Source organism: Ketobacter sp. (genome assembly GCF_003671495.1).
GTDB lineage: Bacteria > Pseudomonadota > Gammaproteobacteria > Pseudomonadales > Ketobacteraceae > Ketobacter.
Genome location: NZ_RCHN01000012.1, coordinates 1 through 50253 on the forward strand (window position 1 = coordinate 1; position 50253 = coordinate 50253).

42 protein-coding genes are annotated in these 50253 nt (G+C 56.8%); 34 read left to right on the plus strand and 8 right to left on the minus strand.

What is annotated here, in order from left to right; translation table 11 throughout:
* Positions 1-56: 56 nt before the first annotated feature.
* Complete coding sequence (locus D9N14_RS04715) at positions 57-1025, minus strand: polyprenyl synthetase family protein (RefSeq protein WP_290577463.1); 969 nt, start codon at positions 1023-1025, stop codon at positions 57-59.
* 300 nt (positions 1026-1325) lie between these two features.
* Here D9N14_RS04715 and rplU point away from each other — a divergent pair, with 300 nt between their 5' ends.
* From rplU to proB, 4 genes are all read left to right on the plus strand, one after another.
* Positions 1326-1637 (plus strand): 50S ribosomal protein L21, encoded by a 312-nt coding sequence (rplU, locus tag D9N14_RS04720; RefSeq protein ID WP_290577465.1) that lies wholly within the window; start codon positions 1326-1328, stop codon positions 1635-1637.
* Positions 1638-1657: 20 nt separating this feature from the next.
* A complete protein-coding gene (gene rpmA / locus D9N14_RS04725; RefSeq protein ID WP_290577468.1) occupies positions 1658-1918 on the plus strand; it encodes a 50S ribosomal protein L27 in 261 nt (86 codons plus the stop codon).
* Positions 1919-2083: 165 nt separating this feature from the next.
* A complete protein-coding gene (gene cgtA / locus D9N14_RS04730; RefSeq protein ID WP_290577470.1) occupies positions 2084-3277 on the plus strand; it encodes an Obg family GTPase CgtA in 1194 nt (397 codons plus the stop codon).
* Between the two features lie 45 nt (positions 3278-3322).
* Complete coding sequence (gene proB, locus D9N14_RS04735) at positions 3323-4441, plus strand: glutamate 5-kinase (protein WP_317622574.1); 1119 nt, start codon at positions 3323-3325, stop codon at positions 4439-4441.
* Positions 4442-4550: 109 nt separating this feature from the next.
* Here the strand turns inward: proB and rpsT are convergent, their stop codons facing one another.
* Positions 4551-4817: a 30S ribosomal protein S20 gene (rpsT, locus tag D9N14_RS04740; protein ID WP_290577474.1), complete on the minus strand. Its 267-nt coding sequence runs from the start codon at positions 4815-4817 to the stop codon at positions 4551-4553.
* Between the two features lie 263 nt (positions 4818-5080).
* On the opposite strand from rpsT, the gene murJ reads away from it, so the two are divergent.
* The 18 genes from murJ to D9N14_RS04830 all read left to right on the plus strand — a co-directional run bounded on the left by murJ (position 5081) and on the right by D9N14_RS04830 (position 27697).
* On the plus strand, positions 5081-6649 hold the full coding sequence (gene murJ, locus D9N14_RS04745; protein WP_290577476.1) for a murein biosynthesis integral membrane protein MurJ: 1569 nt from the start codon (positions 5081-5083) through the stop codon (positions 6647-6649).
* 72 nt (positions 6650-6721) lie between these two features.
* The gene (gene ribF, locus D9N14_RS04750) at positions 6722-7663 is read left to right on the plus strand and encodes a bifunctional riboflavin kinase/FAD synthetase (RefSeq protein ID WP_290577478.1); all 942 of its coding nucleotides are present in this window, start codon (positions 6722-6724) and stop codon (positions 7661-7663) included.
* Between the two features lie 5 nt (positions 7664-7668).
* The gene (gene ileS, locus D9N14_RS04755; RefSeq protein ID WP_290577480.1) at positions 7669-10482 is read left to right on the plus strand and encodes an isoleucine--tRNA ligase; all 2814 of its coding nucleotides are present in this window, start codon (positions 7669-7671) and stop codon (positions 10480-10482) included.
* 37 nt (positions 10483-10519) lie between these two features.
* Positions 10520-11029, plus strand: coding sequence for a signal peptidase II (lspA, locus tag D9N14_RS04760; RefSeq protein WP_290577482.1), 510 nt, complete (start codon positions 10520-10522; stop codon positions 11027-11029).
* A gap of 10 nt (positions 11030-11039) precedes the next feature.
* On the plus strand, positions 11040-11504 hold the full coding sequence (locus D9N14_RS04765) for a peptidylprolyl isomerase (protein ID WP_290577484.1): 465 nt from the start codon (positions 11040-11042) through the stop codon (positions 11502-11504).
* Between the two features lie 48 nt (positions 11505-11552).
* A complete protein-coding gene (gene ispH, locus D9N14_RS04770; protein ID WP_290577486.1) occupies positions 11553-12485 on the plus strand; it encodes a 4-hydroxy-3-methylbut-2-enyl diphosphate reductase in 933 nt (310 codons plus the stop codon).
* 220 nt (positions 12486-12705) lie between these two features.
* Positions 12706-13251, plus strand: coding sequence for a GspH/FimT family pseudopilin (locus D9N14_RS04775; RefSeq protein WP_290577488.1), 546 nt, complete (start codon positions 12706-12708; stop codon positions 13249-13251).
* The gene (pilV, locus tag D9N14_RS04780) at positions 13245-13742 is read left to right on the plus strand and encodes a type IV pilus modification protein PilV (RefSeq protein ID WP_290577490.1); all 498 of its coding nucleotides are present in this window, start codon (positions 13245-13247) and stop codon (positions 13740-13742) included. Before D9N14_RS04775 ends, pilV (D9N14_RS04780) begins: the two co-directional genes overlap by 7 nt.
* The gene (locus D9N14_RS04785; RefSeq protein WP_290577492.1) at positions 13739-14821 is read left to right on the plus strand and encodes a PilW family protein; all 1083 of its coding nucleotides are present in this window, start codon (positions 13739-13741) and stop codon (positions 14819-14821) included. The genes pilV (D9N14_RS04780) and D9N14_RS04785 overlap by 4 nt, the downstream gene beginning before the upstream one ends.
* Positions 14822-14823: 2 nt before the next feature.
* Positions 14824-15408 carry a PilX N-terminal domain-containing pilus assembly protein gene (locus D9N14_RS04790; RefSeq protein WP_290577494.1) on the plus strand — a complete coding sequence of 195 codons (585 nt, stop codon included), beginning with the start codon at positions 14824-14826 and terminating at the stop codon, positions 15406-15408.
* An 11-nt stretch (positions 15409-15419) separates the two neighbouring features.
* Positions 15420-15758: a hypothetical protein gene (locus D9N14_RS04795; protein WP_290577496.1), complete on the plus strand. Its 339-nt coding sequence runs from the start codon at positions 15420-15422 to the stop codon at positions 15756-15758.
* Between the two features lie 112 nt (positions 15759-15870).
* On the plus strand, positions 15871-21198 hold the full coding sequence (locus D9N14_RS04800; RefSeq protein WP_290577498.1) for a hypothetical protein: 5328 nt from the start codon (positions 15871-15873) through the stop codon (positions 21196-21198).
* 19 nt (positions 21199-21217) lie between these two features.
* Entirely contained in the window at positions 21218-21646 is a 429-nt protein-coding gene (locus tag D9N14_RS04805) for a type IV pilin protein (protein ID WP_290577500.1), read from the plus strand.
* A gap of 98 nt (positions 21647-21744) precedes the next feature.
* Entirely contained in the window at positions 21745-22167 is a 423-nt protein-coding gene (locus tag D9N14_RS04810) for a type IV pilin protein (protein WP_290577502.1), read from the plus strand.
* A 137-nt stretch (positions 22168-22304) separates the two neighbouring features.
* Positions 22305-22817 carry a type IV pilus modification protein PilV gene (gene pilV, locus D9N14_RS04815; protein WP_290577504.1) on the plus strand — a complete coding sequence of 171 codons (513 nt, stop codon included), beginning with the start codon at positions 22305-22307 and terminating at the stop codon, positions 22815-22817.
* A gap of 8 nt (positions 22818-22825) precedes the next feature.
* Positions 22826-23659, plus strand: a complete 834-nt coding sequence (locus D9N14_RS04820) for a PilW family protein (protein ID WP_290577506.1) — start codon at positions 22826-22828, stop codon at positions 23657-23659.
* Positions 23659-24204 (plus strand): PilX N-terminal domain-containing pilus assembly protein, encoded by a 546-nt coding sequence (locus tag D9N14_RS04825; protein WP_290577508.1) that lies wholly within the window; start codon positions 23659-23661, stop codon positions 24202-24204. The genes D9N14_RS04820 and D9N14_RS04825 overlap by 1 nt, the downstream gene beginning before the upstream one ends.
* A gap of 55 nt (positions 24205-24259) precedes the next feature.
* Positions 24260-27697 carry a pilus assembly protein gene (locus tag D9N14_RS04830; protein ID WP_290577509.1) on the plus strand — a complete coding sequence of 1146 codons (3438 nt, stop codon included), beginning with the start codon at positions 24260-24262 and terminating at the stop codon, positions 27695-27697.
* A gap of 96 nt (positions 27698-27793) precedes the next feature.
* On the opposite strand, the gene D9N14_RS04835 is transcribed toward D9N14_RS04830, so the two are convergent.
* Complete coding sequence (locus D9N14_RS04835) at positions 27794-28312, minus strand: GspH/FimT family pseudopilin (protein ID WP_290577514.1); 519 nt, start codon at positions 28310-28312, stop codon at positions 27794-27796.
* 108 nt (positions 28313-28420) lie between these two features.
* Between D9N14_RS04835 and thiO the strand changes: the two genes are divergently transcribed.
* Positions 28421-29530, plus strand: coding sequence for a glycine oxidase ThiO (gene thiO, locus D9N14_RS04840; RefSeq protein WP_290577516.1), 1110 nt, complete (start codon positions 28421-28423; stop codon positions 29528-29530).
* A 7-nt stretch (positions 29531-29537) separates the two neighbouring features.
* Here thiO and D9N14_RS04845 read toward each other — a convergent pair whose 3' ends face one another.
* Genes D9N14_RS04845 through D9N14_RS04855 form a run of 3 tightly spaced genes read right to left on the minus strand, consistent with a single transcriptional unit; the run spans position 29538 to position 32780 of the window.
* Entirely contained in the window at positions 29538-30917 is a 1380-nt protein-coding gene (locus tag D9N14_RS04845) for a sigma-54-dependent transcriptional regulator (RefSeq protein ID WP_290577518.1), read from the minus strand.
* 2 nt (positions 30918-30919) lie between these two features.
* The gene (locus D9N14_RS04850) at positions 30920-32548 is read right to left on the minus strand and encodes a two-component system sensor histidine kinase NtrB (protein ID WP_290577520.1); all 1629 of its coding nucleotides are present in this window, start codon (positions 32546-32548) and stop codon (positions 30920-30922) included.
* Entirely contained in the window at positions 32541-32780 is a 240-nt protein-coding gene (locus D9N14_RS04855) for a PP0621 family protein (RefSeq protein ID WP_290577522.1), read from the minus strand. The genes D9N14_RS04850 and D9N14_RS04855 overlap by 8 nt, the downstream gene beginning before the upstream one ends.
* A 109-nt stretch (positions 32781-32889) precedes the next feature.
* Here D9N14_RS04855 and D9N14_RS04860 point away from each other — a divergent pair, with 109 nt between their 5' ends.
* Positions 32890-34542 carry an NAD+ synthase gene (locus D9N14_RS04860; protein ID WP_290577524.1) on the plus strand — a complete coding sequence of 551 codons (1653 nt, stop codon included), beginning with the start codon at positions 32890-32892 and terminating at the stop codon, positions 34540-34542.
* Positions 34543-34619: 77 nt separating this feature from the next.
* Here the strand turns inward: D9N14_RS04860 and D9N14_RS04865 are convergent, their stop codons facing one another.
* The gene (locus D9N14_RS04865) at positions 34620-35438 is read right to left on the minus strand and encodes an outer membrane protein assembly factor BamD (protein ID WP_290577526.1); all 819 of its coding nucleotides are present in this window, start codon (positions 35436-35438) and stop codon (positions 34620-34622) included.
* Positions 35439-35602: 164 nt separating this feature from the next.
* On the opposite strand from D9N14_RS04865, the gene rluD reads away from it, so the two are divergent.
* The 4 genes from rluD (at position 35603) to D9N14_RS04885 (ending at position 42941) form a co-directional block, all read left to right on the plus strand.
* Positions 35603-36562, plus strand: coding sequence for a 23S rRNA pseudouridine(1911/1915/1917) synthase RluD (gene rluD, locus D9N14_RS04870; RefSeq protein WP_290577528.1), 960 nt, complete (start codon positions 35603-35605; stop codon positions 36560-36562).
* On the plus strand, positions 36540-37304 hold the full coding sequence (pgeF, locus tag D9N14_RS04875) for a peptidoglycan editing factor PgeF (protein WP_290577530.1): 765 nt from the start codon (positions 36540-36542) through the stop codon (positions 37302-37304). Before rluD ends, pgeF begins: the two co-directional genes overlap by 23 nt.
* A gap of 127 nt (positions 37305-37431) precedes the next feature.
* The gene (clpB, locus tag D9N14_RS04880) at positions 37432-40005 is read left to right on the plus strand and encodes an ATP-dependent chaperone ClpB (RefSeq protein WP_290577532.1); all 2574 of its coding nucleotides are present in this window, start codon (positions 37432-37434) and stop codon (positions 40003-40005) included.
* 203 nt (positions 40006-40208) lie between these two features.
* Complete coding sequence (locus D9N14_RS04885) at positions 40209-42941, plus strand: hybrid sensor histidine kinase/response regulator (RefSeq protein WP_290577534.1); 2733 nt, start codon at positions 40209-40211, stop codon at positions 42939-42941.
* Positions 42942-42971: 30 nt separating this feature from the next.
* On the opposite strand, the gene D9N14_RS04890 is transcribed toward D9N14_RS04885, so the two are convergent.
* The gene (locus D9N14_RS04890; protein WP_290577536.1) at positions 42972-43430 is read right to left on the minus strand and encodes a DUF4124 domain-containing protein; all 459 of its coding nucleotides are present in this window, start codon (positions 43428-43430) and stop codon (positions 42972-42974) included.
* 543 nt (positions 43431-43973) lie between these two features.
* Between D9N14_RS04890 and D9N14_RS04895 the strand changes: the two genes are divergently transcribed.
* The 6 genes from D9N14_RS04895 (at position 43974) to D9N14_RS04920 (ending at position 49979) form a co-directional block, all read left to right on the plus strand.
* Positions 43974-45695 (plus strand): acetolactate synthase 3 large subunit, encoded by a 1722-nt coding sequence (locus D9N14_RS04895; protein ID WP_290577538.1) that lies wholly within the window; start codon positions 43974-43976, stop codon positions 45693-45695.
* Positions 45696-45697: 2 nt separating this feature from the next.
* The gene (gene ilvN / locus D9N14_RS04900; protein WP_290577542.1) at positions 45698-46189 is read left to right on the plus strand and encodes an acetolactate synthase small subunit; all 492 of its coding nucleotides are present in this window, start codon (positions 45698-45700) and stop codon (positions 46187-46189) included.
* A 66-nt stretch (positions 46190-46255) separates the two neighbouring features.
* Positions 46256-47272, plus strand: a complete 1017-nt coding sequence (gene ilvC / locus D9N14_RS04905; RefSeq protein WP_290577544.1) for a ketol-acid reductoisomerase — start codon at positions 46256-46258, stop codon at positions 47270-47272.
* Between the two features lie 201 nt (positions 47273-47473).
* Entirely contained in the window at positions 47474-48349 is an 876-nt protein-coding gene (gene pssA / locus D9N14_RS04910) for a CDP-diacylglycerol--serine O-phosphatidyltransferase (RefSeq protein ID WP_290577546.1), read from the plus strand.
* Between the two features lie 55 nt (positions 48350-48404).
* Positions 48405-49400 (plus strand): protein-methionine-sulfoxide reductase catalytic subunit MsrP, encoded by a 996-nt coding sequence (gene msrP / locus D9N14_RS04915; RefSeq protein WP_290577548.1) that lies wholly within the window; start codon positions 48405-48407, stop codon positions 49398-49400.
* Between the two features lie 18 nt (positions 49401-49418).
* The gene (locus tag D9N14_RS04920) at positions 49419-49979 is read left to right on the plus strand and encodes a sulfite oxidase heme-binding subunit YedZ (RefSeq protein WP_290577550.1); all 561 of its coding nucleotides are present in this window, start codon (positions 49419-49421) and stop codon (positions 49977-49979) included.
* Positions 49980-50253 lie beyond the last annotated feature (274 nt).

Genomic DNA, 50253 nt, shown 5'->3' on the forward strand with positions numbered 1-50253 from the left:
GCCTCCCGAAGGCAGTGCTCTACCAAGCTGAGCTACACTCCGACTGAACTGACAGTTTAATGATTACGGGCAACCGCCAAATCGCATAGCGCTAACAGGGCTTCTTTATATACGGAATTTTCGATTTCGCCAAGTGCTTCTTTAGCAAATCGGGCCTGATCGTTGGCTTTTTCAATGGTGTAGTCGATGGCGCCGCAGTTGCGCACCGCAGTGGTGATGGCGTCGATCTTGTCCAGGCCACCGGTTTGAATGGCGGTGCGGATCATCGCCTGCTCGGCCTCACTGGCATGCTGCAGGGCATAGATCAGGGGCAGGGTGGGCTTGCCTTCCGCCAGGTCGTCCCCCACATTCTTCCCCATTTCTTCGGCGCTGCCGGTGTAGTCCAGCACGTCGTCAATCAGCTGGAAGGCGGAGCCCAGGTGGTCAGCATAGCGGGCAAAGGCCATCTCCACCGCTTCGGAAGGGCCAGCCAGTACTGCACCGGATTGCGCCGAGGCCTCAAACATCTTGGCCGTCTTGTAGCGGATGACTTCCATATACTGCGCTTCGGTGGTGTCCGGGTTCTTGCAGTTGATCAGTTGCAGCACCTCGCCTTCGGCGATCAGATTGGTGGCATTGGACAGGATCTGCAGGATGCGCATGTTGCCCACATTCACCACCATCTGGAAGGCCCGTGAAATCAGGAAATCGCCCACCAGCACGCTGGGGGCATTGCCCCACACCTCATTGGCGCTGGGTTTGCCACGCCGCAGGGAGGATTCATCCACCACATCGTCGTGCAGCAGGGTGGCGGTATGCAGAAACTCCACCACGGCGGCGATTTCCACATGGCGGTGGCCTTCATAGCCCAGGGCTCGGGCACTGAGCAGGCATACCAGCGGGCGCAGGCGCTTGCCGCCGCTGTCGATTATATAGTTGCCGATTTCTTTTATCAGCGGCACATGAGTATGTAACTGCTTGAAAATGAAGTCGTTAACCTGTTGGAAGTCGGTTCCGACAGCGCCGGAAATCGCTTTAAAATCCATACGATGAGCAACCTGGACAGGGCACGACAAGTGGCCGCACCAAAAGAACATGAACATGAAATTGTCACGAATGCTATGGCGGGGTCCGGGGGGTGTCAAGCTAAAGACTTGATTTTGCTTGCTGTGCCGCCGACCGGCGGGGATTGAAAATTGTGGCGTGGTTTAGGCTTGCGCACGTAATCCGATTCCCTTACAATTGCGCCCCCTGTGACCTGACGCCAATCGTTTGCATGCGTCGGCAGTCAGTCGGAACAAGACACACTATTCTGATGCTTTATAAAGCGGTTGGAGTCAGCAGCTATGTACGCGGTATTTGTAAGTGGTGGCAAACAGCACCGAGTCGCTGAAGGCGACGTGGTTCAGCTGGAATTATTGGAAGCCGAACCCGGCTCTGCCATCGAGTTTGATCAGGTTTTATTGGTAGCCAACGGTGACGACGTCAAAATCGGCGCACCTGTTGTAGAAGGCGGTAAAGTGACCGGTGAGGTGGTAACCCACGGTCGTGGTGAGAAAATCAAAATCATCAAATTCCGTCGTCGTAAGCACCATCGTAAGCAAATGGGCCATCGTCAGTACTTCACTGAAGTGAAGATCACTGGTATCAGCGCCTAAGTTAGTTAAGGAGAAGCACAATGGCTCACAAGAAGGCTGGTGGTAGTACCCGTAACGGTCGCGACTCAGAAAGTAAACGCCTTGGTGTTAAGCGCTTTGGCGGTGAAGTAGTAAAGGCTGGAAACATCATTGTTCGTCAGCGTGGCACTCAGTTCCACTCTGGTCCGAATACTGGCCTGGGTAAAGATCACACCATCTATGCAAAAGCCGATGGCGTGGTTAAGTTTGAAGTGAAAGGCCCTAACAGCCGTAAGTACGTTTCAATCGAGCCCGTAGCCTAAACGACACTGCTGTCGTCCAGGATCGCTGAGCCCTGCCCCAAAGGCGGGGCTTTTTGCGTTGTGCAGACCCCTGATATCGGCACAGACAATCCCGATACCGGCACAGACAATAAAAGTGCAGTACAATCTCAAATCGACATTTAACGGCAATTCACGGGAGCAACCATGAAGTTTGTTGATGAAGCGGCCATTCGAGTGGAAGCCGGCGATGGTGGCAATGGTTGCCTGAGTTTTCGGCGTGAAAAATACATTGAATACGGTGGTCCGGACGGCGGCAACGGCGGTGCCGGAGGCAGTGTCATACTGCAGGCGGACAGCGCTTTGAACACCCTGGTGGACTATCGTTACGAGCGCATGTTCAAGGCCCAGCGCGGCGAAGGCGGTTCTGGCCGCAATTGCACCGGTGCCAGTGGCGACGATCTGGTGCTGAAAGTCCCGGTGGGCACCACGGTGGTGGACGAAGATACAGAAGAAGTATTGGGCGACCTGCTGCGCGAAGGTGAGCAGTTCATGGTGGCCAAGGGTGGTCGCGGCGGCCTGGGCAACACCTGCTTCAAATCCAGCACCAATCGTGCCCCTCGCAAGACCACCCCGGGCACTGAAGGCGAAAAACGCAACTTGCGGCTGGAGTTAAAGGTGCTGGCGGACATTGGTCTGTTGGGGATGCCCAATGCAGGCAAGTCCACTCTGATCCGCGCGGTGTCTGCTGCCAAGCCCAAGGTGGCGGATTACCCCTTCACCACGCTGGTGCCGAACCTGGGGGTGGTGAAAGTGGACCGCCTGCGCAGCTTTGTGATGGCCGACATCCCAGGCTTGATCGAGGGGGCGGCGGAAGGCGCCGGTCTGGGCATCCGTTTCCTCAAGCATCTGGCCCGTTGCCGGATTCTGTTGCATGTGGTGGATATCGCCCCCTGGGATCAGGCTGATCCGGTGGCATCCGTGGATGCCATTGCCGGTGAGCTGCAGCTGTTCAGCCCCGCCCTGGCGGAGCGTGAGCGTTGGTTGGTGTTGAATAAAACCGACCTGCTGCCGGAGGACGAAGCCAATGCCCGTTGCCAGGAAATCATCGATGGTCTGGAATGGGACGGTCCGGTCTTCAAGATCTCGGCTGCCAATGGGGTGGGCACCCAGGAGCTGATATTTGCCATCATGAATCATCTGGAAGAACTGGACCAGCGCATGGCCGCCGACGAGGCGTTTGCGGATGCCGAGCGTGCTGCCCGCCAGCGCCTGGAAGAGGAGGCCCGCCTCAAGATTCAGGCGTACAAGGCGGAGCGTCGTCGCCAGCGGGCTGCGGATGCAGACGATGATGATGACGACGATGATCATGATGTTGAGGTGGTGTACGCACCCAATTGATCGCTGGAGAGCACGAATTCTATGTCAGGTGACGAGCGTCTGAAACTGCGGGCTGAAGTGGCCGCCGCCAAGCGCTGGGTGGTGAAAATCGGCAGCGCACTGTTAACCAATGATGGTGAGGGCCTGGATCGGGCTGCCATTGCCGGCTGGGTGGAGCAGATCGTCAAGCTGCGTCAGCAGGGGGTTGAAGTGGTGTTGGTGTCGTCCGGCTCTGTGGCGGAAGGCATGGCGCGCCTGGGTTGGAAACAGCGTCCCAAGGCCATGCACGATTTGCAGGCCGCCGCCGCGGTGGGCCAGATGGGGTTGGTGCAGGCCTGGGAGCAGGCGTTCCAGGCCCATGGTGTGCACTCCGCCCAGGTGCTGGTGACCCACGATGATTTGTCGGACCGCAAGCGCTACCTGAATGCCCGCAGCACCTTGCTGGCCTTGATTGCCCATGGTGTGGTGCCGGTGGTGAACGAGAACGATACGGTGGTCACCGATGAAATCCGCTTTGGCGACAATGACACCCTGGGGGCCCTGATCACCAACCTGGTGGAGGCGGACCTGCTGGTGATCATGACGGACCAGCAGGGCATGTTCGATTCTGACCCCCGCAATAACGCTAACGCGGCGTTGATATCCCATGCGCGGGCCTCGGACCCGGCGTTGCTGACCATGGCCGGGGGCAGTGGTGGTGCGCTGGGTAAGGGGGGCATGGCCACCAAGGTGCGGGCCGCCCAGTTGGCCGCCCGTTCCGGAGCCGACAGCATCATAGTCGGTGGGCGGCTGCCGGAGGTGTTGTCCCGTATCTACAAGGCGGAAGACGTAGGCACCCTGCTGACGGCGGAGGCCAGTCCCATGGCGGCCCGCAAGCAGTGGCTGGCCGGGCACCTGCAAATGCGGGGCGTGCTGACCCTGGATGAGGGGGCGGCCCGGGTGCTGCGGGAGAAAGGCGTCAGTCTGCTGCCCGTGGGCGTCAGGGATGTGACCGGTAATTTTTCTCGCGGTGAAATGGTCTCCTGCGTGGGGCCGGATAACCAGCGAGTGGCCTGCGGCCTGGTAAATTACTCGGCGGACGAGGCCCGTCGTATCATGGGGAAAGGCTCAGACGCCATTGCGTCCATCCTGGGTTATGTGGATGAAAAAGAACTGATCCACCGGGACAATATGGTGGTGTTTTAGGATGGTGATGTTTTAGGCGGGAGAGTGCTGCAGGTGCGGCCAGCCAGCCATAAAAAAACCGGCTTAAAGCCGGTTTTTTTGCATCCACAGCATTGGGTTCAAGCAATGCTTAAGCGGCCAGATCCTTGATCTGAGCGCTCAGGCGGCTCTTATGGCGGGCGGCCTTGTTCTTGTGGATGATGCCTTTGCTTACCATGCGATCGATAACGGGTACCGCTTCCAGGTAGGCTTTCTGGGCATTGTCTTTGTTGCCAGTGGCGATTTCGTTAACCACTTTCTTGATATATGTGCGAACCATGGAGCGCAGACCGGCATTGTGTCTGCGACGCTTTTCAGCCTGGCGTGCACGCTTCTTAGCTGATTTGATGTTAGCCAAGGTCTAGCTCCTTATCTTTACGATAATCAGTATATTGCCGAAACTTGAACGTCTAACTTAATCTTGAACGTCTTTTGGATCTTGAACGTCTAACTAGGTTAGTCACTATTGTCGAATAACCAGACGCTAAGCGACTTGAATTCGAGGACGCAAGATTATTCCCACCCAGGGGGCTACTGTCAAGGCCTCTGTTCTATTTATCTGGGATACGGTTTTGGGCTCGTATCCGTATAATGGCCGCCTTGGTTGGAGAGCATGCATTCATGAAGAACGAAAAATCAGGCAAAAAGCAGGGCGGGCTGCTGCGTTCCACCGGCATTGTCAGCCTGTTCACCATGTTGTCTCGGGTGCTGGGGCTGGCGCGGGATGTGGTGGTGGCCCATCTGTTTGGTGCCGGGGGTGGGGCGGATGCCTTTTTCGTGGCATTCAAAATCCCCAATTTTTTCAGGCGGTTATTCGCTGAAGGGGCGTTTTCCCAGGCGTTTGTGCCGGTGCTGTCGGAGTATCGGGCCCAGCGCGAGCACGCGGAAGTGCGGTTGCTGGTGAGTTACACCATGGGGTCCCTGGGGGGCGTGTTGTTCGGGGTGACCCTGCTGTGCGTGGTGTTTGCGCCGGTGGTGACGTTTCTGTTTGCCCCCGGTTTCTATGATCTGCCGGATAAATTCAATCTGGCGTCGGACATGTTGCGGCTCACCTTTCCCTATCTGATGCTGATTTCCCTGACCGCCATGCTGGGCAGCGTGCTCAACAGTTATGGCCGCTTTGCGATGCCGGCCTTTAACCCGGTGTTGCTGAACATTTGCATGATCTTTGCGGCGGTGGTGGTGTCCCCCCTGCTGGAGGTGCCGGTGATGGCCATGGCCTGGGGGGTGCTGGTGGCCGGCGTGCTGCAGCTGGTTTTTCTGTTTCCCTTTGTGCGCCGGATCGACCTGTTGGCCATGCCGCGCTGGGGGTGGAGGGACCCGGGGGTCAAACGCATTCTGACCCTGATGTTGCCGGCCATGTTCGGTGTCTCGGTGGCCCAGATCAATCTGCTGCTGGACACCATTTTGGCCTCCTTTCTGGTGGATGGCAGCGTGGGCTGGCTGTATTACTCCGACCGCTTGATGGAGCTGCCCCTGGGAGTCTTCGGTATCGCCATTGCAACGGTCATTCTGCCCAGTTTGTCCCGTAAACACGCCAGCCAATCGGCGGAGGCCTTCTCCCAAACCCTGGACTGGGCGGTGCGTATGGTGCTGCTGATCGGGGTGCCGGCGGCCTTGGCCCTGGTGGTGCTGGCCTCGCCTTTGCTGGTGACCCTGTTCCAATATGGCGAGTTCAGTGCCCGGGATGTGGAGCGGGCCAGCCTGAGCCTGCAGGCCTATGGCTGTGGGCTGGTGGGCTTCATGCTGGTGAAGGTGCTGGCGCCAGGCTATTTTGCCCGTCAGGACACCAAAACCCCGGTGAAGGTGGGGATCAAGGCCATGGTGGCCAATATGGTGTTCAACCTGGCGCTTATTGTGCCGCTGGCCCACGTTGGCCTGGCACTGGCCACCACCCTGTCGGCGGCGGTCAATGCCGGGCTGCTGTGGCGGGGGCTGCGGCGGGAAGGGGTGTATCAGGTTCAGCCCGGCTGGTGGCGGTTCCTGCTGCGGTTGGGGGTGGCCAGCGCCTTGATGGTGGCGGTGATCATGTTGCTGAACAAGGACTTGGCGCAATGGCTGGCCTGGGGCTGGCCCCAGCGTACCGCCCATCTGGCCCTGTTGGTGGGGGCCGGGGCCGGGGCCTATTTCGGGGTGCTGCTGGCGGCTGGAATGCGGCTGCGGGATCTGCGTGCCCGGCATGGGGAATAGGGGGCAGCGAGCAGTTATATCCCGCGGCCAAGTCCGCTATAATGCTCGCCTTTTTGGCATGACGGCAGAAGCATGGAGCTGATTCGCGGCGTACACAATTTGCGGGACCGACATCGGGGCTGTGTGGCCACCATCGGCAACTTCGACGGGATCCACCTGGGGCACCGCGCCATCATCCGTCAGGTGACGGCCAAGGCCAGGCAGCTGGGGGTGCCCTCGGCGGTCATGGTGTTTGAACCCCAGCCCCGTGAATTCTTTGCCCCGGATGAAGCACCGGCCCGGCTGATGACCTTCCGTGAAAAGGTGGAGGTGCTGGGTGAACTGGGTGTGGACCGGGTCCTGTGCGTAAAGTTTGACCGGCGTTTTTGCAGTCAGTCGGCCCAGGAATTCTGCGAAAACATCCTGATTCGGGGCATGGGCATCCGTCACCTGGTGGTGGGGGATGATTTCCGTTTCGGCAATGACCGCGCCGGCGACTTCCGCTTTCTGCAGACCATGGGTGAGGAAAACGGTTATACCGTGGAAAACACCCACACCTTCGAATGGCACGGGGAACGGGTCAGCAGCACCCGGGTCAGAGAATGTCTGGAGCGCAGCGACTTCGATTCTGCCTCCGTCATGCTGTGTCGCTCCTTTTTCATGTCCGGCCGGGTGATCCACGGTCAGAAACTGGGGCGTACCATTGGCGTTCCCACCGCCAACCTGTTGCCCAAGCGGGTGCGCACGCCGGTGAGTGGCGTGTTTGCGGTGGAGGTGCGTGGTCTGGATCAGGTCCAGCAGGGGGTCGCCAACCTGGGGACCCGGCCCACCCTGGGGGGTGAGCAGGTAAGACTGGAAGTGCATCTGCTGGATTTTCAGGGTGACCTGTATGGCCAACACCTGCGGGTGATGTTCCGGCACAAAATCCGGGATGAGAAAAAATTCGACGGGCTGGAGGCGTTGACCGATGCCATCCGCCAGGATATTGAAACAGCAAAGCAGTTTTTTGCGAAACCAAAAGCGAAGGGCAGTTAAACTCCATGGCCGATTACAAAGCGACATTAAACCTACCGGATACCGCTTTCCCCATGCGCGGCAACCTGGCTCAGCGGGAGCCGGAGATGCTGGCGCGCTGGAAGCAAATGGATCTGTACCAGAAAGTACAGCAAACCACTGCCGGCCGGCCCCAGTTTATTCTGCACGATGGCCCTCCGTACGCGAACGGCGACATTCATATCGGCCATTCGGTAAACAAGATCCTGAAAGACACCATCATGCGTTCCAAGCGCCTGAGTGGATTCGATGTGCCCTATGTGCCGGGATGGGACTGCCACGGCCTGCCCATCGAGCACAATGTAGAGAAGAAAATCGGCAAGGCCGGTGTGAAGGTGCCCCATTCCGAGTTCCGCAAGAAATGCCGTGAATATGCCATGCAGCAGGTGAACGGCCAGCGTGAGGATTTCATCCGGTTGGGAGTGCTGGGGGATTGGGAAAAACCGTATCTCACCATGGATTTCAAAACCGAAGCGGACATCATACGCTCACTGGGACGCATCGCGGATAACGGCCATCTGGTGAAAGGTTTCAAGCCGGTGTACTGGAGTGTCGTGGGCGGCTCAGCCCTGGCGGAAGCGGAAGTGGAATATCAGGACAAGACTTCCACGCAGGTGGACGTCCGTTTTACTCCGGTGGACGCGGCGGATTTCGTCAGCCGGTTCGGTTTGGATTCCTCCGCGCTGCCGGTGGCCGTCGTGATCTGGACCACCACTCCCTGGACCCTGCCCGCCAACCAGGCGGTGGCCCTGGCCAAGGATCTGGAATACAGCCTGGTACAACTGGATGCTGGCGCAGGCGATGAGCTGGTACTGCTGGCCAGCGACCTGGTGGAGCCGGTGTGCAAACGCTACGGGGTGGAAGCCTTCAAAGTAGTGGGTACTGCGCTGGGCGCCAGCCTGGAACACCTGTTGCTGCAGCATCCATTCATCAGCGGACGTCAGGTCCCCGTGGTGATGGGGGATCATGTGACCACCGACGCCGGTACCGGTGCCGTGCACATCGCGCCGGACCACGGTCTGGATGACTTTAATGTGGGCCTGAAGTACGGCATCAAAACCCTCAACTATGTGGGTGCCGATGGCACTTATGTGGAAGCCACGCCCCTGGTGGCGGGCGAGCATGTTTATAAAGTGGAGCCCCGCATCCTGGATCTGCTGGAGGAAAACCACGCCCTGCTGAAGCAGGCCAAGCTTACCCACAGCTATCCTCATTGCTGGCGCACCAAAACCCCGCTGATTTTCCGGGCCACGCCCCAGTGGTTTATCAGCATGACCAAAAACGGCCTGTTGGAGGCCTGTAAAAAAGCTGCCAACAAAGTGGAATGGCTGCCGGAGTGGGGCAAGGCCCGCATCGACGGCATGCTGGCACAAAGCCCGGACTGGTGTATCTCCCGTCAGCGCACCTGGGGTGTGCCCATCGCGTTGTTTGTGCACAAGGAAACCTCCGAGCTGCATCCCAACACCTCTGAGCTGATTGAAGCGGTCGCGCAAAAAGTGGAAGCCGAAGGTATGGATGCCTGGTTCGACCTGGACCCGGCGGAGTTGCTGGGGGATGACGCTGCCCAGTACGACAAGGTCACCGATACCCTGGATGTGTGGTTCGATTCCGGTGTGACTCACTATTCCGTGCTGGAACAGCGGGCGGAGTTGCGGGTGCCGGCGGATCTGTACCTGGAAGGTTCTGACCAGCATCGTGGCTGGTTCCAGTCTTCGTTGAAAACCGGGTTGGCCATTCGTGGCGAAGCGCCGTACAAAACCGTGTTGACCCACGGATTTACGGTGGACGCCCAGGGCAAGAAGATGTCCAAATCCCTCGGCAATGTGGTGTCTCCGCAGAAGGTGATGAAATCCCTGGGGGCGGACATCATTCGCCTGTGGGTGGCGGCCACCGACTACCGTGGTGAAATGACGGTGTCCGATGAAATCCTGAAGCGCACTGCCGATTCTTATCGCCGAATCCGCAACACCGCCCGTTTCCTGCTTTCCAACCTGAACGGCTTTGATCCCAAAGTGGATGCGGTGGCGCCGGAAGACATGCTGGCCCTGGATCGCTATGCGGTGCACCGGGCGGCCAAACTGCAGCAGGAAATCATCGAGTGTTATGATGAATACCTGTTCCACTCCATCTACCAGAAACTGCACAACTACTGCGTGGTGGACCTGGGGGCGTTCTACCTGGATGTGATCAAGGATCGTCAGTACACCTGCCAGAAGGACAGCGTGGCGCGCCGCTCGGCGCAAACTGCCCTGTACCACATTGCCGAGGCTCTGGTGCGCTGGATTGCCCCCATTTTGTGTTTCACCGCCGATGAGTTGTGGGAATTCCTGCCCGGTGAGCGCAGCGAATCTGTGCATCTGGAAACCTGGTACAGCGGACTGTTCGAGCTGCCCCTGGGGGATGCCATGAGCGCCGATTTCTGGCAGACCATCCAGGGTGTGAAAGTGGCGGTCAACAAGCAGTTGGAAGACGCCCGCAAGAACGGTGTGGTGGGCGGCAGTCTGGAAGCGGAAGTGGATATTCACTGCAGCTCCGATCTGAAAGAGGATCTGGATCAGCTGGGCGACGAACTGCGCTTTGCCATGATCACCAGTGCAGTGCGGGTGCACCAGTGGAACCAGGGGGGCGATATCACCGAGGTGGATGGCCTGCGGGTGGAGGTGAAGAAAAGCGAGCATCCCAAGTGCGTTCGTTGCTGGCACCTGCGGGAGGATGTGGGCGCCAATGCAGAGCACCCGGAACTGTGTTTGCGCTGTGTGGAAAACGTGGACGGCGGTGGTGAGCCCCGTGAATTTTGTTAAGGTTTCAGTACCAAGGTAGCAATAAACAGTGACCAGCATGACAGATGCAATCAATGACAAGCGTGAGCAGGCCGTCGGCATGTTGAAATGGCTGTGGCTTTCGGCGGTGGTGGTGATCATTGATCAGATCACCAAGCTGGCGGTGGACGGCAGCTTCGAGAAATACGAGCGCCTGGAAATCCTGCCGTTTTTTAATCTGACCCTGGCCTATAACGAAGGTGCGGCCTTCAGCTTTCTGGCGGGCGCCGGCGGTTGGCAGCGTTGGTTCTTCACTGCCATTGCGGTGGTGGTGAGCATCATGTTGACCCTGTGGCTGCGCAAGCTGCCGAAGACGGACTGGTGGTCGGCCACGTCCATCTCCCTGATTCTGGGGGGCGCCCTGGGGAATCTGTATGATCGGGTTGCTTACGGCCATGTGGTGGATTTTCTGGATTTCCATTGGCAAGGGGCGCATTTCCCCGCCTTTAATATCGCTGACAGCGCCATTACCGTGGGCGCCGCCATGATGATTCTGGACATGCTGCGCAATCCGGGTAAGCAAACATGAGTGAACAACGATGAGTGAATCCCGAATTGGTCCCGGCAAACGGGTCACCTTGCACTTTTCCGTGCTGTTGATGGACGGAGCGGTGGTGGATTCCACCCGGGAGCGGGCACCGGCCACCTTCAGCGTGGGGGACGGCAACCTGCTGCCCGGCTTTGAGCAGAGTATTTTCGGACTTAAAGCCGGCGACAAGCGCTCCATCCTGCTGCCGGCGGAAGACGCCTTCGGCCCTTACAACCCGGACAACGTGCAGACCATGCGCCGTGGCCTGTTCCAGCGAGATATGCAACTGGAGCCTGGTGTGGTGGTGTCCTTTGCAGACCAGAGCAAAGCCGAGCTGCCCGGTGTGATTCAGTCGGTCACGGAGCAGCAGGTGGTGGTGGATTTCAATCATCCCCTGGCCGGTAAGGATCTCACGTTTCAGGTGGAAATCATCAATGTGGTGGACGCCGACTCCCAGGCCGTTGCACTGCAATAGAAAATCGTCGTCAAACCCCACTCGTCAATCCGCTAAGAGAGGCACAGCATGGAAATCAAAATGGCAAACCCCCGTGGATTCTGCGCCGGTGTGGATCGGGCCATCGCCATTGTGAATCGTGCCCTGGATGTGTTCGGGGCGCCCATCTACGTGCGCCATGAAGTGGTGCACAACAAGTTTGTGGTGGACGGCCTGCGGGAACGGGGGGCGGTATTCGTGGATGAGCTGCAGGAAGTGCCCGACGACGCCATTGTGATTTTCAGTGCCCACGGGGTGTCCAAACAGGTGCAGAACGAGGCGTCTAACCGGGGGTTGAAGGTGTTTGATGCCACGTGCCCGCTGGTGACCAAGGTACATATGGAAGTGATGAAGTACTCCCGCGACGGCATGGAGTGCGTGTTGATCGGCCATGAGGGCCACCCGGAAGTGGAAGGCACCATGGGGCAGTATGATACCGCCCACGGGGGCGCCATCTATCTGGTGGAGACGGTGCAGGACGTGGCCGGCCTCAAAGTGAAGGACCCCGAAAAGCTGGCCTATGTGACCCAGACCACACTGTCGGTGGACGATACTGCGGCCATCATCGATGCCCTGCGGGCGCATTTTCCTGCCATTGAAGGGCCGCGCAAGGACGACATCTGCTACGCCACCCAGAACCGCCAGGATGCGGTGAAAACCCTGGCCCTGGAAACCGACATTGTCTTCGTGGTGGGCTCCCCCAACAGCTCCAATTCCAACCGCCTGCGGGAGTTGGCGGAGCGCTGTGGCGCCCGGGCATTCCTGGTGGACGCACCGGATCAGATGCACCAATCCTGGCTGGATGGCGTGAAAACCATTGGTGTCACCGCCGGTGCCAGCGCCCCTGAGGAGCTGGTGTCCCAGGTGGTGGACCAATTAAAGGCCTGGGGTGGGGCAACCCCCGATGAGCTGGCGGGCCGGGAAGAGAACATCGTCTTCTCCATGCCTAAGGAACTTCGCTAACATGACCTCTAAGTCATTGTTATAAAAACCACTTTTCTCTGCTTATTCTGTTATTAGTCAGGTTGATCCGGATCCCGTTCAAAACGCGGAACGGATCACAATCTGATCACCTCTTAACCCACTGATCCCCAAAAACTACCGATAGTCGCCACCGCCCGGCAGGTTTTTCTGCGCCTCCTATGCTTACTTTGATTAAAAACCAATCAGGCGGAAGTGCGAAATGCGTCAGCAAGGTTTCACCATAATTGAACTCATGATCACGGTTGCCCTGATCGCCATCATTGCGGCGATCGGCATTCCCTCGTTTCGGGACCTGATGGCGAGCAACCGGGTGGTCGCCTCCATCAATGAGCTCCATGCCGGTCTGCGGCTGGCCCGGATTGAGGCGGTCAAGCGCAACGACACGGTGGTGTTTTGCTCCACTTCCGACTCCGCCTCCTGCAGCGGCACCTGGGGTGACGGCTGGTTGGTGTTTCACGATGCCGATGGTGACGGCAACGTGGATGCAGACGAGTTGATTCGGGTGGGCGAGGGCGTCCGCAACGGCTACAGCCTCACCTTCAGTGGTGGCGGTACCAGCATCAGTTTCCTGGCTCGTGGGATGACCAACGGGCAAAGCGGCACCTTCAAACTCTGCGACTCAGAAGCGGATGCGGGGCTGGCGCGCGGCATTATCCTGCTGTCCACCGGAGCCACTCGGCGCTCACTGGATACGGACGGGTCAGGTATTCATGAAGATAACGGAGGCTCTGATTTCTCATGCTAATCAATCATTCTCTTAACCAGCGGCAAACCGGTGTGGGTCTGATCGAAGTGTTGGTTGCATTACTGATCCTCACCATCGGCATTCTCGGCATGGTGGCATTGCAGACCCGGGCACTGCAATTCAGCCAGGATTCGGTCTATACCTCACAGGCCCTGATGATGGCTTATGAAATGACTGACCGTATGCGGGCCAACCGCGGCAGCGAAAACGACTACCTGGTGGACTATGGCACGGACGTGGCTGCCGGCACCAACTGTGAGTCTTCGGTGTGTACTGCCACGCAAATGGCCAGGTTTGACACGTCGCTGTGGAAGCAGGCCATTGCGGCAAATCTGCCTTACGGTGACGGTGAGATCACGGTGGACAATACCGGGACCCGCCCGTTCTACACCATCTCCATTCGCTATACCGACCAGAAAATTGAAACCGCGCTGGATGGCGGAGCCGCTGCTGCCGCGTTTCGTGAAGTGCACGTGAGGACTGAAATATGAGTTCACGCAAACACCGTCTTTCAATGCCCGCGCACAGGGGCTTCAGCGTAGTCGAGCTGATGATCGCCATGGTGCTGGGGCTGGTGCTGATGGGGGGAGTGATTCAGGTGTTCCTCTCCACCAAACAGGCTTACAACCTCAATGAGGAAATGGCCTGGATTCAGGAAAACGCCCGCTTCTCTGTCGGCTTTATGGCCGAGGACATGCGTATGGCCGGTTACTACGGCTGTGCCTCCCGTGCCACCAGCGTGGCCAATGTGCTGGACGATCCGGATTCCAGCTGGGTGACGGACTTTGGTAAGGGGCTGCATGGCTATGATGGCGATGCCAACTCGTTCCCGTCGGCGGTGTTTCCCCGCCCGGTGACGGCATCGTTGCCGAACTCCTTGCCCAGAACCGATGTGTTTACCATTCACAAGGCGGATCTGGATAACTCGTTTCAGGTGACCGGCCATAACCCCAATTCCGCGGTAATCGATGTGCAGGGCAATCACAATTACCCGAAAGGCACCATCCTGATTGTCAGTGACTGTCACCATTCAGCGGTGTTCCAAACCACCGGTAATGGCACCAATAAGGTCAATCACAATAAAGGTAACTCCGTTGCACCAGGCAATTGCACCAAGGGCCTTGGCCTGCCGGTGATTTGCTCGGCTAATGGTACCGGTTATACCTACAAGGAAGATGCGTTCATTATGCGCGCCATCGGCCACGCCTATTACATCGATACGGCGTCCAATGGTGTGCCGGCGCTGTTCCGGGAAAGCCTCAATACCGGCGGCTCCACCACCACGGCAGAAGAAATGGTGCAGGGTGTGGAAAACATGCAGGTGCAATACGGTCTGGACAGCAACGGGGATTCCATTCCGGATCGTTACATGGACGCTGACGATATCTCTGATGCCCAATGGGAATCAGATGTGGTAACAGCGCGTATCACTCTGTTGCTGCGCTCCTTAACCGAGTTGGCCAATGATCCGCAGGATTTCACCTATATGGGCACCACCTATACCCCCACGGACAACTACGTTCGCCGGGTGTTTTCCACCACCGTTAAATTGCGCAATCGAGGTGTCTGACCATGAAGCGTGAACGCGGCAGTATTTTAATGATCAGCCTGGTCATGCTGTTGATCCTGACCATCGTTGGTATCGCCTCCATCAGCGGCGTATCCATGACCGAGAAAATGACCAACAGTCAGCGGGATTACGATATTGCCTTCGAAATGGCAGAAGCAGCCCTGGTACAAGGTGAGCGCTGGCTGGATGACTACGATGATGCCTGGGATCACTCCCACCTGAACTGTTCCAGCGGTTCCACTTGCTTTACCGCCAACTGCACCGGCGGCCTGTGTTTTCGTGGCAGCTACCCATCGGCCTCCAACTCTCTGTGTGAGGTGAGCAGCTACGACAATAATGGCAAGCCGGTGTGGCAGAATTCCGCGATCTGGGATGCCAATGCCGCCACTTATTCAGTGACCGTGCCGGCAGTGGAGGCGCCCAAGTATCTTATCGAATTTCTGTGTTACACCCCCCGGGACCCTACCAGCTATACCGAGCCACCGGATTACACCAGTTGGGTTCGCATCTATCGGGTGACGGCCCTGGCCTATGGCACCCACCCGGAAACCCGCGTCATGTTGCAGTCCACCTACCGCGTAGACTGAGGAGAGAAGTCATGAACAAGATCAAACTGAGACAATCCGTTCGCGCTGCTGCCTATGCGGTAGCCAGCACCTTCATGCTCTCGCCATCGCTCAGCAGTGCCGCTATTGATGAGTTTAACGGCCCTGGTGCCGAACAATTGCAAACCACTGAAGTGAAGAATGAGATGGTTTTGTTGCAGCGATTGGATGAACGGACGCTGTTAACGGATTCTGGTGCTGTCACCTTGCCATATTCGGTGCAGCTGACCGACACGCGTAATCCTGATGACTGGTACAAGAGGGAGAAAGCCAAGGTGGTTTTCTACTTCACAAAAAATCTAGAGATGGTTCGAGTCGTTATTTCCGAATAATGCGCCATGCGTTGATAAGCAGGTGAACATGATGAACAAATATATAGAAACCAAAACGAGCAGGGCTTCAGGAACTTCAGCAGTATGGGCCGGAATCCTGGTTTCTACCCTGATGTGTCTTACCGGTACGTCTGTCTACGCCGACGGACTGGCGTCTGATTACGACTCGCTGCCGCCATTGATCAGTACCTCCACTGCCAATGATAAACCCAACGTGTTATTGATGTTGGATACGTCAGGCAGTATGGATTATGACTCGGATGACGATTATGTGGGTCCGAATCACCACACATCCCGCACCGTCATGTCTCGCCAGGCCATAGGCACCCTGCTGAATAACTTCGCTGAAACGGTGAACATGGGGTTGATGGCCTTCGAGCCGCCACCTAATTTTGATTACGATCGAAAAGGTTCATCTCCGACCCAGTATTGGGAGGCCCAGAACCTGAACTGCTGTAACAACTACCGCATCAATCGTGGGTATCTGTACATTCCCATCGGTAGCGTGGACCCCAGCGACACGGCGGCTGCCACTGTGGCCCGGCGCCAGGAGTTCTATGACCGCCTGGGCTTGAATATTGTCAATCAACCCACTCCGTTCAGTGGCTATTATAATTTGTTCCAGTTTTCCAATAGCGCATACACCTCCAGTACCGACTACACCAACAAACGTTTGGTGAGTAATGGTGGTACTCCCATTGCCGGTACCTACCTCTCTGCATTGGAATATAGAAACGGTACTCTGGCCAGCGGGCATCGCCTTTCCAGTATCAGCGGCACGGATGCGGTTTGGCCCACCAATAATGTGTGTGACGACAGCGACTACGCCATTCTGATTACCGACGGTCTGCCATCGGTTAACATTGCGGGTAAAGCCGGTAACAATTATCTGGACGACTTTATGCCAGAAGTGTTGGCTCAGGCGGCAGCTCTGCGTGCTGCGGGGGTCACAACCTATGTGATCGGATTTGCATTGCCAGGTGGGCCGGAATACCTCAACTCCATGGCAGTGTCCGGCGGCACTGATCAGGCCTATTTTGCGGAAAACCTCACCGAGCTGACCAGCGTACTGGATGCGATCTTTACCGACATTATCAACAAAACCTCCTCCGGTACCGGTGCAGCGGTGGTGGCCAACCGGGGTAACGGTTTATCCGCCGACTTCCAGGCATTGTATACACCGGAAAAAGCGTATGACGGTCGTACTGTGCGGTGGGTTGGCACATTGCATAGCTTCTTTATCGATGAGAACCGTTTGCTGCGGGAAGACACCAATGGCGACGGTTTGCTGGGCGGCTACAATGTGGACCGTATTCTGGAATTCAACTACGACGATGATGCCAAGGTCACCTATGTAGACCGCATGCTGAGTTCCAGTGCCACCGACCCAACCCAGATTATCGCCGGGCAAACCATTACATCAGAAATCGAAGACATTGCCGCCATCTGGAATGCGCGGGATCAACTGGCTGCGGTCAGTGACGTACTGACCCAGCGAACTTACGCCGCTCCTGCTAACACCGGTCGGGCCATTTTCACCAGTGTGGATGGTGAGACCCTGCTGCCGTTTGTGACGGTGAATGTGGCAGACCTTGAATCGGAGGAAGCACGGGAAGCAACTGCCCGGGACAATATCGAGGATCTGGAAGGCCAGCTTTACGGCACACCACCGGATACCAGCAACGCGGATCTTACCAATCTTGAAGGTCTGCTGGGTTCCCTCAGTAACACCATTGCTCTGACCGGCGATGTGGATGGCGTGGATGATGGGGATCTGATTGATGCGATCAATGATTTGCTGGCGCAGATTGATGCGGATCGCAGCGATACCAATGCGGACATCGCCACTGAAGAAGGTAATCTGGCCACCGCCCTGACGGACGAAGCCACCGAGCTTGATGATTTGACGCAGGCGCAAACGGATCTGGCCACGGAAGAGTCTGAGCGTGATGCGGCACAGGAAGTACTTGATCAGGCTGTAACCGACAAAGCCAACGCAGATCAGGCGCGGACGGATGCGGAGTCTGCGCTGACCACCGCAGAATCGGAGCGGGATACTGCCCAGCAGGAACTGACCGATGCCCAAACTGCCCAAACTACTGCCCAGTCAGAGCGTAATGCAGCGGCTGCCGATGTTACCGCGGCTGAGACAGCTGTATCTGATGCCGAAGGCATCGTGACCACCGAGACCGGTGAGCGTGACGCGGCCAGTACGGCTTTGACACAGGCGCAAACGGATCTAGGCACAGCGCAAACTGCCTTGTCTGATGCACAGACTGCACTGACCAATGCGCAATCGACTGCCGCCACAGAGAAAGGTCAGTCCGACGCGGCGCTGGAAGATCGCGATGACGCACAGACCGCCGTTGACAACGCACAGACCGCCGTAGATGACGCCCAGACAGACGTGGATAACGCCCAGACTGCCGTCAACAATGCCCAGTCTGATGTGGATGATGCACAACAGGATTATGATGATGCCCTGGCCGCGGCCGGAGGCGACACAGATGATCCGGATGTGGTTGCGGCGCAGTTGGCATTGAACTCTGCCCAGTCTGACCTTTCCACGGCGCAAACCAATCTGGGCACAGCCCAGGGCGATTTGACGTCAGCTCAATCCACCTTGAGCTCAGCCCAGTCCGCCTACAACACTGCCGACGCAAACTACACCACCCAGTATAACGAGTGGCAGGATGCGGAGGATGTCGTCACGGATCGCCAGGCAGATGTGAACACTGCGCAAACCAATGTGAACACAGCCACCACTGCTCGTGATAATGCCCAGACGGCCTACAATCAGGCGGCTGCGGATTTGGCAACCGCAGAAGGTGATCTGACGGCGGCACAAAACGACCTTTCCGACAAGCAGGATATTCTGCAGGACAAGGAAGATGCGTTAGCCGCAGCCAACACTGACGTGTCCACCAAACAAGCCACCCTGACCGATAAACAAACTGCGGTCACCAATGCGACCACCGCGCGGGATAACGCCATCACGGCGCAGACCAATGCGGCGAACGCTTTGGCCACGGCCACCACCAATCGTAACAATGCTCAGGCTGACGTAGATGCCCAGGAGCTGGTGGTCGCGGATGCCCAGGCGGACTACAATGCCGCCAAAGCGGCCCGTGAGGCAGTGGATGCTGAGTTGGTGCGTTTGAATGGTTTGCTGTCTGATCTGGCTGCCACCGAGACCTGGGCCAACGCAGTGCTGACCGCAGCAGAGAACCTGCGAACGCTGGTGACCGATCTGAATGGCCTGAATAGCGCGGACTCCACTACGCGTACACAGCTGTTGCAGGCGATTACCGATCGTTATGATGAACTGCAGGCGCTGCTGGATGGACGCCCGACGGTATCCCTGGATCTGGCAGCTCTCGAAGCAGAAATCCTGGACCTGTTAGCCCAGATTGAATATGCGCAGACCATCCTTGATGACCGTACCGCCGGCGCGGGTTCTGGCGATCCCGAATACGACGATTCCATCGCCGAATCGGTTACTGTGATCGATGACAAGTACGACCAGCTGGAGTACTGGCAGGGTCAATTGATCGGTGCCGACACCTACATCGATGACGTGGACTACATCCGCTACATGGATGACAACATCACTGGCCAGGCTGGCGATGTGGACCTCACCTACGAGCAGCGCAATGACATCATTACCTGGACCCGTGGTCAGGACGTGGTTGGCCTGCGCAACCGTACCATCGATTTTGACAAGGATAATGTGGAAGAAGTCTGGCGCCTGCCGGATATCGTACACTCCACCCCGGCGGTGGTGGGCCGTCCTTCCGAGCTGTACTACAGCAGATATGGCGACGACACCTATCGCGATTACATCACTGCCAAGTTCAACCGACGTCAGGTGGTGTACGCGGGCAGTAATGGCGGCATGCTGCATGCCTTTAACGCCGGCTTCTGGGACGACAGCCAGAAAGGTTATGTGACCCAGTTGAGTGGTGACTCCGCCACTGCCCATCCCCTGGGGGCGGAACTGTGGTCCTTTATTCCAAAAGCCGCACTGCCTCACTTGCAGTTCGTTGCCAACACTGGCTACAGCCACATGGCGCTGATGGATGGCGCGCCGCAGGCCTTCGACGTGAACATCTTCCCCAATGATGCGGATCATCCCAACGGCTGGGGCACCATCCTGGTGGTGACCATGCGTATGGGTGGCGGCGCGTTCACGGTCCGCATTGACGAAGATGAAGATGGCAGCGACGAAGATGTGGTGGTGCGACCCAGCGTATTGATCTTTGATGTCACTAATCCGGAGGTCGAACCCACACTGCTGGCGGAGCTGTCAGACCCCAATATGGGCTTTACCCTGAGCAAGCCGGCTCTGATCAAGTATCGGGAAGCGTCATCGACCGGCTCCTGGAGTTCGCCTGCAAATAACCGTTGGTTGCTGGTGTTCGGCTCTGGTCCCACTGATCTGGATACCGCCACCAGTAATCAACAGGCGCGCCTCTATGCCTACGACCTGAACGAAAAAGAGTGGGCATCTGACTGGTCCAATACCGCCAAGGTGATCACTTTGGAAAACAACGCGTTCATCGGCGACCTGAGCACCGAGGATTGGGATCGGGATTATCTGGATGATGTGGTGTATTTCGGAGTCAACTCTGGTAATGCCGCTGCCGCAGATGGTCGTCTGGCCCGCCTGCGCCTGCGCAGCGACCAGGGCGCTTCCAGTTGGCTGGGCTCAGCCACGGTCAGCACGTTCACCGATATTGAGCGCACCATTATCGGCGCGCCGCTGCCCAAGTCTGACGTCTACGGTCGCCGCTGGGTGTACTTCGGTACCGGGCGTATGCTGGTGGCTGCGGATAACAGCAGCAGCCAGCAGGAATACTTTGCCGGCGTTCGTGAGCCAATCGATACCGACTACGAACTGACCTTTAACTCGGTCAATTCCAACACATTGCTGGATATCTCGGATATTGATGTGTTCTCGGATGAAACCATTGATAACGGACCATCCGGTGTGGACAACGCGCCGGAGCTGATTGCCTACATCAATGAGAACAACGAAGGCTGGATTCGTGAGTTGACGGATAACGGCACCGATCCCAGTGGTCGTTCCGATACCCGCCCCATTTCGTATCTGGATACCATCACCTTTGCGGAATACATCCCCAGTGATGACGTGTGCAGCCCGGAAGGTCTGTCACGGGTCTGGACAGTGGACTACGTTACCGGTGTGGCTTCAGTTGATAACTATCTCGACTACGAAACCGATTCCAGTACCGGCCTGACCAAAATCCTGCCTTCCCTGGATGTGGGTGCCGGTAAAGTGGGTGACATCTCCAACCTGCCTGATGGCAACCTGGTTATGCATGACTCCACCGGTCGGGTCATCATCATCGAGCCTTACCAGAGCACGGTGTCGCTGCGACGTCAGTCCTGGCGCCAGATTTTCAACATTGACTTTTAACCTAAGGTGAAAGAACGCTATGAAACGCAATCAGGGATTTACATTGGTTGAACTGATGATCGTAATAGCAATAGTGGGTGTGATCATGGCGGTGGCGCTGCCGGCTTACAACAGCCACGTGCAGAAGACCCGGCGCTCGGATGCGCGAACGGCGTTGCAGGAGGCAGCGGCCCGGCAGGAGCGGATCTATACCGAGAGCAACACCTATACCGCGGACCTGACCAGGCTGGTGACCAATCCCGATGGCCAGAGCTCCCCGGAAGGGTATTACGATATATCGGTGGCATTGAGTTGCAGTCGCACCGTCAGCAACACCAGTTACTCCTCGTGTTTCACGCTGACGGCAACCGCGAAAGGCCTGCAGGCCGACGACGCGGAATGCGCCACACTCACCCTGACCCATGCGGGGGTCAAAGCGTCGACCCCGGCCGGGGGCGACTGCTGGTGATCAACAGGGCCCGTTAAGGGCCCTGTTTCTTTCCTGCCGACAAATAGATTATCCTAGCCGCTCTTCACCTATTTCAGGCTAAGGGGGCTAATCCGGTCATGCGAGTGTCGAGGGCAGGGGGTAAAGGGTTTACTCTGATAGAGTTGTTAATTGTGATCGCCATCGTGGCCGTGCTGGCGGTGTTTGCCTACCCCCGCTACAACGATCACGTCAAGAAATCCGCCCGCAAGGCGGCCATCGGAAAGGCGCTGGAAATCGCCAGCCGGGTGGAGCAGTTTCGCACCCATCGCTTCGCCTACCCCGCTTCTGCAGCCGATTTAGCCGGCTTTGAACTCGAAGAAATCAAATATGATTACGTCGTTACAGCGGTGCAAACAGGCGGCGAAGTCACGGGCTATGAGGTGGTGGTCACCCCGGTGGCCGGTACCGACCAGGCCAACGACGAGTGCGGCACCCTGACCTATTCCAATAAAGGCACCTGGACCTTTAGCACCGGTTTAAGCGAAGAAGATTGTCTCTAGCCCATATTTTGAGCATCTCAAATCACTCTGTGATCCATTTTCAACCGTTCGTCGGTTGTTCTCTGGGCTACTGATCCCCCCTTGGTAAGATCCTCCCTAATCAGAATAATAGCGGGATGATGTTGTCGGGGGGCAGCATGGTTAAACACAAAGGAATGTCACTGATTGAAGTGTTGGTGGCGTTACTCGTATTCGCAGTGGGAATCGTCGGTTTCGCTGCACTTCAGCTCAAGTCCGTCAGGCAGGTTGAGGAAACCTACAGCCGCAGCCAGGCCATGTCTGTTGCCCACGATTTCATCGAACGGGCCCGCGCCAATCTAACCGCAGAAAGCCAAGCCTATTACCTTCAGCCTTCCAGTTGGAGCGGGGATCTCAATGATCCCGGCGACTGCATCGTGACCGGTGCAGCACCTTCGGCGGCAGACGCCTGCGAGTCAGAGCAAATGGCCCGCTCCGATGTGTACGAAGTTCGCTCCAGCCTGAGTGGTTTACTGGTCAACGGCAAAATGAACTACGCCGCCTGTGACCAGGTGTATTGTGTGACGGTGGCCTGGGGTGAAACCCAGCTGGGTGACTGTGACCAAGCCTCCTTTGCCGATGGCGAGCGCCAATCGGATGCCCATTGCGTCAGAGTTGAATTCATACCCTAGGGGATTTTATGTCGCGTCAGAACGGTCTTTCGCTGGTAGAACTGATGATTGCCCTGCTGCTGGGCAGTCTGCTCACCATTGCCGCCACGCAGTTGTTCCTGGTGAACCGGCAAACCGACAATCTGCAGATGGGCATTGCCGGTGTGCAGGATAGCGGGCGCTTCGCCTTCGATTTCCTGAGCCGGTCCCTGATGGAAGCCGGTCAGGGGGAGGAGGAGCCCATTGTGCCCTTTGTGCTGGATGGCGTGGCCCAGTTCAATTCCGCCAGTGCAGAAATCGCCGATGGGGACAAATACGATACCGTGGTATTCGAAGTCATCGCGGGCAAGGATTGCCTGGGTAACGCCTTGACCGGTTACAAGCGTTTCTATGTGCTCGATGATGCCGATGGCAAACGACTGATCTGTACTTCCTTTGAATTTGGCGTGCAACAGGACGAAGACGGCAACGATGTGGAAGGCTGGTACGCCGACGATAAAGGTACATTGATCGATAACATTGAAGCGTTCCAGGTGTTGTATGGGCTGGATTTTAACAGTGCGTCGGAAGACGGCTACGGTTCCGCGGACCTTTACACCAATGCCACCCAAGTGAAGGCGCTGAAGAGTGAGTTGACCAAAGGGGATATCCGCATTGTCAGCGTACGCTTTTCAGTGTTGCTGGCCAGCGATGAGAAAGTGACCCTGGATGCAGAGCTGGCGCCGGATGCCATTGATGTGCTGGATCAACAATATGTGCAAGGTGATGTGACGGAAGGGGGTGCCATCAACTTTGAAGATGGTCGCCTGTACCGGACGTACAGTTCCACCGTGGCCATTCGTAACCTGATAGGTGGAATCTGATGAACCTGAAACAAGAAAGCGGCGCGGCCTTGCTGATTGCCCTGTTGATTCTGCTGATGGTGACCCTGATGGGGGTGTCCGCCATCAAGTCAGGATTGTTTCATGAGCGCATGGCCTTCAATGCACAGGCGGACGAAATGGCCTTTCATGCTGCCGAGACCGCCATTGGCGGCGTCACCGGCGAAGCCCAGCGCAACAGCCAGTTTGTATCCGACCTGGTGAGCCTGAAGGGTACCGCGCAGGTGCATTGCGTCAGCAAGTCCAGTGGCCTGGCCGACGGGGCGTGCGACAACACCGATACCCTGGATGAGCGGGCCAGCCTATTGTCTGAGTCCAGTTCCCGCTTTGACTCAAAACGGGTGTTACTGGCCTCGGATGTGGAGTATTTCAAGGACTTTGTGTTTGAGTCGGAGGGTAACGGGCGTTTTGTGCAGGCGGCGATGCCTTTCAGCCGCACCAACTTTCAGGAGTGGCGCAAAGTCGGACCCAGCTCCGGGCAGTTTTCCGATGAGAACGGGTTATTGGATTACAGCGTCGGGCCCTAGTGCGCGACGTTAAACTGAATCAAATCAAGATATGGATCACCGGGTGATGATTGGATTGAGCAAGATGGAAAACCGACTTGTCAGACCGCTGCTGGCGGCCTTGGTATTGCTGCTGCCGGCTATGGTGCTGGCGGATGACACGGACCTGTTCAAGTTGGACAACGTTTCCGCGCCTGCCCGGATTATGCTGGTGGTGGATACATCCGGGTCGATGGCCCGTCCTGAGGGTAATACGACGGCCAGCCCATTTTACCGGGGCGACTGTCAAGGGCAGGACTCCTACATCGAAAGGGGTGTGGTGAGAACCATTGATAATGCATCACGAAAAATATGTGTGGTTCGGAATATTCTATTAAATTTCCTGGATCCTGCTTTGGGAGACGCAGAATCCGTTTGGCCCAATAATTTTGAAGTTGGATTGGCTGGATATTCAGAGCAGGGAGCGGTGATCATCGAACCTATGGCTCCACTTGGAAGTATCAATGTGCCGGGGTCCAAGCGTAACCAGTTGATCAGTGCTGTGAACGCTCTGCGGGCGACGGGTAGAACGCCTCTGGTGGGAAGCTATCTGGAAGTTGCTGAGTATCTGACGGGGGGTAAAGCTGTGACCCGGGCGTCGGGGGAGACTGATCCTGAAGTTTGGGCCGCTACTAATCTGTACAGGGGCGTCGATCTTGGTCCTCAGTGCGGCAATACCAATAACCACCTGGTTTTCTTGACCGATGGTGTATCGACTTGTGAAAAGGGGTCTCACTTTACCGCGCGAGAGCTGGAGGATTTTGGTTGTCCTGATTATTCGGGGGACTTGGTGATTGGGGATCTTGGAACCCGTGTCAACGAATTCGTTACAGGCGTGGCGGGCCAGTACCATGAAAGTTGTAGTGCCATGGTTTACTCTGACTACGAAGACACGGGGAGTCCTTATGAAAGTTACTGGGGGTGTTTAGGGCTCGTTTCAAGTACGCTTGGAGAGAATGAGCAGACTGAGAATGGCAGACAGGTCGATGCCGGTGTAAAGACCCATGTTATTGCCTACGATATGGACGGTGCCAGCTCTGATACAACCAATGGCATGGAAACATGGGCCACCGTCAGTGGAGGCAAGTATCTGTTTGCCAGAACGGGTATGGACTTGGCAGAGGCATTTGAGCAAATAAGCAGTGAAGTCGTGATGCCCGGCAGTTTCATTGTGGCATCCGGTGGGGTTGGGGTTAGCCAGCTCAACAGCTTCACGCACCTGGATGAGTTGTACTTTTCCATGTTTACCCCGTCCAGCAAGCCTTTCTGGTATGGCAATCTGAAGAAGTATTTTTTCAATTTCAGCACGGAAGGCGAGTTAGAGGTCTACACCAATCCCGGCAAATCCACGCTGGCGGTCAGCGATGGTGTATTCCTGCCCGACGTAAAAAGCTATTGGTCGAACGAGAACAACATCCCGGATGCTTTTGGTGGCGTAGACGGCGATGTGGCCCATGTGGGTGGAGCAGCCAGTCAAATTGAAGCCCCCGCTGACCGAAACCTGGTGGTTTATTACGGTGATACCCGCTATGAGCTCAAGCCCGATAATGCGGGCGCCAGCGGGGAAGATATCGATAACCTGAAGGCCAGGCTGCTTGCGGAATATGCGACGTTTTTTGCGGATCCAGAAGATGCAGACGCGGAAACCATCGCCAATTATGGCAGCGATGTGCTGAGCCCCATGCTGGCGTGGTTGTCAGGTGAAGATGTCAATAACGAATGGGGACACTTTATTCAGGACCCAACCTCAGACGATCACTCCGCCGATCCGGAAGATGAGCGCGCCGCCGGTTATAAAGGGGTTCGGACGCTCTATGGTGCGCCGCTTCATTCCTCCCCGGTGCTGGTGAATTACCGCAGTCGTGATGACGATGGCAATCCCCTGAGCGAGCCTGAGAACGTGGTGTTTGTCAGCACCAACGACGGCAAATTGTACGCGGTGGATGCGAGCAACGGCAGTGAAAAAGGCAAGGAGAAACTGGCCTATGTTCCGGAAGCCATGTTGAAACGCACCAGCCTGGCCGACCCCTCGCCGGTGGAGCGGATGTTCCAGGCCACCAAGCCTGATGCGGGCGATGGCAGCTTGATTTACGGCATGGATTCCACCTGGACCGTATGGCGGCAGGATGTGAACGGGAACGGCAATATCGACGAAGACACCCAGGATTTTGTGTTGCTCTACGGTGGGATGCGCCGGGGTGGCCGCAATTACTATATTCTGGATGCCACTGACGTGGAGGCATCCTCCAGTCTGGAGCAGTTGGCTGTGATCAAAGGGGGCGAGGGCAAATTCCTTAATAACGGTCAAAGCTGGTCGGAGCCGAAGCTGGCGATCATCAATTATCGAGGCACGCCGACGGCGGTGTTTATTATCGGAGGCGGATACGACACCGTCTACGACAGCGGTCGCCCGCAGACCCTGCCTGCCAAGGGCGCGCAGATTTACATTGTTTCTGCCCGTACTTTCTTGGAAAGAGACGGTGGTGCCAGACACGAAGCAGGGGAAGTGTTGTGGTGGGCATCTTCGGATTCCATCCTGGGTGATGAGACCCATGTGCAGATTGCGGCCCTGGAATACAGTATTCCGTCCAGTGTGAAGACCGTGGATATTGATGCGGACGGTTATCTGGATTTCTTCTATGTCGGGGATATGGGCGGACAAATCCATCGTTTCGATGTGAATAACAGCAATACTGGTGCGGCCAACCTGATCTCGAATACCGCGGACACCGTCATTGCCCAATTGGGGGTGGCCGGTGCGGATTCGGTATCGCAGGATATGGACCGCCGTTTCTTCTACCCCCCGAGCATTGCCAAGATGCGCTGCCCCAGGGGCTTCTGTATGTCGTTGGCCATCGGCTCCGGTTGGCGCTCCAATCCAACAGATGTCTCTGTAACCGAGAAATTTTATTTCCTGATGGACTATGAGCCCTTTACCCCTGGGCAAAACGAACCGGTCATCACCGAGACTGCAACCACTGAGGCCGGTGGTTCTGTCACGGTCATTCAAGCACTCACCAAAACCGATGATGCGGAATCCATTACCGCGGCGTCCAACGATGCAGGTATCAAAGGCTATAGCCTGGAACTGGGGGGCACCGGTTACGATGCGGAGAAACTGCTCGGGGCGCCGTTGATCGTGGGCGGTAGCGCCTATTTTTCAACGTACTACCGTCCTCCGGAAATGCCGGATACGGATACCTGCCAGGTGGGAGAAGGGGCGTCAGCGGTTTACCAGTTCACCCCAGGCGATTCCAAAGCCTTGCAACTTGCAGACGGTTTGAGTCAGAACGTTGCCGGTTCTATTCAGTCGTTGATTACCGAGTTGCCGATTGCTGATGGCGGTGGTGAGGACCCGGACAATCCCGCGCCCCCTGGTCTGCAGGGTGGGATCGTGTCAGGCACCGGTTCTGTTGGGCCGGCTCCCCTGCAGCTGAACCATATCAGGAAGACCCGCTGGCAGCAGATCGAGTAATCACTACACGGATGGGCAGTGGGCACCAAACGTTACTCAGCAATGGTGCCCGCTGCGCTCTTTGGCTACTATTTCCAGTTCCAGCTCAACCCAGATTCAACACCAGGTTTGGTCTTCTTTGTTGGGTTTCAATTTCACTTTGCCAGAGCCTGAAACCGTAACCTGATAGGCGTTCTTCTGTTTGCCGTCCACCGGGCACAAGGTAAAAGTGGTTTGATCCCAGGGCGTCCAGCCACTGACTCTGAAATCAATATTCGGATTGTTGGCATTGTTGTTGGTCTTGCTGATGGCAACCTTCTCGCTGACGTTCAGTGACGCCATGATTTCATCCGCTGCGCCATCTTCACCGCGTTTCACCGACAGAATGCTGGAGGTCCAGTCGTTGTCGCAATTGGCGCTGTCCGAGCTGCCGCAAACGGACACCAGGTTGCGATGCTCAACGGCGATCAGGCGGGATAAGCGCAGCAATTCCACCAATTGCTGGCTGGTGGTGCGAACCCGGTTTTTCTCCATCATATCCACAAAGGAAGGCGTGGCGAAACCCAGCAGCAGAGCGGCGATGATCATTGTGATCAACAGCTCCACAATCGTAAATCCCTTTGTTGTGCGTTGCATGGTGGCCCCCGTTTGATTGTTCTATTGAGAAAAAACACTGATATTGAAATCCCGTTAGATTACCATCTCGTGGGTGGATACTGAATATTTTAGAGACGCAAGGTTCTTATGGCGGATGTAGTGATTGTAGGGGGCGGTGTGATCGGGCTTTTGCTGGCAAAAGACCTGGTCCAGCGTTCGGTGTCGGTACGAATCATTGAGCAGGGCGACGTTGGCCGGGAGGCGTCCTGGGCCGGTGGCGGCATCGTTTCACCCCTGTATCCCTGGAATTACTCTGCCCCCATCACCGCGTTGGCCAGCTGGGCGCAGCAAGCCTATCCACAGCTGGCCGCAGAACTGTCAGCACTGACGGGCATTGATCCGGAGTTCAATCCCTGTGGACTGTTGATGCCGGACCCGCCCAACCGGGCTGAAATCGCCCACTGGGCGGACCGAAACCAAAAGCAGTTTGGTATTCTGTCGCGGCACGCCGCTGTCGAACAGGAGCCTGCTCTGCAGTTGCCATTCGAAGAAGCAGTCTGGTGGCCCCACATCGGCAACATCCGTAACCCGCGACTGCTGCGAAGCCTGCAGGCCTATCTGGAAGCGGCCCCCAACTGCAGCATCCAAACCCGTTGCCCTGTGCAGGGCTTTGAGCAACGCGCCAACGGCCGGGTCGGGGTGATCACTGACGGAAAAACCATAGAAGCCCCTAAAGTCGTGGTCTGCACCGGTGCCTGGTCGGGGCAGCTGCTGGCGCCGCTGGGATGCACGATGCTTGTTGATCCGGTGAAGGGCCAGATGCTGGTATTTGAGCCGCGGCCGGGGCTGATCAACAGTATCATCCTGCACGAGGGGCGCTATCTGATCCCGCGACGGGACGGTCGCATTGTCGTCGGCAGTACCTTGGAATTCACCGGCTTCGACAAATCCACGTCCGGCGACGCCCGCTCAGCGTTGTTGGAAAAGGCCTATCAGTTGGTGCCGGCCCTGCAATCTGTGTCGGTGGAAGCCCATTGGGCCGGCCTGCGGCCGGGGGCGCCCCATGGCATTCCTTATATCGGCGAACTGCCCGGGTGGGAGAATCTGTATGTGAACGCGGGGCATTTCCGCAATGGCCTGGTGTTGGCGCCGGCTTCCGTACGACTGATGACCAACCTGTTGTTGGGGGAAACGCCCATTGTAGACCCCAGGCCGTATCATCCCCAAACTCCGCGGCCGTCGGCAGAAATGTTCTAGGCAGCGCTTATTCGTCGGTGTCGAGCCCCAATTTCTTCAGACGATAACGCAGGGAGCGGAAGCTCATTCCGAGTTTTTTGGCGGCGGCGGTTCGGTTCCAGCGGGTCTCGTCGAGGGCTTTGAGAATCGCCTGCTTTTCAATGTCGGTCAGGTACTCTTCCAGCGAATCCCCTTCCACAAAGTCGGGAATGGCGTGTTCGCCCTGGGCGGCGGTGGTGGGCTTCTGCACCGGAACACCGTCGGTGGGCAGCTGCAGGTGCTCGGGGGTGATCACCTCGTCATCACACAGCGTCACGGCCCGCTCCAGAATGTTTTCCAGCTCGCGCACGTTGCCGGGGAACTGATACGCCCGCAATGCCTGCTCTGCTTTGGCGCTCAGTTTCGGCAGGTCCATATCCCAGTCTTTGGCCAGGGACTGCAGCACATAGGTGGCCAGCTGGGTGATATCATCACCACGTTCCCGCAAGGGGGGAACGCTCACCTGGATTACGTTGATCCGGTAGAACAAATCCTGGCGAAAGTCGCCGTTTTCCACCAGCCGGGACAGGTCCTTGTGCGTGGCACTGAGGATCCGCACATCGGTGCCGATCTCTTTTTGCGAACCTACCGGGCGCACGGCCTTTTCCTGAATGGCGCGCAACAGTTTGACCTGCATTTGCATGGGCAGGTCGGCGACTTCATCCAGAAACAGGGTGCCACCTTTGGCGGCCTGGAACAGCCCCATCTTGTCCTCATAGGCGCCGGTGAAGCTGCCCTTGCGATGGCCGAAGAATTCACTTTCCATCAGCTCGCTGGGAATGGCGCCGCAGTTGACCGGAACAAAGGGGCCTTCTGCTCGGGGGCCCAGGCGATGGATTTCCCGGGCCACCAGTTCTTTACCGCTGCCGGATTCACCGCTGATGTAGACCGGAGCCTGGCTGCGGGCCAGCTTTTTAATCTGTACCTGTAGTTTCTTGATCTGTGGGGATTGACCCAGAATGGGGGAGTCTCCCACTTCCGCCACCGGCTCCTGCTTTTCGAATTTCAACTTCAGCGCGGTGTTCACCAGATCCCGCAGGCGCTGCAGATCCACCGGTTTGGACACGAAGTCGAAAGCGCCGGCTTTGAGGGCGCTGATGGCGGTTTCCATGCTGCCGTAGGCGGTCAGCACGGCCACCGGCAGGTTAGGGTGATTGCCTTGAATGTACTTCACCAAATCAATACCGTTGCCATCGGGCAGGTTCATATCTGTAATGCAGAGGTCGAAGTTTTCCTGCTCCAGGGAGACATGGGCTGAATCCAGATTCGCAGCTGTGAACGTTTCAATATTCATCCGGGACAGCGTCAGCTCCAGCAGTTCGCGGATATCCGGTTCATCATCGACGATCAGTGCTTTGTATTGGTTCATTGTTATATTGTCACTATTCTGGATGGGTGAGAAAACGTGATCCGGAAGCAGCTGCCACTGGTGACAGGGTGGTAATCTAGGCGGGCCTGATTGGCCTCGCACAGTTCCCGGGCAATATACAGCCCAAGGCCGGTACCACTCTTTTCTGAAGTGTAGAACGGTTCGAAGATTTTATCCTGTTGGTCCGCGGGCACTCCGGGCCCCTGATCAATGATATCCAGTGTGGGCTGCTCGGATTGAATGTTCAGATCCGCCACCACCGTCAGTGTGCGCTGGCCGGTGTTCTGTTCGCTATATCGAATCCCGTTCTGGAACAGGTTGGTGAGCACTTGCTGGATCTGTGAGGGGTCAATGCGGAATTGCAGATCTTTCTTCTTGCTGACGAATTTGATTTTGCACTGCTGATCCTGATTGCTCTGGAAATCCTGGATGAAATTCTTCAGCCAGTCGTGCATGTTCAGCAGCTCCGGCTCCACCTGTTTGCGCCGTGATAGCTGCAGTACGTTTTCGATGACTTTATTGGCCCGGATGGTATGTTGATGAATGATTTCGCAGAGCCGGGCATCCCCTTTGTTGAGTTCCGTAGATTCCTGCAGCAGCTGGGCGGCATGGCTGATGGCCCCCAGCGGATTGCGGATTTCGTGGGCGATGCTGGCAGTGAGGCCACCCAGCGAGGCCAGCTTCAGTTGTTGGGCCTGTTGCGCCATGCGCGAGTTGTCATCAATGAAGATCAGGATGTTGGCCTGTTCCGCCGCTTCCATCAGGGTAAAGTTGGATTGCACTTCCGGTCCGGTAACGTGAGGCCGGAACGGCTTGGGCCGTTTGTACGGGTCCTGGCGCCATGCTTCCAGTTGCTCCGCCAGTTGCGGCGAGAAATTTTCCAGGGATTGATGCTTGCTCATGCTGGGCATGCCGAACATTTTCCAGCAGGCATCGTTGATCAGCAGAATGTCGTTGTCCTGGTTCACCACCACGATGCCCGTGCGCATGCGCTGGATGATCAGGTGGTTCAATTCTTCCAGGTTCGCCAAATCCTCCGCCTGACGTCCGGCCAGGGCGGCGCTTTCCCGCAGGCGGCGTGATATCTGTTGGGCCAGGATCGAGGTGGCGAAACAGGCAATTCCGATGATGGCGGTTTGCAGAAAGTCTTCCTGCTTGAAGGTGCCGTGGAGTACACCGTTTAAAATCTGTTTGTAGAGGATCGCGAGGGTGGCTACGGCGGCAAAAAACGTCGCCAGGATGCCTTCCACCAGGATGCCACCGGCCGCCACCGAGACGATCAGCAGAATGGTGAGGTTGCTGTTGCTTTCGCCATTGGCGTATTCCAGCAGGGCGATACTGATGATATCAATCGTGATGACGATGAAGATCTGGATGCTGATGCGACCGGCTCGGAGGCGGTTGATGAACAACCCCATGATCGCCAGCACCAGATACGTGGATATGGTGGCGAAATAGAGCCGCTCATCCAGGCCGGACGACTTGGCGCTCTGGCTGGTTTCCAGGAAATAGGCGCCCACCAGGCTGAGGGCCAACGCCAGCCGGTAGTAGAGGTAGATCTGCAGCAGACGCCACTGGTTCTGCCGCACCTCCTCTAATGCGGAAGCATTTTGATGTTCTTTTTCACTCATCGGGATGTTGTTCGAGGTAGGCCTGACGGTGATCCGGGCTGCAGAAATACAGTTGTTTGTGGCGGCAGGCCTCGGCTTCCGGCAGATGCACGCCACAATGGTCGCACTTGCGCATGGCGTCGGCCTGCTGGGTGTCCTGGGGTGTTGGGTTGCTGCTGCGGGTCAGTTTGCGATACACAAAGATCAGCAGGCTCACCAGGGCGATTAAAATAATTAAACGTATGATCATCATATAGGCTCCTCAATGTTATTGGCCTTTGCGCGGCGATCCGATTTGGCCCAAAATACGCGCATATTTTGCCAGAGCCGGGCAGTGGTTGGATTGTTAGGGTGTAAAATTCATGAAAAACAATGATTTACAAGTCATTATAGCGCAGTTGGATTTCATGGTAGGGGATATTGACGGGAATACCTCGCAAATTTTGGATGCGGTCCGTCGCGCCCACCAGGAATTCAAGGCGGATATCGTTGTTTTTCCGGAGCTTACACTGACCGGTTATCCGCCGGAAGACCTGTTATTCCGGGCCAGCATCCGCATTCGGGTGGAAAAAGCCCTGGCCCGTCTGTGCGCGGAACTGCCGCCGGAAATCTATACCCTGGTGGGGTATCCGCGGCGTGAAGAAGGGGCTTTGTACAACACAGCGGGCCTCATTCAGGGCGGAAAGATTATTGCTGAGTACCACAAGCAGGAGCTGCCCAACTACCTGGTGTTTGATGAAAAGCGCTATTTCCAGCCCGGCAGTGCACCGTGCGTAGTGAAGATCAAGGGGCACCCGGTGGCGATCACCATCTGTGAGGACATGTGGCACCCCGGCCCGATGGCGCAGGCCCGTGACGCCGGAGCCGCCATCATGCTCAATCTCAATGCATCCCCCTTTCACCTGGGCAAGGAGCGGGTTCGTCAGGAGCTGTTGGCGCAGCGGGCGCAGGAAGGCAACATGCCCATTGTGTATGCCAACCTGGTGGGCGGTCAGGATGAGCTGGTGTTCGACGGTGGATCGGTAGTGGTGGATGCCGGCGGTAGCCTGTGTTTCCGGGCTCCGGCCTTCGAGTCGGGGCTGTATCCGGTGATGTTGCGGGAGCAGGAGTCCGAGCGCGGGTTGGTGCCGGTGGCGGCTTCCGTTGCGCCGCCGCAATCCGCAGAGGAAAGTGCCTATAACGCACTGGTGCTGGCGGTGCGGGATTACGTCAACAAGAATGGTTTCAAGGGCGCGGTGCTGGGGCTGTCCGGCGGCGTGGATTCGGCGCTGACCCTGGCGGTGGCGGTGGATGCCCTGGGCGCAGACCGGGTGGAGGCGGTGATGATGCCGTTCCGTTATACCTCACAGATGAGCCTGGACGATGCAGAAGAAGAAGCGGTCGCGCTGGGGGTCAGCTATAAAGTGCGCCCCATCGAGCCGATGTACGAAGCCTTTATGCAGACCCTGGCGCCGGATTTTGAAGGCACGCCCCGGGACACCACCGAAGAAAACCTGCAGGCCCGTTGCCGTGGGGTGATGCTGATGGCGCTGTCCAACAAGAAGCGGTTTATCGTCCTCACCACCGGCAACAAAAGCGAAATGGCGGTGGGCTATGCCACCCTGTATGGCGATATGGCCGGTGGGTTTGATGTGTTGAAAGACGTGCCCAAAACCCTGGTGTTCCGGCTGTGCGAATATCGCAACCGCTTGACCCCCGACAACCCACCGATTCCCCAACGGGTGATTGACCGTCCGCCGTCAGCGGAGCTGGCGCCGGACCAGAAGGATGAAGACAGCCTGCCGCCCTATCCCGAGCTAGACGCCATTCTGGAAATGTATGTGGAGCGGGATTTCAGCGCCGACGCCATTGTGGCGCAAGGCTATGATCAGGAAGTGGTGCGCAAGGTGATTCGATTGGTGGATCTGAATGAGTACAAGCGCCGTCAGGCGGCCGTCGGTGCCCGCATTACGTCACGGGCCTTTGGGCGGGATCGTCGTTACCCCATTACCTGTAAGTGGCCGGCGGGCGAGTAGCCGCCGGCCACTTACAGGTAATGGGGGACGGTTGCGGAGGGATAGCCGCGCCGAGCGTGCTTCTGCGGCTCCGCAGGTCAGTCGATCAGACCAAACGAGAGAATGTTGGCCCAGGAACGGCGACCCCGTTGGGTTTTCTCATACTCAAAGGCGCCGGATTCGAGCCGCGGATGCTGCGGAAAATTCGCTTTCAGCACTGCCACAGAGCTGTCCCGTAACTCCGGCTGATCCAGCTCAGTGTAGGCTTCTGCCATCACCACCAGGGCATTGGCCACCGAGGGGCTGGTGTCGAAGTTCTCCACCACATAACGGCCGCGATTGGCGGCTGCCACAAAGGCTCCCCGACGCATATAGAACTCTGCTGCCCGCAGTTCATAGGCGGCCAGCAGGTTGCGCAGGTACACCATGCGCTGACGGGCATCCGCGGCGTAGAGGCTGTTCGGAAAACGGTTGATCAGACGGTTGAAGTCCTCAAAGGATTCCCGCGCCGGACCCATATCCCGCTCGGTGAAATCACTGGGAATAAAGCGCTCCAGCAGGCCGCGGTCCACACTGTAGGAGGCCAGGCCTTTCATATAATAGGCGTAATCCAGCTGCGGGTGATCCGGGTGGGTGTTGACGAAGCGCTCGGCGGTGGCCGCGGAGGCTTCATAATCCAGGGCGCGGTAATGACAGTAGATGAGATCCAGTTTAGCCTGGGACGCATAGCGGCCGAAGGGGTAGCGGGATTCCAGACCCTGCAGCCGCTCAATGGCCAGGCTCATGTTGTTGGCTTTGATGGCCGCCTGGGCGTCTTCGTAAAACTGCCGCTCCGACAGTTGCGGGGTTTTGGGGCCAGAGGCACAGCCCGCCAGCAACACCAGGGTAGCGAGGGTCAGGCCCAGACGTTGGATCAAAGTAGTTCGCCGAAACAGCATAGGGTGTTTTAGTCCACGATTATTATTTTCGAAGCGGGCATTATAGCCAGTTTGAACGCCCAGGGCAGCCCACCGCAGCAAAGTCAGGTTTCTGCCCTGATTATCAGGTAAAATATCCGACCCCCGCGTTAAGAGAGAGTTCCATGACCCAGCAAATACAACTCAGTGCCCAGGTGACCGATGAGCAGGCCGGCCAGCGGCTGGATCAGGTGGCAGCGGAGCTGTTTCCGGATTTTTCCCGTTCCCGTCTGCAGACCTGGATCAAGCGGGGCGAGCTGACGGTCAACGGGCAGCCCCGTAAGCCCCGGGAGAAGGTCATCGGCGGCGAGAGCCTGACCATCGACGCCGAACTGGAGCCAGAGCAGAGCTGGGAGCCCCAGCCCATCGACCTGGACATTGTCCATGAGGACGAGCACCTGCTGTTGATCAACAAGCCAGCGGGGCTGGTGGTGCACCCGGCGGCAGGTAATCGTGACAGCACGCTGTTGAACGCCCTGCTGCACCATGCGCCGGAACTGGCCACATTGCCCCGGGCGGGCATCGTGCACCGCATCGACAAAGACACCACCGGTCTGCTGGTGGTGGCCAAGACCCTCAAGGCCCATGCCTCCCTGGTGTCCCAGTTGCAGGAAAAAACCGCTTTCCGGGAATATGAAGCCATTGTCCAGGGTGTCATGACCGGCGGTGGCAAGGTGGATGAGCCCATCGGGCGCCATCCCACCCAGCGTACCCGGCAGGCCGTGACCCACTCCGGCAAGCCCGCGGTGACCCATTATCGGTTGATTGAGCGCTTCCGCGCGCACACTCACATCCGGGTGCAACTGGAAACCGGGCGCACCCACCAGATCCGGGTGCACATGGCCCACATACAGTACCCGCTGCTGGGTGACCCCACCTACGGCGGGCGGCTGCGTATTCCCAAGGGCGCCACCGCTGAATTAGTGGAAGCCCTGCGCCAGTTCAAACGCCAGGCCCTGCATGCCAGGAAACTGGGGGTGGAGCACCCGGCCACCGGCGAATATTGCGAGTGGGAAGTGCCGCTGCCAGAGGATTTTCGCGACATGATCAAGGTGCTGCGGGATGACGTTGCCAGCGATCAGTGACGACTATCCGGCCCATTGGTTGCAACCGGAGTGGTCGCTGCCGGGGGTGCGGGCCTGGTGCACAACCCGGTATGGGGACTGCTCGCAACCACCCTACGACGGCTTCAACACCGCCAACCATGTAGGGGACGATCCGGCTTCGGTGGCGGCCTGCCGTGCTGCGTTGTCCAGTTACTTTCAGTGGCATTCCGAACCGCAATGGCTGCGGCAGGTGCACGGTACTCAGGTGGTGGAGGCGCAAGGCGACGGGCTCGAGCGGGAAGCCGACGGTGTCTACAGCAGGCAGCCCGGGCAGGTGTGTACCCTGCACACAGCGGATTGTTTACCGGCTTTTTTTGCCAGCGCAGCCGGCGATGAGGTGGCCCTGGCCCATGCTGGCTGGCGGGGCCTGGCGGATGGTGTATTGGAAGCCACCCTGCAAACATTCCAGGCCGATCCCGCGGAGATTCTCGTCTGGCTTGGGCCAGCCATCAGCCAGCCCAACTATGAGGTGGGGGACGACGTGCGGGACGCTTTTCTGCAACAGGCCCCCCACCTCAGCACCTGTTTTGAACGTAACCCTCGGCAACGCTGGCAATGTGATTTGGTGAGCCTGGCCCGAGCCCGCTTGCAGGAAGCCGGCGTACGCCACATCTCCGGTGGTCGCCATTGTACCTTCGGTGACCCCCGCTTCTTCTCCTTCCGTCGCCAGCCGGTGACCGGACGCCTGTTGTCCCTGATCTGGATTGATCCAGCTCAATAACGCCACTTCGTTTTCCCCTTTAAATGCTCAAAGGCGTTGAAAAAGCGCCTGTGCGCCCCCAAATTGTAAAGCAGTTTAAGGGGCGTATAGGTGCGCCGCAGAGCAGAAAAGATTACGAGGGTGTTACATGCGAATTGACCGATTGACCAGCAAGCTGCAGATGGCGTTATCCGACGCCCAGTCGATTGCAGTGGGGCGGGATCATAATTTTATTGAGCCGGTGCATGTGCTGTCGGCCATGCTGGAAGACGCCAGCGGCAGCATCAAGCCGTTATTGGCCCAGGCCGGTGCCAACGTAGGCCAGTTGAAGGACGAAGTCACCGCCCAACTGATCCGTTTGCCCCAGGTGCAGAACCACGATGGCGACGTGCACATGTCCAACGACATGGGGCGCATTCTGAACGTGGCGGATAAATACGCGCAGCAGCGTGGTGACAAATACATTTCCAGTGAAATCGTGCTGCTGGCCATGGTGGAGGACAAAGGTACCACCGGACAGATCTTCAAAAAACTGGGCATCACCAAGCAGGATCTGGAAACAGCCATTGAAAAAATTCGTGGGGGTGAACAAGTGAACGATCCCAATGCAGAAGAATCCCGTCAGGCGCTGGAGAAATACACTCTGGATCTGACCAAGCGCGCCGCTGACGGCAAACTGGATCCGGTGATTGGCCGCGATGATGAAATCCGGCGCACCATCCAGGTGTTGCAGCGTCGCACCAAAAACAACCCGGTGCTGATTGGGGAGCCTGGTGTGGGCAAAACCGCCATTGTGGAAGGTCTGGCGCAACGGGTGGTCAACGGCGAAGTGCCGGAAGGTCTCAAAAACAAGCGCGTGCTGTCCCTGGACATGGGCTCGTTGCTGGCCGGTGCCAAATACCGAGGAGAGTTCGAGGAGCGCCTCAAGTCCGTGTTGAATGAACTGGCAAAAGAAGAGGGCAGTGTGATCCTCTTTATTGATGAGTTGCATACCATGGTGGGTGCCGGCAAAAGCGAAGGCGCCATGGATGCCGGCAATATGCTGAAGCCGGCGTTGGCCCGGGGTGAATTGCATTGCGTTGGCGCCACTACGCTGGATGAGTACCGTCAGTACATTGAAAAGGATGCTGCGCTGGAACGCCGTTTCCAGAAGGTGTTGGTGGATCAGCCCTCGGTGGAGGACACCATTGCCATTCTGCGCGGATTGAAAGAGCGTTACGAAGTGCATCACGGCGTCAACATCACCGACTCCGCCATTGTGGAAGCCGCCAAATTGTCCCAGCGCTACATCACGGATCGGCAGTTACCGGACAAGGCCATTGACCTGATCGATGAGGCCGCCAGCCGCATCCGCATGGAGATGGATTCCAAGCCGGAAGAGTTGGATCGCCTGGACCGTCGCCTGATCCAGCTGAAGATGGAACGGGAAGCGCTGAAAAAAGAGGAAGACGAAGCCTCCCGCAAACGCCTGGACAAACTCAACGACGACATCGACAAAATTGAAAAAGAATACGCGGATCTGGATGAGGTCTGGACCGCAGAGAAAGCCTCACTGCACGGTAGCCAGCAGATCAAGGCGGATCTGGAACAGGCGCGTATTGATCTGGAGCAGGCCCGCCGCAGCGGCGACCTCACCAAAATGTCCGAGTTGCAGTACGGTCGTATTCCCGCGTTGGAAAAGCAGCTGGATATGGCGGCCCAGGCGGAAATGATGGAAATGAAACTGCTGCGCAACAAGGTAACGGAAGAGGAAATCGCCGAGGTGGTGTCCAAGTGGACCGGTATTCCCGTGTCCAAAATGCTGGAAGGCGAGCGGGAAAAACTGCTGAAGATGGAGGACGCCCTGCACCAGCGTGTGGTGGGGCAGGATGAGGCCATCAAAGCGGTGTCTGATGCCATCCGTCGTTCCCGCGCCGGCTTGGCTGATCCGAACCGACCCAACGGATCATTCCTCTTTCTGGGGCCCACCGGTGTGGGTAAAACCGAGCTGTGTAAAGCCTTGGCGACGTTCCTGTTTGATACCGAGGAGGCATTGGTGCGCATCGATATGTCCGAGTTTATGGAGAAGCACTCTGTGGCCCGGTTGATCGGTGCCCCCCCAGGCTATGTAGGCTACGAAGAAGGCGGTTACCTGACCGAGAGCGTGCGCCGCAAACCCTATTCCGTGATTTTGCTGGATGAGGTGGAGAAAGCGCATCCCGATGTGTTCAACATTCTTCTGCAGGTGCTGGAGGATGGACGCCTTACCGACGGACAGGGGCGTACTGTGGATTTCCGTAACACGGTGATTGTCATGACCTCCAACATGGGCTCTGACGTCATTCAGACCATGGCAGGCGAAGAGCAATATGACCGTATGAAAGCCGCGGTGATGGACATTGTAGCCACGCACTTCCGACCGGAGTTGATCAACCGCATTGATGAACTCGTGGTCTTCCATCCGCTGTTGAATGAGCAGATCAAGGGCATTGCTGAGATCCAGCTGGCCAACCTGCGCAAACGGCTGGCGGACCGGGATCTGACCCTGGACTTGTCGGACGAGGTCATGGCCCGTCTGGTGGAAGCCGGCTTCGATCCAGTGTACGGTGCCAGGCCCTTGAAGCGGGCGATTCAGCGGGAGATCGAAAATCCTCTGGCCCAGTCCATCCTGAGTGGGGAGTTTCTGCCCGGAGATACCATTCGTGGAGCCCTGGTGGAAAACGTTATCCGCTTCACCAAATAGCGGCACATTCAACAGGTTAAGTCCCCCCAAGAGGCCCGGACATGTCCGGGCCTCTGCCGTTTGCATGCTTCCGGCGCAGCCCCCGGATTCGTACTATCCTTAATAGATTGATGTGTAGTACGAATGGTGCCAAGGCCAATTCCCTAATTGAGTTTTCCGCTTTGGTCGGTTCCGGTTCTCAATCCGCAAAGTGGTATGGTGGTTTGCGCACGTTTGCTTTTATTTTCATCCTGTTGCACATGCTCGGCGTGTCGGTCGCTCTGGCGGAGCTGAACCTGTCTGACGCCGGAAGCGACAGCACTGGGCAATTTGATTATGCCCAGTTGGAATATGTGTTGTTGCATGAACCGGGTACAAGTCAGAACCTCCCGGCGGAATCTGCCTGGCAACGGCACTCCGATACGGTGCCCAATTTCGGCTTTACCCACGACACGCTCTGGTTACGATTTACCGTCAGCAACCCCCAAGTCGACACGGTGTCCCGTTTGCTGGAAGTGGGTTATCCCCTGTTAGGCCGGGTTGAGCTCATCCACATGCAGGGTGACCGCACGCTGGGCAGTCTGGAGATCGGCAACAATGTCGACTTCCGGCAACGCCCGATCAATCATCGTAACTTGGTATTTCCCCTGTCTTTCCCACCGGAATCCGAGTCCACGGTGTATCTGAAAATTCAGGGTGGTAATGGTATCCAGGTACCTTTGGCCCTATGGAGTGAGTCCCAGTTCTGGCAGACGGATCAGCACCGGCTTTCCTGGCTCAATCTGTACTACGGATTAATGTTGTCGATGATCTTCTACAACCTGTTTCTGGTGTGGGGGGTTCGCGATATTGTTTATCTGTATTACGTCTTCACGATGGTGGGGGTGCTGCTGTTTCAAACTGTATTGTATGGCACCGCCTTTCAGTTTTTATGGCCGGCCCACCCGCAATGGAACGCCGTCAGTATCGCTTTCTTTATTCCCATCGCGACCGGGTGTGCCAATCTGTTTTCCAACAAGATGCTTCGGATCAAAGAGGTATCGCCCCTGTTGCATCAATTGGTTATGTTGCAGATTGTGGGCGCTCCGGTGTTGTCCCTGGCCAGCCTGGTATTTCCCTACCAGTATGTGGTTCCCATCTCCACCTTTATGACGGCAACCAGTGCCTCCACCATCGGTTACCTGGGAATTCGCCATTGGTCTCAATACGAGGTTGATGCCCGGATTTTCACCGTGGCCTGGAACGTTTTTGTGTTTGGTTGCGTGGTGATGGCATTGAGCAAGTTCGCGCTGCTGCCCTACAACTGGTTCACTCATAATCTGGTGCAAATTGGCTCTGCCCTGGAGACCATCCTGTTGTCGCTGGCACTTACAGCGCGCATCAACCGCTTGCGCGAGGATCGTCTTAATCTGGAGAAAATCCAGTTCCAGGCCCGGGAAAAAGAAATAAAGGCAGAACGGGAATTGATGGAGGCAAAATACGAGAGTAAAGCCAAAAGTGAATTCCTGGCGGTCATGAGTCATGAGATCCGCACTCCGATGAACGGCGTGTTGGGTATGCTGGACCTGCTGAAAGATACACCGCTCAATAAAGAGCAGGCCCGCATGGTGGGCACCATCGAAAGCTCTGGCATGCTGCTGTTAAACATCCTCAACGACATATTGGACATCAGCAAGATTGAGTCCGGTAAGCTGAAACTGGAATCCATTCCCATGTCGTTACACCAGATCATCAATGATGCTGTAGGGATTTTCGCAGCATCTGCGCGGCAGAAATCTTTGCTGATGGCCTCTTTTGTCAGTCCTTCCCTGAACAGTCCATTGATGGGTGATCCCACCCGGCTCAAACAGGTGGTGTTCAATCTGGTGGGCAATGCCATCAAGTTTACAGAACAGGGCCATGTGTTTGTTCGCGTGGTGTGCGTGGATGAGGGTCAAGTGGGGGAGGGTTGCCAGCGGGTGCGGATCGAAGTATCGGATTCCGGCATCGGGTTATCGAAACCGGCCCAGGAGCGATTGTTTCAATCCTTCAGTCAAGGTGACCGTTCTACTAGTCGAAAATACGGTGGCACCGGCCTGGGGCTCGCCATCAGCAAGCGTCTGGTGGAAGCCATGGCAGGGAGCATCCATGTCGACAGTCGGGAGGGTGAAGGCAGTGAGTTCCGGGTTGAGCTGGACTTGCCGGTAGTGCCGGGCAGTTCAGCTGGGCGACGCCATCCGGCGCCGGCGGTTGTGACTCGTATGGACTATCCACCCCTGGAGGCGTTTCTCAAACAATGCCTGCAAATGGAGGGCATGGTGGTGCTGCGCGATGAAAGCGATCGCATTCCCCCAGGGTCAATCCGCATCGTTGGTTCCGATAAAAGCGTCACCTGCACCCTTTATCAAGGGACGCCGGCATCCGCTCAGACTCACGAATCCCCCTTCAATATTAACGCCTGCTTGGGCTGGGAACCGGGAGCGATGGCCAACCCGGATCTCGCGCACAAAGCAGGTAATGTTGCCCGGGAGCGGCCAGAGCTTGACCTGGCTGGAAGAAAGTTACGCCTGCTGGTGGCGGAAGACAACGCAGTCAATCAGCTGGTCATTAAGGAGTTGCTGAAGCCCTGGGTGGAACAGCTGGACCTGGTGGCCAACGGCGTGGAGGCGTTGCAGCATTATCAGCAAGCAGGGCAAACCTACGATTACGTGCTGATGGACTGTGAAATGCCCGAGATGGACGGCTACGAGGCCACCCGCCGTATCAGGGAGTATGAGCGGGCCCAGGGTTTGAGGGCAGTGCCGATCGTCGCACTGACCGCCCACGCCTTCGAAGAGTTCAAAGATAAGGCATTCAGGGCGGGCATGGATGCGCATTTGGCCAAACCACTGAACCGGGAACGGCTGCTGCAATTTTTCAGGGAGAGCCAGGCAGTACAGTCGCTGTCGTCTCAGCAGGCAGGGGGAATGCGGGGGTAGTCAGGCCCCACGCAGGTGGGGCGGAAGGGATCAGAGACCTTTGCAGTTTTCGTCGATATATTTGCCGACTTCTTCAACCCGTTTCTTGATCTCATCTTCACCGAGATAACGTACTTCACCGTTGGCATCGGTTTCCTTAACCCGGCGGTTGGCCTTGAGCTGAGCCAGGTTCTGGCGCTGGATCTTGCAATTGTTGGCCATAATCTCACGGTTCTGTTTCTCAACAGCGGATTCCTCCTGGGGAGCTTGCTGGGCGGTTTCCGCTGCCTTGCGCTTTTCCTCCAGTTTTTCAATGGCCTGCTCCTGATCGCTGGAGGCACCGGTTTTTACGTTCACCACCGAGGCGGTTTCGGTGTCCGGCGGGTTCTCACCATAGTGCGTGACCCCCTGTGAATCCACCCATTTATAGAACTTGCCGGCGTGGCTGGCAGGCGAGATCAGCAGGGATATGCACAGGGCGGACAGCAGCAGTAATGGTTTTTTTATCATGACGTTGCTCTAATCTGTGAAGTAACTACTCTAACTATAGCTGGTTGGGCGCCGGGTTCGCAGGAATTCGCGCTCATTTTGTGAATTCAGCAGCGCTATTGAGGCGCTATTTGAAAAGTATAGGTGAAACCGCGCTAAGTTCATGGTTTTCCACATAAAGATACTCTATTGACAAAATTTACATCCGTCGTCAAGATATGCGGCTCACTGAGGTGGGTGCAAATCGCTGGGAGAAACCTGACCGATTTGCGCTAGAGCGAGAGTATCGCCACATTTGGGCAGGCCCCGCGCGCCGGCTTACCTGCCATACCCCGTCGATCTCGCTAGATAAATCATAGGCTTAACAGCGTATGAGGCAATTGGGCCAAAACCCCCGTGCTCTGATTGCCAAGCTAGCTTTGACCCACAGGCCGCCCCGATTGATTGGTAATGCAATGGGGTGGAACTGACATTCATGACTTTAATTGGATTGTAACAGGCTTGGGCAAGGGCTGATCGGTCATTGGGACTGACGCTGCTTGTTCAGGATTAAGGTGTGAGATCGTGGAACTTCTTTCTGGTGCAGAAATGCTCGTCCGGGCGTTAAAGGACGAGGGTGTAGAGACTGTGTTCGGCTACCCTGGTGGTGCCGTTCTGCATATTTATGACGCGCTGTTTCAACAAAAAAGCATTAGCCATGTGCTGGTTCGCCATGAGCAGGCAGCAGCTCACATGGCGGACGCGTTTTCCCGAACCAGCGGTAAGACGGGTGTCTGTCTGGCAACGTCTGGTCCCGGCGCCACCAATACCGTCACCGGTATTGCCACCGCCTACATGGATTCCATTCCCCTGGTGGTCATCACCGGGCAGGTGCAGTCGGACTGGATCGGCGATGATGCCTTCCAGGAAACTGACATCGTGGGTTGTACCCGTCCCATTGTGAAGCACAGCTTCATGGTCAAAAAGACGGAAGACATCCCGGCGACCATCAAGAAAGCATTCTATATAGCCAGTACCGGCCGGCCCGGCCCTGTGCTCGTGGATATTCCCAAGGATTTGACCAATCCGGCCATCACCTATGAGTACAACTACCCCGCCAAGGTAAAGCTGCGTTCCTACAATGTGGTGTCCAAGGGGCATTCCGGGCAGATCAAGAAAGCCGTGGATCTGTTGATGGCGGCCAAGCGTCCCATATTTTACACCGGTGGGGGTGTCATTCAGGGCAATTCCGCCGCTGAGCTGACCGAGCTGGTGCGAAAAATGGGGTTCCCCTGCACCAACACCTTGATGGGCCTCGGTGGTTTCCCGGGCGATGACCCTCTGTTCGTGGGGATGCTGGGAATGCACGGCACCTATGAAGCCAATATGGCCATGCACCATGCCGACGTGGTAATGGCCATCGGCGCCCGTTTCGATGACCGTGTTACCAACCACACGTCCAAGTTCTGCCCTAACGCCAAAATCATCCACGTGGATGTGGACCCGGCCTCCATTGCCAAGAACATTCCGGTGGACATCCCCATCGTGGGTCCGGTGGATCAGGTTCTGAAGGAGATGCTGGAGCAGCTGGAGAAAACCGACGAGAAACCGGACCAGCAGGCCATCGAAGCCTGGTGGAAGCAGATTGATGCCTGGCGTGCGTACCACGGCATGCGCTATGAAACCAATCCTGACCTGCTCAAGCCGCAACAGGTCATCGAGGCGCTGTACCAGGTCACCAATGGTGAAGCCATCATCACCTCCGATGTGGGGCAACACCAGATGTTCGCCGCCCAGTACTACAAGTTCAAGCATCCCCGCCAGTGGATCAACTCCGGCGGTCTGGGCACCATGGGCTTCGGCCTGCCGGCGGCCATGGGTTGCCTGGTCGCGCGACCGGACGCCACTGTCGCTTGCGTCACCGGTGAAGGCAGTATCCAGATGAACATCCAGGAGCTGTCCACCTGTCTCCAGTACCACTTCCCGGTGAAGATCATCAACCTCAACAACCAGTCCCTGGGCATGGTGCGTCAGTGGCAGGATATGCAGTATCAGGGTCGCCATTCCAGCTCCACCTATGAAGAGTCCCTGCCGGACTTTATCAAGCTGGCGGAAGCCTATGGCCATGTGGGTATGCGAGTGACCAAGCCGGCAGATCTGGAAGGTGCCATGAAAGAGGCGTTTGACCTGAAGGATCGCCTGGTGTTTATGGACATCTCGGTGGATCCCACAGAGCACGTTTATCCCATGCAGATTAAAGACGGCTCCATGCGTGACATGTGGCTGAGCAAAACGGAGCGAACCTGATCATGCGACGAATTATCTCAATCCTGATGGAAAACGAACCAGGTGCGTTGTCGCGGGTTGTGGGTCTGTTCTCCCAGCGAGGCTACAACATTGAAACGCTGACCGTGGCTCCCACCAATGATCCGACGTTGTCCCGTTTGACTCTGACTACCAGTGGCTCGGATCGGACCATTGAGCAGATCACCAAGCAGCTGAACAAGCTGATCGAGGTGGTAAAATTGGTGGACCTGAGTGAGGGGGCCCATATTGAGCGCGAGCTCATGTTGGTGAAATTGAAGGCCACCGGTGCCCAGCGTGCTGAAATCAAGCGAACCGCTGACATCTTCCGTGGCCAGATAGTCGACGTCACCAGTTCGGTTTACACCGTGCAGCTGGCGGGAGCCAGCGACAAGCTGGATGCTTTCCTGGAATCCGTGGGGGAGGCCTCGATTCTGGAAGTGGTGCGTTCCGGGGTGTCCGGCATTGCCCGTGGCGACAAGGTGCTGGCATTGTAAGCCGGCGAATGAAAAGCAACTCATTACATTATTGCGAAGATAGCATTTACATATAGAGGAAGACCCATGCAAGTTTATTACGACAAAGATTGCGACCTTTCCATTATCCAGGGCAAGAAAGTGGCAATCATCGGTTACGGCTCACAAGGCCATGCACACGCAAACAACCTGAAGGATTCCGGCGTTGAAGTTGTCGTGGCTCTGCGTGAAGGTTCTGCTTCTGCGGCCAAAGCCGAAGCGGCTGGCCTGAGTGTCAAGGCGGTACCGGAAGCGGTGCAGTGGGCGGATCTGATCATGATCCTGACCCCGGACGAATTCCAGGCCCAACTCTACAAGACAGAAATCGAGCCCAACCTGAAACAGGGTGCGACACTGGCTTTTGCTCACGGTTTTGCGATTCACTACAATCAGGTTGTACCCCGTGCAGATCTGGACGTGATCATGGTTGCCCCTAAAGCGCCCGGTCACACAGTGCGTTCCGAATTCGTGAAAGGCGGCGGCATCCCTGACCTGATCGCTATTTATCAGGATGCTTCCGGTAATGCCAAGAATGTCGCTCTGTCCTATGCCTGTGGTGTGGGCGGTGGTCGTACCGGTATCATCGAAACCACCTTCAAAGACGAAACTGAAACCGATCTGTTCGGTGAGCAGGCGGTGCTCTGCGGTGGCGCGGTTGAGCTGGTTAAAGCCGGTTTTGAAACCCTGGTGGAAGCTGGTTACGCTCCGGAAATGGCCTACTTCGAGTGTCTGCACGAACTGAAGCTGATCGTGGATCTGATGTACGAAGGCGGCATTGCCAACATGAACTACTCCATCTCCAACAATGCGGAGTACGGAGAGTATGTGACCGGCCCGGAAGTGATCAACGATCAGTCCCGTGCAGCCATGCGCAACGCGCTGAAACGCATTCAGGATGGTGAATATGCCAAGATGTTCATCTCGGAAGGCGCACACAACTATCCTTCCATGACGGCCTACCGTCGCAACAACGCGGCACACCCCATCGAGCAGGTGGGCGCTAAACTGCGTGAAATGATGCCTTGGATTCAGGCTAATAAAATCATCGACAAATCCAAGAACTGATTGGGTCTGTTGAAGCAAAAAACGCGGCAATTGCCGCGTTTTTTGTTTTCCGTCATCAAATTATTGTAATGTGGTTGCAAAATTGACTATGACGCTCCACATTAACCCAAGGCGAGGCGAGTGTGCCCTGCACGCTACAGCCAGTGTCAACAGCTAACAATTGCGAAAAGATACAAAGATCCAAGGGTAGAAGGTGCCAATATGGTAGAGAAAGCCAACCAGAAAAATGAGCCTAAAGCCGAACCGGCACAGCAGACCAACGCTAAAACTGCTCCCGAATCTGCTGCCACTCCCACTGATCCAGCCGAGCACCCTGAGTTTGAGGATTATGGCGTCACATTTGAAGTGGTGGAGGGTGAAGAGGTCGTCGGTGGCAAAAAGATCCGCCGTAAGGGCGTCTATCTGTTGCCCAACCTGTTTACGACTGGAGCGCTGTTTTCAGGGTTTTACGCCATTGTGGCGGCCATGAACGGTATGTTTGAACAGTCCGCCATAGCGGTCTTTGTGGCAATGATACTGGACGGGCTGGATGGCCGGGTTGCCCGCATGACCAACACCCAGAGCGAGTTCGGGGCGCAATACGACAGCCTGTCCGATTGCATCTCCTTTGGCGTGGCGCCGGCATTGGTGTCTTATTCCTGGTCTCTGTCCAACCTCGGCAAAATCGGCTGGATGGTGGCCTTTGTCTTCGCCGCCTGTGCTGCTTTGCGCCTGGCGCGTTTCAATGTCCAGATTGATACCGCCGATAAGCGCTATTTTACCGGTCTTCCCAGTCCTGCCGCCGCCGCGGTGGTGGCCGGGATGGTTTGGTTTGGCACAGAGAGCGGTTTTGACGGGCAGGCGGTGGCCGGTATCGCGGCGCTCCTGACTGCATTTGCCGCAGTGATGATGGTCAGCAACGTAAAATACAACAGTTTCAAAGAGTTGGACTTCAAAGGGCGGGTGCCTTTCGTGGCCATTCTGGTGGTGGTGCTGGTATTGGCGGTGGTGGCATCCTACCCCGCCGGCATGCTGCTGGCGATTTTCCTCATCTACGCCATCAGCGGTCCGCTGCTGGCCTTCAAACGAAAAAAGTGAAACATCCGGGAGTCGACTACATCTAACTTATAACTGTTAGATGAGGCGCTTCCCGATGTTGATCAGGTCACGAGACAAAACCGAGCCAAAATCCTTCGAAATCACCCCTGAAACCGGCTATTGGTCGCGGCGCGACTGGCTAAGGGCTGTGGGACTAATGGGGGCCGGGCTGGCAACGCTGAAGAGTGTGCCTGCAATGGCGTTAGAGCAGGGTGTCACTTGGCAAGCAATGATGAAAACCAAGTTGGCCAACAGCAGCAAATGGCCGTCATCCACCTCAGAAACGCCAACGCCCTACAAAGATGTGGTGACCTACAACAACTTCTATGAATTCGGCACCGGCAAGAATGACCCGGTGAACAACAGCGAAGGATTCAAAGTCGACCCCTGGCGGGTCAAGGTGGAAGGTGAGGTGGCCAAGCCTGGCCACTATACGCTGGAAGACATACTGCGGCCCCACACGTTCGAAGATCGTGTCTATCGTTTTCGCTGTGTGGAAGCCTGGTCGATGGTGGTACCCTGGGTTGGATTTCCGTTGGCCGATCTGATTAAGCGTTTCGAGCCTACCTCCAAGGCCAAGTACGTGCGTTTCGAAACCCTGGTGGATCCGGATCGTTTCCCTGCACAAAAGTTTGGCCGGTCCACCATCCCCTGGCCCTACGTTGAGGGGTTGCGCATGGACGAAGCGCTGCACCCATTAACACTTATGGTCACGGGCGTCTATGGTAAGGCCTTGTTGCCTCAGAGTGGGGCGCCGTTACGCCTCATGGTGCCGTGGAAGTATGGTTTCAAAAGCATAAAGTCCATCGTCAAAATACAATTCGTTGAAAAAGCACCTCGATCCACCTGGCAGCAATTGGCTGCACAGGAATACGGGTTCTATGCCAACGTGAACCCCGAGGTGGATCATCCCCGTTGGAGTCAGAAGCGGGAGCGCCGCCTGCCTAACAGTATCTGGGATCCGAACTGGATACCGACGCAAAAATTCAATGGCTACGAGGAGCAGGTTGGACCCCTCTATGCCGGCATGAACCTCAAAACCCATTACTGATTGAGTCCGAGTGGTTTGATGCTGCGCTTCATCGTCCACTTTGGGGCATGCCTGCCTCTGGTGTGGCTGAGTTATTTGGTGCTCTCTGGCGAAATCGGCGCAGACCCCGCTGAGCGCCTGGTTCGCGAGCTGGGCTTTTTTGGCGCCTGCAGTCTATGGGGCTCGCTCAGCCTAACCCCCCTGCGTTTATTAACCGGCGTTCCCCAATGGGTGGCCTATCGGCGTGCCCTTGGCCTATGGGCGTTTGCCTATATCTCGCTGCATCTTGCCGCGTTCATCAGTGTTTGGGCGGGGTTCGACTGGGGAATTGTGATGGAAGAGGTGACCCAGCGACCGTACATTTATGTTGGACTGCTGGCTTGGCTGCTGATGGTGCCGCTTGCTTTGACCTCCACCCGGGCTGCCCGCCGCCGCCTGGGGCGCCGCTGGGGTATATTGCACAAACTGGTCTACCTGGTGGCTGTGCTAGGGCTGCTCCATATGGTCTGGATCGCCAAGCTCGACTACCTCCAGGTCACCCTGTTTTTCCTTGCGCTGTCCCTGCTGTTCGTCGTTCGCTGGCGTCTGGGGAGGAAATAATTCGGCAAAGTTCCCGCCCCCGGCTACACTCTTTTCACGCCGCCAAATTAAGCTTGATTTTCCTGCGCACGGTGAGCTCTGTGGCTTCCAGCGGAGACGTTGATGGCGTTTTGGAAACAAGCAAAAAATCAAGCATAAGATGTTGAAACTTTAGTTAAAAAAAGCGTTGACGTTGTAATTGAGATGCCTATAATGCGCACCACTTCGACGGGATAGGCGCTCAGAGATGAGGCAGCCGGAGCGGAGAAGGACGCAAAACGGGGCATTGAGCTGG

What these genes read in the sequence shown, in the direction of transcription:
- lspA (WP_290577482.1), top strand. Translation starts at nt 10,520, where the DNA reads ATGACAGATGCAATCAATGACAAGCGTGAGCAGGCCGTCGGCATGTTG.
- D9N14_RS04825 (WP_290577508.1), top strand. Translation starts at nt 23,659, where the DNA reads ATGAACCTGAAACAAGAAAGCGGCGCGGCCTTGCTGATTGCCCTGTTG.
- D9N14_RS04715 (WP_290577463.1), bottom strand. Translation starts at nt 1,025, where the DNA reads ATGGATTTTAAAGCGATTTCCGGCGCTGTCGGAACCGACTTCCAACAG.
- D9N14_RS04820 (WP_290577506.1), top strand. Translation starts at nt 22,826, where the DNA reads ATGTCGCGTCAGAACGGTCTTTCGCTGGTAGAACTGATGATTGCCCTG.
- D9N14_RS04860 (WP_290577524.1), top strand. Translation starts at nt 32,890, where the DNA reads ATGAAAAACAATGATTTACAAGTCATTATAGCGCAGTTGGATTTCATG.
- D9N14_RS04890 (WP_290577536.1), bottom strand. Translation starts at nt 43,430, where the DNA reads ATGATAAAAAAACCATTACTGCTGCTGTCCGCCCTGTGCATATCCCTG.
- rluD (WP_290577528.1), top strand. Translation starts at nt 35,603, where the DNA reads ATGACCCAGCAAATACAACTCAGTGCCCAGGTGACCGATGAGCAGGCC.
- murJ (WP_290577476.1), top strand. Translation starts at nt 5,081, where the DNA reads ATGAAGAACGAAAAATCAGGCAAAAAGCAGGGCGGGCTGCTGCGTTCC.
- D9N14_RS04800 (WP_290577498.1), top strand. Translation starts at nt 15,871, where the DNA reads ATGTGTCTTACCGGTACGTCTGTCTACGCCGACGGACTGGCGTCTGAT.
- msrP (WP_290577548.1), top strand. Translation starts at nt 48,405, where the DNA reads ATGTTGATCAGGTCACGAGACAAAACCGAGCCAAAATCCTTCGAAATC.
- ilvC (WP_290577544.1), top strand. Translation starts at nt 46,256, where the DNA reads ATGCAAGTTTATTACGACAAAGATTGCGACCTTTCCATTATCCAGGGC.
- pilV (WP_290577504.1), top strand. Translation starts at nt 22,305, where the DNA reads ATGGTTAAACACAAAGGAATGTCACTGATTGAAGTGTTGGTGGCGTTA.
- D9N14_RS04845 (WP_290577518.1), bottom strand. Translation starts at nt 30,917, where the DNA reads ATGAACCAATACAAAGCACTGATCGTCGATGATGAACCGGATATCCGC.
- clpB (WP_290577532.1), top strand. Translation starts at nt 37,432, where the DNA reads ATGCGAATTGACCGATTGACCAGCAAGCTGCAGATGGCGTTATCCGAC.
- D9N14_RS04795 (WP_290577496.1), top strand. Translation starts at nt 15,420, where the DNA reads ATGAACAAGATCAAACTGAGACAATCCGTTCGCGCTGCTGCCTATGCG.
- D9N14_RS04805 (WP_290577500.1), top strand. Translation starts at nt 21,218, where the DNA reads ATGAAACGCAATCAGGGATTTACATTGGTTGAACTGATGATCGTAATA.
- thiO (WP_290577516.1), top strand. Translation starts at nt 28,421, where the DNA reads ATGGCGGATGTAGTGATTGTAGGGGGCGGTGTGATCGGGCTTTTGCTG.
- ispH (WP_290577486.1), top strand. Translation starts at nt 11,553, where the DNA reads ATGGAAATCAAAATGGCAAACCCCCGTGGATTCTGCGCCGGTGTGGAT.
- rplU (WP_290577465.1), top strand. Translation starts at nt 1,326, where the DNA reads ATGTACGCGGTATTTGTAAGTGGTGGCAAACAGCACCGAGTCGCTGAA.
- D9N14_RS04790 (WP_290577494.1), top strand. Translation starts at nt 14,824, where the DNA reads ATGAAGCGTGAACGCGGCAGTATTTTAATGATCAGCCTGGTCATGCTG.
- pgeF (WP_290577530.1), top strand. Translation starts at nt 36,540, where the DNA reads ATGACGTTGCCAGCGATCAGTGACGACTATCCGGCCCATTGGTTGCAA.
- D9N14_RS04855 (WP_290577522.1), bottom strand. Translation starts at nt 32,780, where the DNA reads ATGATGATCATACGTTTAATTATTTTAATCGCCCTGGTGAGCCTGCTG.
- D9N14_RS04850 (WP_290577520.1), bottom strand. Translation starts at nt 32,548, where the DNA reads ATGAGTGAAAAAGAACATCAAAATGCTTCCGCATTAGAGGAGGTGCGG.
- D9N14_RS04810 (WP_290577502.1), top strand. Translation starts at nt 21,745, where the DNA reads ATGCGAGTGTCGAGGGCAGGGGGTAAAGGGTTTACTCTGATAGAGTTG.
- pilV (WP_290577490.1), top strand. Translation starts at nt 13,245, where the DNA reads ATGCTAATCAATCATTCTCTTAACCAGCGGCAAACCGGTGTGGGTCTG.
- pssA (WP_290577546.1), top strand. Translation starts at nt 47,474, where the DNA reads ATGGTAGAGAAAGCCAACCAGAAAAATGAGCCTAAAGCCGAACCGGCA.
- D9N14_RS04775 (WP_290577488.1), top strand. Translation starts at nt 12,706, where the DNA reads ATGCGTCAGCAAGGTTTCACCATAATTGAACTCATGATCACGGTTGCC.
- D9N14_RS04835 (WP_290577514.1), bottom strand. Translation starts at nt 28,312, where the DNA reads ATGCAACGCACAACAAAGGGATTTACGATTGTGGAGCTGTTGATCACA.
- D9N14_RS04785 (WP_290577492.1), top strand. Translation starts at nt 13,739, where the DNA reads ATGAGTTCACGCAAACACCGTCTTTCAATGCCCGCGCACAGGGGCTTC.
- cgtA (WP_290577470.1), top strand. Translation starts at nt 2,084, where the DNA reads ATGAAGTTTGTTGATGAAGCGGCCATTCGAGTGGAAGCCGGCGATGGT.
- ileS (WP_290577480.1), top strand. Translation starts at nt 7,669, where the DNA reads ATGGCCGATTACAAAGCGACATTAAACCTACCGGATACCGCTTTCCCC.
- ilvN (WP_290577542.1), top strand. Translation starts at nt 45,698, where the DNA reads ATGCGACGAATTATCTCAATCCTGATGGAAAACGAACCAGGTGCGTTG.
- D9N14_RS04765 (WP_290577484.1), top strand. Translation starts at nt 11,040, where the DNA reads ATGAGTGAATCCCGAATTGGTCCCGGCAAACGGGTCACCTTGCACTTT.
- D9N14_RS04920 (WP_290577550.1), top strand. Translation starts at nt 49,419, where the DNA reads ATGCTGCGCTTCATCGTCCACTTTGGGGCATGCCTGCCTCTGGTGTGG.
- ribF (WP_290577478.1), top strand. Translation starts at nt 6,722, where the DNA reads ATGGAGCTGATTCGCGGCGTACACAATTTGCGGGACCGACATCGGGGC.
- rpmA (WP_290577468.1), top strand. Translation starts at nt 1,658, where the DNA reads ATGGCTCACAAGAAGGCTGGTGGTAGTACCCGTAACGGTCGCGACTCA.